Source organism: Escherichia sp. 20412-1 (assembly GCF_003027595.1).
Classification (GTDB): Bacteria; Pseudomonadota; Gammaproteobacteria; order Enterobacterales; family Enterobacteriaceae; genus Escherichia; species Escherichia marmotae.
In genome coordinates this window covers 57672-104885 of sequence record NZ_PYQM01000013.1, presented here as the reverse complement: position 1 = coordinate 104885, position 47214 = coordinate 57672, and the positions used below count along the sequence as shown (strand labels likewise).

Here is a 47214-nt window from a genome sequence, read left to right as displayed (position 1 = left end):
GTTACTTCCGCTTATTCAGCCAGCTCACGATCAGGCTGGCGAGAATGCCAGCAATGACCGGAGCCGCTAAATCGTGCCAGAAGGCCATGCCTAACTGCGCGAGCGTCATATAGCCGCCTGTGTTGTAATGACAACGTTTCGCGGCTATTCTTGAATGGGCTAGAGTCAAGAATGACCCCCGTCATATTGTCAGGTATATACCTACAACGTGCGGGGGTTTTCTCTTTCCAGCAACCAATGCCACCAGGGATAAAGCCCCCGCAACATTGCGCCTCACCGGAACCCTCCGGCTTGCCGCTGATTCTACGGCAGCGTATCTGTCCTGAAATATCTCAATTTTTCACTCTGTGCTGCGCATTCCGCAGAATATTATCGGCTTGCAGCCGTTGCATTTTTCTCACGAAAAAGACCGCAGAGTTTTATCCCTGCGGCCTGGTTCGGGCGCAAATTGCCATTACGGCAGCCGACGCCCGCATGGCATGTTACTTCCGCTTATTCAGCCAGCTCACGATCAGGCTGGCGAGAATGCCAGCAATGACCGGAGCCGCTAAATCGTGCCAGAAGGCCATGCCTAACTGCGCGAGCGTCATATAGCCGCCTGTGTTGTAATAACAACGTTTCGCGGCTATTCTTGAGTTGTGTAGGTTCAAGAATGGCCCCCGTGATGTTGTCAGGTATATATCTGCAACGTGCGGGGGTTTTCTCTTTCCAGCAACCAATGCCACCAGGGATAAAGCCCCCGCAACATTGCGCCTCACCGGAACCCTCCGGCTTGCCGCTGATTCTACTGACGCTTTCTGCCCTTGGTATCTGCCTGTTTTTCACTTTGCGCGATGCATTCCAGCTTATTTTCATGTTTGCAGAATTTTCACTGTCCGCATTACCCGCGATCTGACACCAGGCTGGTAGTGAAATGCGCAATTTTGTAGAATTGCGCCTCCTCGCGATTCTCCCCGGTGAATCTGTTGCCTCATTCTTAGCACACTGCGTATTCGACTTCTCCGCCTGTTGCGCAAGAGAAACGGGGGATAACCATCTTTGCGGGGCTGACTTCTTTCTGGACAGGACTTTATGCAGGACAACACATTACAACTACGCGATCAGAAATTGCCATTTACGCGATACGACTTCGGCTGGGTTTTATTATGCATAGGAATGGCAATTGGTGCCGGAACGGTGCTGATGCCAGTACAAATTGGGCTGAAGGGAATTTGGGTATTTATCACCGCAGCCATTATTGCTTATCCGGCAACCTGGGTAGTACAGGATATTTATTTAAAAACACTTTCTGAAAGTGACTCCTGTAATGACTACACCGATATTATCAGTCATTACCTGGGGAAGAACTGGGGAATATTCCTCGGCGTCATTTACTTTTTGATGATTATCCACGGAATTTTTATCTATTCCTTATCTGTGGTTTTCGACAGTGCTTCATATCTGAAAACCTTCGGGTTGACTGATACCGATCTTTCACAATCTTTAGTCTATAAAGTGGCTATTTTCGCCATACTGGTCGCTATCGCTTCCGGTGGAGAACGGTTGTTGTTTAAGATTTCCGGGCCAATGGTAGTGGTCAAAGTGGGCATTATTGTGGTGTTCGGTTTTGCAATGATCCCCCACTGGAATTTCGCCAATATAACCGCTTTTCCGGAGGCTTCTGTCTTCTTCCGCGATGTCCTGCTCACGATTCCTTTTTGCTTCTTTTCTGCGGTATTTATTCAGGTGCTTAACCCGATGAATATTGCCTACCGTAAACGGGAAGCAAATAAAATACTGGCAACGCGACTCGCACTGCGTACTCACCGGATTAGCTATATCACGCTCATCGCAGTAATTCTGTTTTTTGCCTTTTCGTTTACCTTTTCGATTAGCCATGAAGAGGCGGTTTCCGCGTTTGAGCAAAATATCTCAGCACTGGCGTTGGCCGCTCAGGTGATCCCCGGGCATATCATCCATATCACCTCTACGGTGTTGAATATCTTTGCTGTACTTACCGCTTTCTTTGGCATTTACCTTGGATTCCACGAGGCCATTAAAGGCATTATTATCAATCTGTTAAGCCGAATTATTGATACCCAGAAAATTAACTCACGCATGCTGACACTGGCAATTTGCGCTTTTATCGTCATTACGTTGACCATTTGGGTTTCATTTCGGGTATCGGTGCTGGTGTTCTTTCAGTTAGGAAGTCCGTTATATGGCATTGTGTCGTGCCTCATTCCGTTTTTCCTGATCTATAAAGTCGCACAACTGGAAAAACTTCGCGGGTTTAAAACCTGGCTGATTCTGCTGTACGGTATTTTGCTGTGCTTGTCGCCACTGTTGAAGTTGATTGAGTAAAAGCAACGGGGCTGCTCACAGCAGCCCCAGACGATGTCGATAGCATTGCAGTACAGCCTGGATATGCTCCTGAGTCACAAAAAGGGTCAAAAAAGACATGTATTCGATATGTAAAACACTAAAAGATTATTTTTGATATGAGACCGGCATGAAAACCGGTCTCATCGGGTGGGTTATACAACTGGCTTCTGCGGATTTTCATCCTGATCAACAGCAAAGCAGGCCACCAGTTGACCGCCATAGTCTTTTAGCTGCGGCTGCAACTGTGTGCAGAGGCCGAAACGTCTACGACAGCGAGCGTTGAAGGCGCAACCCGGCGGTGGATTCAGTGGGCTTGGCAGTTCACCGGTGAGCTTGATGCGTTCGCGACGATCGTCCGGGTTCAGGCGCGGCGTCGCAGAGAGCAGCGCCTGAGTGTACGGATGACGCGGGTTATTGAAGATTTGCTCCTTCGTTCCCTTCTCCACGCAGCGCCCCAGGTACATCACCATCACTTCATCGGCAATGTGCTCCACCACCGACAGGTCGTGCGAGATAAAGACATAAGAAAGCCCCAGCTCTTGCTGTAGGTCCATCATCAGGTTGAGCACCTGCGCACGCACCGAGACGTCCAGCGCGGAAACCGGTTCGTCGGCAATCACCACGTCCGGGTCAAGCATCAACCCACGGGCGATGGCGATGCGCTGACGCTGTCCGCCGGAGAACATATGCGGATAGCGGTCGTAATGCTCGGTTTTCAGGCCGACTTTCGCCATCATCGACAGGGCTTTTTCCCGACGCTGTTCTTTGCTTAAGTTGGTGTTAATCAGCAGCGGCTCTTCGAGAATTTGCCCGACTTTTTTACGTGGATTCAGCGAACCGTAGGGGTTCTGGAAGACGATCTGGATTTTCTGCCGACGCAGTTTCTGCGCCTGCGGATCGTGCTTGAGCAGATCCTGCCCCTGGTAATACAGTTCGCCGCCGGTCGGCGTTTCGATCATCGTCAGCAACCGACCGAGGGTCGATTTACCGCAGCCAGATTCTCCCACCACCGCCAGCGTTTTGCCGCGTTCAAGGGTAAACGAAACGCCGTCCAGCGCCTTCACCAGACGTTCCGGCGCGAACATACCTTTCTTCACCGGATAATGCTTTTTCAGGTCGATAGCCTGCAACAATGGCTGTTGCGAGGTGGCCTCTTGCGTACTCATAGTGTGGGCCTCCCGGCATCATCAAGTGGGTAATGGCATTTGGACTGACGCCCGTCAGCGAGCATATTCAGCGCCGGTTCTTCAGCGCGGCATTTGTCAGTGGCATAGGGGCAGCGCGGATTAAGCAGGCAGCCGTTCGGGCGGTCGTATTTTCCGGGAACCACACCAGGTAACGACGCCAGACGTTCTTTGTCCTGGGCAAATTCCGGCAACGCACGCAACAATGCCTGGGTATATGGATGACGTGGCGCACGGAAGATAGCGTGGGCATCACCCGTTTCCACCACCTGACCGGCATACATCACGATGATTTTATGCGCCGCTTCCGCCACCAGCGCCAGGTCATGCGTAATCAATACCAGCGCCATGTTCTCTTTCTGCTGTAACTCCAGCAGCAGTTCGATGATTTGCGCCTGAATGGTCACGTCCAGCGCGGTGGTCGGTTCATCGGCAATCAGCAGTTTTGGCCGACAGGCAATTGCCATCGCGATCATTACACGCTGGCTCATCCCGCCGGAAAGTTGATGCGGGTAAACGTCCAGACGCGATGCCGGATCGGGGATGCCGACCAGATTCAACAGGTCAATTGCTCGCTGACGGCGGGTGCTTTTGTTACCCCCCTGATGCACCTTAATCGCTTCCATAATCTGGAAACCAACGGTGTAACACGGGTTGAGACTGGTCATCGGGTCCTGGAAGATCATCGCGACTTCGGCACCGACCAGGTTGCGGCGCTCTTTTTCCGAAATACGCTGCAAATCCTGACCGTTAAATTCCAGCTTTTCTGCCATCACGCGACCGGGATAATCAATCAGCCCCATAATCGCCAGCGAACTAACCGATTTGCCAGAACCAGACTCGCCAACAATGCCAACCACTTCGCCCTGTTTCACGCTGTAGCTGATGCGGTCTACGGCGCGGAATGGTGCGCTTTCATCACCGAAATGCACCGATAATTTATCTATATTTAACAACGCCATCTCGAACCTCTTACTGCTTCAGTTTGGGATCGAGCGCGTCACGCAGACCGTCACCCATCAGGTTAAATGCCAGCACCGTCAGCAGGATCGCCAGACCCGGGAAGGTCACGACCCACCAGGCACTTTGCGCGAACTGCAATACATCGGAGAGCATGGTGCCCCATTCCGGCGTTGGCGGTTGCGCGCCCATGCCAAGGAAGCCGAGGGCAGCCATATCGAGAATGGCGTTAGAGAAGCCGAGCGACGCCTGAACAATCAGTGGTGCAAGGCAGTTAGGGAGAATATTGACGAACATCTGGCGCAGCGCCCCAGCCCCCGCCACGCGGGAAGCCGTCACATAGTCGCGGTTCACTTCCACCAGCACGGCAGCGCGCGTCAAACGGACGTAATGCGGCAGGGCGACAAAGGTTAATGCCAGCGCGGCGTTGCCGATAGATGGGCCGAAGATAGCCACCAGCACCAGCGCCAGCAGCAGGCTTGGCAGCGCCAGCATGATATCGACCACGCGCATGATGATGTTATCGACCAGACCGCCAAAGTAACCAGCGATCAAGCCGAGAATAACGCCCATAATCAGCGACAATACCACCACCAGACAACCGACCAGCAGTGACAGCCGGGCACCATACATCAGGCGCGACATCACATCGCGACCGACGTCATCGGTGCCGAGCAAATGCGCCATGCTGCCGCCTTCCTGCCAGGCTGGCGGGGCGAGCAGCGCATCGCGGAACTGCTCCGCCGGGTTATACGGCGCAATCCAGTTGGCAAAAATCGCGATAAACAGCACGATGACCACGTAAACAAGCCCGACGACTGCGCCTTTGTTGCGTTTAAAATAGTGCCAGAACTCCTGTAACGGGGTCATCGGCACCGGTGCAGTAATCACTTTATTTTCAGTAACCTGTGACATGATGTTCCCTTACTTCTTATGACGAATACGCGGGTTCACCACGCCGTACAGCAGATCGACCAGCAGATTGACGAGGATAATCATCGTCGCCACCAGCAATACGCCCCCCTGCACTACCGGATAATCGCGGCGTTGCAGCGCGTCAATCAACCAGCGCCCCAGACCCGGCCAGGAGAAAATGGTTTCGGTCAGAATCGCCCCCGCCAGCAGCGTGCCCACCTGCAGGCCGATCACGGTCACCACCGGCAGCATGGCGTTGCGCAGCGCATGGACGATAATCACCCTAAGGCGGGTCAGGCCTTTGGCGCGAGCGGTGCGGATATAGTCTTCGCCCAGCACTTCCAGCATCGAGGAGCGCGTCATACGAACGATAACCGCCAGCGGAATCGTACCCAGCACCATCGCAGGTAAGATCATATGTGCGACGGCGTCGATAAAGTTACCGTCTTCACCCCAGATGGCGGTGTCGATCAACATAAAACCGGTTAATGGATTAGCGTCATCGAGGAACACCATGTCGCTCACGCGACCGGAGACCGGCGTCAGGTTCCAGTGCACTGAAACCAGCATGATCAGCATCATGCCCCACCAGAAGATCGGCATTGAATAGCCGGTCAGCGCCAGACCAACCGCCGTGTGATCGAAAATGGAACCCCGTTTAACTGCCGCCAGCACACCAACCGGAATGCCGACCGCGGTCGCAAAAATCATCGCGCAGACGCCAAGTTCCAGCGTGGCCTGGAAGCGCGGCACGAACTCTTCCCAAACCGGGATGCGGCTTTTCATCGAAATGCCTAAATCGCCATGCATAACGCCCCAAATGTAGTGGAGGTACTGCTGCCACATCGGTTTATCTAAGCCGAGTTCAGCCAGCAGTTGCGCATGACGTTCTGGGGAGATCCCACGTTCGCCAGCCATGATCATCACCGGATCGCCGGGGATCATGTGGACAAAGGCAAAAGTGAGAAGGGTAATACCGATAAACGTGGGGATGACGAGTCCCAAACGTCGGAGAATAAACTGCAACATAACCCGGATTCTCTGTAGTGACGCACAGCCTGGAACTGCGTGTCTGCATTGCTCACCAATCAATTCCTGTCCTTATCGGACAGGGAATGAAGTATTGCTACCGGATGGCGCTGTGCGCAGAGGCCAGCGCCACCGGGTATACAGATTGTTGACAAAGTGCGCTTTGTTCATGCCGGATGCGCCGTTAACGCCTTATCCGGCCTACAAAATCTTGCAAACTCAATGCATTGCAAAATTCTCGTAGGCCTGATGAGCGGAACGCATCAGGCAGTTTTGCGTTTGTCATCAGTCTCGTATGGCTTTTAATTATTCAATAGAGACGTTTTCGAAGTGATGTTTGCCTAATGGATCAACCACATAGCCTTTAACTTCTTTACGTACCGGTTCAAACACGGTGGAGTGAGCGATGATCAGTGCCGGAGCCTGATCGTGCATGACCACCTGCGCTTGTTTATACAGTTCAACACGTTTGTTGAGGTCGTCGGTAGCACGCGCCGGTTGAATCAGATCTTCAAACGGTTTGTAGCACCATTTTGAGTAGTTAGAGCCTTGTTCAGAAGCAGCGCAGCTAAACAGGGTGGCGAAGAAGTTATCCGGGTCCCCATTGTCGCCAGTCCAGCCCATCATTACTGTCTGGTGCTCGCCATCTTTTGCACGCTTGAGGTACTCACCCCATTCGTAAGTGACGATTTTGGCCTGTACGCCCACTTTCGCCCAGTCAGCCTGAATCATCTCTGCCATGCGACGAGCATTCGGGTTATACGGACGTTGTACTGGCATTGCCCACAGATCGATGGAGAAGCCTTTTTCCAGACCCGCTTCTTTCAGCAAAGCTTTCGCCTTTTCTGGATCGTAGGTGTAGTCCTGAACGTCGTCGTTATAGCCCCACATAGTTGGTGGGATCAGGTTTTTTGCTGCCACGCCAGCGCCCTGATAAACCGCTTTGATGATCGCGTCTTTGTTCACCGCGTAGGTCAATGCCTGACGAACTTTCACGTCATCCAGTGGTTTTTTCTGCACGTTATACGAGAGGTAGCCAACGTTCAGCCCCGGCATCTCCATCAGGTTGATGGATTTATCCTGCTTCATGCGGGCGATATCTGCCGGGTTCGGGTACGGCATCACCTGGCATTCGTTCTTCTGCAACTTAGCGTAACGCACGGAAGCATCAGGGGTAATAGAGAAGACTAGCGTGTCGATCTGCGGTTTGGTGCCCCAGTAGCCATCAAACGCTTTGTAACGAATACGGGAGTCTTTTTGATACTGCTGTAACTGGAACGGGCCGGTGCCGATTGGGTTGAGGTCCAGTTTTTCCGGCGTACCGGCTTTCATCATCGCGTCAGCATATTCTTTTGACAGAATAGAGGCGAAGTCCATTGCCAGGTCAGCCAGGAACGGCGCTTCCGGGCGAGTCAGCACGAACTGAACGGTGTTGTCATCCACCTTTTTCACTTCGCTGATCAGCTCCGGCAAGCCCATGCCTTCGAAGTATTCGTAGCTGCCGCCAGAAACTTTATGGTACGGGTTTTGCGCATTTTTCTGACGATCGAACGAGAACACCACGTCATCGGCGTTCAGTTCACGCGTCGGTTTAAATTCTTTGTTGTCGTGCCACTTCACACCTTTACGCAGATGGAAAGTATAGGTTTTACCGTCGTCGCTGACTTCCCACTTTTCAGCGAGGGCGGGGATCACTTCGGTGGTGCCGATTTTAAATTCAACCAGGCGGTTATAAAGCGGTACAGAAGAGGCGTCATAGGTGGTACCAGAGGTAAACAGTTGCGGGTTAAACCCTTCCGGAGAACCTTCTGAACAATAAACCAGAGTTTTAGCCTGAACACTTGCTGCAACGGTCATAGCCACCAGGCTGAGACCAAGCTTCAGCATCCCTGACTTTTTCAAGGAAATACGCATTATTCTGCTCCAATTGTGATGTTTGTTGTTTTAACCCTTTGCAGTGGGTTGTCGCTGCCTGACCTTTTTTGTTTTTTGCCCGGTCGGGTCAACGTAAAGAGGTGGGGATGCCGTACTTATTTACATCAGTGTAACAGTGCGGATCCTCCATAAAATGCCCCTCATGACCTACAATCTGTCAACAGAATGTGAAAACGTCAATACAGCCAACCGGGATTTACAACAACGGTGAGATTCCACAAACAAAGATTAAAAAAACTTCGCAAGGCTATTTGCAGCAGAGAAATTTGTGCTATGCCAACATAACCAGAACAATCACCTTAATATTTCGCAACAACTGGTGATTAAGTTTTAGGCAGATAATGAAAAAAATCTGATGGAATGGTGGTTATCTGAGCGATTAATACCGCGAACGTTAAAGCGCACAGCGGAAAATGCCAGCGCCAGCCATAAGTAACGCAAGAAAAGATTTAAGCAAATATAAAAAAAGACAATGGAATATGTCACAAATCCGTTAATGGATAGTGAGATATGGGGCGCAAATTTGGCAGTGAAATGCGTGGTGTGTAGATTGGATAAAGCGTTTACGCCGCATCCGACAATGGGCTGACACATTTGCCTGATGCGACGCTGGCGCGGCTTATCTGGCCTGAGTTCGAGCGGGCACAAATGCAAAAAAGCCTGCTCGTTGAGCAGGCTTTTCGAATTTGGTCGGTGATAGAGGATTACTCGCCACTTCGTGGCTTGCCCTGCGGGCCGTTGCTGGCGCAACGTTCTCTCGCTTCGCTTGAGTCGAACCTCTCTGCCCCCGGAGGTTCTCATCCTCTTCAAACCGCAGAAAGCAAAAAACCAGCCCGTAGGCTGGTTTTTCTAAATTGGTCGGTGATAGAGGATTCGAACCTCCGACCCCTTCGTCCCGAACGAAGTGCGCTACCAGGCTGCGCCAATCACCGAATGCGGGGCGCATCTTACTGCGCAGATACGCCCTCGTCAATCCCTTAATAGCAAAATGCCTTTTGATCGGTGAGAAAGTCGGCAGACCATTTAGTTGGCTGCAACGTCCTTCGCCTGCGGGATATGACACCAGTTGTTGTTTTCGTTAATGCCACCGTCCGGTGAAGTATAACCAAGGCAGCCCATGATGGTATCGTACAGCTCTACATGGCGGCGCGGTACTTTCATTTCCGCTTCTTTTTTCAACTGTGCAAATGCCTGCGCGTTGGCCGGATTTTCCAGATATTTATCCGACATCCAGACCATCATCGGTACACGGAACTGTTCCGGCGGTGCATATTCGCGTGGTGTACCATGCAAGTGTTCGCGCTCGTTAATCGACTCACCGTGATCCGCCGCGTAGAAAATAATAGCTTTCTTATCGCGGAATTTGTCAATCACTGTGTCGATAAAATGATCAACGTAGGTTATAGAGTTATCGTATGAGTTAATCATCGGTGCTCGTGGACATTTACGATCAACTGCATAGCACTCTGGTTTCCACTGGGCAAACTGACGGGGATAACGCTGAGTATAGTTGTAGTGCGACCCTTTGGTATGCAGCACAATCAGATGCTTGCCTTCTGGCTTTTTCTCCAGAGAACGCTCGATTTCATTGACCAGCAACATATCGTCCACCGCTTTCCCGCGGTTACGTGGCTCAGCCGCAATTTGCTCACGATAGGCAATGTTGTCAGCCATGGTATTGCTGTAGAACCACATCTCGCTCTGCATGGCGTACAAATCCGAGCTAAAGCCTAACTGCTTGAGAACTGCGAATACGTTCTGCTCTTTGAGCGTACGTTGTGGGTTATCTTCCGTTCCGCCTTCGCGGACAAACATACAGCGTAGTGATAATTTAGTCGCGGTATCACAAGAATAACCACGGTACATCACCAGATTTTTCTCTTTTGCCAGCTTCGGCGTGGTATCACGCTCGTAGCCCAGCATCCCCATATGATCCCAACGCGTGGTTTCACCAATAATAAAAATTACATAGGTGTCGTCGAGATTTTGCGTCGGGGTATAAGTGAATTTTTTCGCCGGATTCATCAACGAACGATTATCTGAAGATTCATCCACCTGTGCCCAGGCGTACAGCCCCAACGCAGAAAGCCAGTTCGAAGGTAAATACGAGTTCGCCAGCACCCCACCATAACTTGGCATATCCACCCCAGCCATGCGGTCTGCACGCTTTTGAGCGACGTCCATCAGACGGATAGGTCCCCATACCAGTAGACCCGCCAGCAGCACGGTGAGCGCACTACGCCAACGTGTTTTCGGTGTACAAAGCTGACGCCAGAAGGTGTCTTGTGAGCGGTTCATCCAGATAAGTATCAACGGGATAATACTCACCAGTACAATCCATGCGATAAGCGACCAGCCAACTACTTCTTTCGACAAATCGATATCGGTAGTCATCACCGAAGCGACAATCCCATAGCCAATCATGACGTTCATAAATGTCATGTAGTAGCTGGCTCCGGCAGAGACCAGCACCAGCAACGAGGCCAACACTTTCCAGACTGTTCTGCCGAAGAGTGAAATTAAGCGTAAAAAGAAGAAGGTAGCCAGGACAGTACCGGCCAGTTCGATAACCGCCGATACACCATTAAGAAAAGTAAAATTGTGCGCATAACCATCGAACCGACGGAAATAGACTGCGCAATTCATAAACAGACCGATATAGACAGCGAGCAAAAAGCTTAGCTTTTGCTGCGTTATCGTTTTGATATATCTCATGCAAACAAACCCTGGAAAAACAGGTGATAACACCCTGCATAATAGCTTTTCAGGCCAGGCAGGGGAAAAGTGCGGAGGTTGTCAGATAAAGAAAATCTGCACACGCAGACAAGTAAACCACAGCAAAAGGAAAAAGTGTGGGGAAAGAGTGTACATGAAGCACAAATTTACAAAAATACAAGTATGAAAGGATACTTTTTGTAAATTGAACGCTTAAAAGGACCATTTAAATGGCACCCTTCAGAGCAAAAAAACTCAGGTTGTCTGCATCAGGTTGGCCATCTATAGCAATAAGCATTGAGCATTTTTACAGAAGGCCCGCCTCTTTAGTGAACATAGAAAGCGCAAGGGATCATTCGTACTCTACAGAAAAGTTGACCAATGCATTTGCAATGCCGGATGTTGCGTTAGCATTCACCACCACATAACTCGCGGCGTAATCAAGCTGTGATGTAGCACCAGTCACGGGCCACTCAATCTCTGCCCCACCAGCCACCTTCGGAATTTGTTGTGTACCCTTACCATCAACAATTTTGAGGGCAACGCCCGCCGCGCCTCCAGGATCAAGGGCAAAAAGGGAAGAGTCACTCGCATCGGGAAGCCCATCCATTGTGACTTTAGCCTTCGCGGTGCCATCGCAATCTTTTAAACTGATCGCGAAATTGCGTTCTTTTAAAACCTGTCCAACCGAGATTGGCTTTGTCAGTGTCATTTTCCCCATATCAACTTCCAGATCAGATGACTCAAACTCACATCCTTTTGCCACAACAGCAAGAGAAAATGTCAGCTTTCCTACTTCACCCAAGCTGGTTTTAGCTTCTACATTGATACAGCTTGTCAGGGCTAAAAGCGGTAATAAAACGAGTAATATATTCCTTCGCATTGCTATTACTCCATATCCAGAAAAATCGTCGCAACACCACTGTATTGTCCAGTCGCAGGAGCATTTCCTGTCGTGCTAATGGGTTCCGCTTTTAACTTAATTGTCGCTGCGCGATGCTGTTGGGAATCATTCTGACCCAGAGTTAAGTTTGTACTGCTATTTGCATCATTAGGTTTCAGGATATTACCGTTTGGATCTTTCACCAATACACCAATATCCGGGTTCCCCATATCGATGGCCCGAGAATCTGCCAGGTTTGATGAGCCTTCAATCCTTAGAGAAACCTGGATTCCATTAGCAATATTCTCACAATCAAACTGGAGATCAATTTCTTTCTCCGTTCCACCGTCCGGCATAGCACCTCGTTTATTTCTAAATGCGGAAGGTGAAAATTCACCAAAGGGGACATCCAGCACAGTTCCCGCATTAATTTTACAACCTTGTGAGAAACGTAATTTCCCTGCAATACTGACGGTAGAAAGTGGGTCCCTATAGGTGTTTTTCTTCTTTGATGCATATAATGTTGCAATTTGTGTATAGGGTATTTCAACTTCACCCTGAACAGGTTTTGCAATATAAAAAGACAAATAACCACCACTACCAAACTGACCTAAATTTTTTCCCACACAATCTTGAGATGAGTTATTTAAATTAGGAACCTGCGCATTATTCCCTGGCACATGAAATAACATATTTGGCCCTTGAATCATTGTCATCACTTCCAGCTCTTCGGTTAACCGGTAGTATTGCTCACTGTTTATTTTTCGCGTTGCCTTAGATAAATTACTCTCGACTTTAATTAGTGTATCTTTTTCCGTCTTATAAGTATCAGGGCACTCACAAATAAAACTAAAAGGCTGCCCAACACCAGCCCATGAGTAAATTAATTTTAATTCAGTGCCCGCTTTATTTTTGCTGGCATCCATAATATCAATATCAAAATTGACCGGGTAATCATGAACACCTGAAGTCGATGTACATGGTCCCCAATCAGCAGCCATCGCATTAAAAGCTGAAAACATCATAATTGCTGAAAATAATAGCTTTAATAGCTTCATCATCTTATCCCTCCCTGGTTACTGGCAGTTTGCTGTAACAGAAATAATCCTGGAAATTTTTTGCTCAATTGGTAGGGTATATTTTGCAACACATTGCTGAGAAGCTGCTTTACCCCACACAACCTTCACTTGCCCCTCTTCAGGCATCCCGCTGATGTATAACTGTCCCTCTTCACCGACAATACTACCAGGTTGCTCACTCTTGTCTGACACCAGTGTTGCCGTTGCACCAAAAGGTACATTCATGCCATTTTTCCGTGTTAGAGCCATCAGAACGCGATATCCCACACGGGTATCGAAACGCGCCCGCACTACAGCACCGCGCGTTGGCACTACCGTCTGGAATGCGTTACTGATATCCACACTGTCACTCAGCGTTTCACTGCGTATAGATACATCATTCTCACGATAGATACTCAGATAAGGCACTATCGCATTTCCTTGCCAGTCGATACTCACGCCGCTGCTATTTAATACTTTAGCCCCCTACCACCAGGTGCTGAAACGATGCCAATTGTTTCACCTAGTGGTTGAGAAAGCGTGACCCCTTCACTGTGTGCCACCAGACCACCACGAAGGCTGTAGTTAACCTGCTGATAATCTTTGCCATAGCTATAACCCAGGCTGATATTCCCGGCGCCGCCCTGGTAGCCCAGGCTGGCATTACCGCTATTACCAACACCATTACTTGAATACCCTTCCTGAATATTGTAATTAAGGTTGTGATCTTCCAGAAGTGTGCCGCTTACGCCTAATTGCTGCGTGGTTCGACCATCCTGATCAGTGGTAACGCGGTAGTTACTCCATGCGCGACCCAACGGAATCGAAATATTAAACGACCACAGCTGATCGTTCTCATCCCATTCAGGACTCTTATTCCAACTGTAAGCAATACTGTAATTTACGCGGCCAATACGACCATTGTACCCTGTCGATAGGGAAAGGCGCTTACCATTATCGTTCCAGTAATCCTGTTGAGTCATGTTGAAATACACCGACCCATAGGTCCCCAATTGCTGTGTCAGGTTACCCTGAATTTCACTACGTTTATGGTAACGGCTGTAATCACTATCGGCACCGCTACGCACATCCGTTGCCTCCTGGAAAGTATAAAATCCACTTGTTGAATATTTATAACCTAACAGACGGAAATCAGTACCACTGGCAAAACTTTTTGAGTAAAGGAAACGATAAGATTGTCCTTGATCGGTCGAGTCATCTTGTAATGTGCTTTTTGCCTGCGTGATATCTACTGATATAGCCCCAATAGAACCAAAGTTTTTCCCCAGCCCCAACGCAAAAGCATTATATTCTTCAGAGATCAATGCTCCGCCATAAGCCGTCATGCCAAACGGTAAACCATACATGGTATTAAACTGCCCAAAATGTGGGCGGTCACTGTTATAATTACCTGCGCGATATTCCCCGGCAGCGAGACTATATTTTAGATGTCCTTCACGCTGGAAAATAGCGACAGAAGAGAATGGTTGAATAAATCGTTGTTCGCTACCATCGGCTTCTTTAATAAGAACCGTTAAATCACCGCTGTTGGCTGTAGGATAGAGATCATTTATTTCGAATGCACCGGGCTGAACAAATGTTCGGTAAATAACATAACCATTTTGTTCAATACTAACTTCCGCGTTACTTTTCGCAATACCACGCACTACAGGGGCAAATCCCCGTTGACTGTCTGGCAGCATTTCATCATCGGATGCCAGTAACGCCCCCCTCATCTGCACACTATCAAAAATATCCGAGGGTGTGGCTGTATCGCCTAATGTAATTTGTGCTTTCAGTGGAACAATCGACCGCGTTAAATAAGTGCCAATATTATCCCAGTTCTTTTCACCGCCACTGTAGCTCCAGTTACTGTAATTACGCAGACGCCACGCGCCAAGGTTCAAACCACTTCGCAGGCTCAGATAGTAGCTCTCGCTCGTTTGACTACTCTCATTATCATCCTGTCGATGATTTCCATTTTCATCAACGTAGCTGCGATAGTCTTTTACATCATACGAATTGTTGCTACCGCTGAAGCTGTAATCAAGTAATAGGGCTGGAACGCCATCATCCCAACGGGATTCTGGTACAGTACCACGCGCAACCTGGTGCATTGCCGCTTGCGGAAAACTCATTACCAGCTTTTGCTCATTAAAATCAAAATGACTGGTTGCATGAGGAATAATTTCATCAAATGCCACACAGGCTTCTGCTGGCATAAGATTCAGTGCAGGAAAACTATCTACACGCACACCCATATCCGCTAACTGCGTCCGGCTCAAGCAAGGTATAAGGGATTCACCCATAATTTTACGTTGAGATTCAGTTGCCGCCTTAAATTCAAGGGTACGTGTTTCCATTTTTTGTTCATTCACAAAAACAGTAACACGGTATGTACCAGGCAATTGTGCACCACGGTCAGACTCGTACATAGAGAGATCAACATGCTGGCTAACTCCAGCAGTGTCTTCCAAAAAACGCGGGTTAAACTTACCAGCCATCGCAGAAAACGTACTGGCAACCGTAAGCGCCAGCACAGAAACAGAGAAGGGCAGAGAGTAATATGTACGCGAGACAGCCTGCCGTGACATTAAAAAGATTCCCCTGAAAATATTAACGAATATCTCGGATCAACAGTTCACCTGATGATCCAAAATCATTAATGGTGTTATATTTTATTTGAGACACCACATTTACTCCGGCGGGTAAGTTAATATTCAATGAACCTTTTGCAGGCACCATACCGGATTTTTCAATTTCGTGGCCATTAACAAAAAGCTGGTTAAATGTAAGATTATAAACGGATGGATTATCTACTTTTATTTGATTACCGTTTCGTGTAAAACGCATCTCACCGGGTGCAGATTTAATGTCTCCCTTTAGTCCTTCCGGGCGATAAAAAAGTTTTATACGTGTACGCACTGCAATTTGCAGCACATTTTTACCTTCACTATCATCACTTTTTGAGGGAATCGCTTTAACATTGACCCAGTAAACTGATTCACGGTCCTGAGGTAATGATGGATTAACATTTACAATACGAAGGATATTGTTTTTTCAGGATCGAGTTTAAATAATGGTGGAGTAATGATAAAAGGTGTTTTTTTGTTGCCAGCAACATCATCAACCCATGACTGGATAAGGAATTCTTCATTTTTGCTTTTATTTTGTACTGTCAGAGAGGCTTCTTTCTTGCTGCCGTCATAAATCACGCGGGTAGAACTTAATGCAACCCCACTCGCCAGAGAAGTCTGGGAGATTAACGTAGAAACAGCCAACGCAATAATTTTGCTTTTCATCATTCTATCCATGAATTATTGACCATGTATGGCGGGGATAATCCACCACCATACATGAAAGCTGACGATTACTCGTAGGACAGGTCGAAATCAACCTGAGCGTTGCCGTAACCAGTACTAACTGTTGCCAGAGTAGAAACGTAGTTTGCAGTGAAGTAGAGAACTGTCTGGCCTTTTTTCAGATCAGCAGTAGTATTTCCGGTATTCATTGGAACCAGAGTATTACTGTTGTCATAAATACCAATACCGACGCCTTTTGCTGCACCAGATTCAGTACTTACAGAAATTAACTCAGGTTTGTCTGCATCGCCCACACCGCTGAAACCAACTTTCACCTTTTTCAGCGTAGTGATATCGCAATCTTCCAGTTTAATTTCAAAAGATTTAGATGGAGATTTATCGCCTATTGCTTTAAACACAGATTTTTGAACCTGTCCCAGAACAACTTCCTGGTTCTGAGAATCAACAGACAGTACGCAAGCTGCGTCTACAATTTCACCAGTAAATTTAACGGTACCATCACCAGAATCAGCAGCGAAGACTGAACCAGAAGTTAATGCCAGTGCGGACAAGGCAAAAATAACCTTTTTCATGAAAAACTCCATTTATAAAAATCACAGTAAATGCAAACATTGATGATTCAAAAAGCATCAATTTTGAAGGCGGGATTATACGAATAAATGTGGAAAAGAAAATTAAATATATAAAAATATTAATAGTAAGGCATTTTATGAATTATGATTATAATCATATAGTTATGCTTTAGCATAAAAAGTCATTTTGTTTTTTTTAGGAATATATTAATGCAAAATATCAATATAATTTCATGGAAATATTCATACAAACAATATTATAGAGGCTATTAATTTATTTCGATACGTTCATATGCAAAAAAAAAGAGGGGATAGTCACCCCTCTTCATTCATCAATAGTGTCATTTATTTATATGTGAGCCTCATACAACACCTTCTGCCCTGGCTGGCGAATGGTCGTTGAAAGCGCCAGCGAAAGAATCAGCAAGGCGAAAATGACGTAGAAGGTTACATAGAAGCCGCCAAACAGTGAGGCGATAATCGAGCCGCAAATACTACCGATACCAAACCCGAGGTAAATCACACCGTAGTTTTTCGCCAGGTTATTAAGCCCGAAGAACTCACTAACCAGTGACGGGAAGACGGTAATGGTGCCACCGAAGTTAAAGGCCACACAGGCAATCGCCGCAAAGAATGTCAGCGCATTGAGTGGAGCAAACAACAGCGCCGCCATACCCACCAGCGAAATCACCTGACCAATGGTGATGACACGAATACGGGCAATTTTGTCAGACAGAATGCCCAGCACCAGACGACCAGAAAGGTTAGCAATAGAAATAACCGTCACTGCGTTAGCTGCTGATACTGCATCAAGATGCGCCAGGCTCTGGGCGATATCTTTCGCCACACCAATGACATACAAACCGCTCATACAGGCAGTCAGGAACATCACCGCCAGCATCCAGTATTGCGGTTTACGCATCGACTCTGCCAGAGTGAAATCATTTTCCACCACGCCATTATGGGTTTTGACTTCCTGCTTCGGCGCGTCTTTCATTAAGGTTGCGCCAAAGACAATCATCACCAGCACAATCGCGCCCCAAATCAGAAAGGTTTTTTCCAGGCCGACCGTCTCCAGCAGATGCGAGTCGATAAATTTGAATCCCAGGCTACCCAAACCATAGGAACCAATGGCGAACGCGGAGATCAAACCTTTACGCTCCGGGAACCACTTCACGCAGTTAGAGAGCGTCAGCAGGTAACCCGCGCCATCTGCCAGACCGACCAGCACACCAGCGCTCAACCACAGCATCATCAGACTGTTGGAATGCGCGGTAAGGAAGAAACCCAGCCCCAGTAAAATGCCGGACGCCATAGTGACGCGTTTTACGCCAAAACGTTCCTGCAACTTACCAGCCACAGAAGATGAGATAGCCAGTCCCAGACTCAACAGGCCAAAGGAGAAAGCGACCTGGCTTATCGGAGCATCCAGCTTGGCGGAAAGCGCGCCGTTAAACAGGCTCCAGGTATAAACCGAACCCAATGCAAACTGGGTAATGATAGTACCAATGAGTGTCAGCCAGCGGGTACGCTGATAGTTTGAAGGTGTCATGGCAGTATTCCTGCATTAATAAAAAGGAAAATTCTCTGCTGACAACCATAACGAAGTGCATTTTATGCCAGGGGGAAAACGGCATGAAATGCCATCAGAACGGAATGAAATGCCTCAGTTCAGGAATGAATGACGTGACAAACATTCACAACAATAATTATTAAGTCAGTTAGCACCCACTATCAATACAATGATTGTTATAACCGATCCCGCACTGTAAAAAACAAGTTAAAACCTGGCACTAACCCCCATAGTATACAAATAATCACTATTATTGGCGCTGTTCTCTGCCTGGGATAACGCAGCATAAGCGGCAATATTTTGGTTAAGCAACATATCGGCGCCTACGGTCACATCAAGCCAGTTGCCGTTCTGATTTGTCGCCGTCATGCGACTCAGGCCTGATTGAGCCTTCCAGATATTTTCACCAAATTGCTGGTTGTAGCTGATTTGCGCCCAGGGGCGGAAATCACCAAGCCGGGAATCAACACGCCAGCCCAACGTACTGACGCTGGCATGCCATAACGGATCGGTCAGTGTTGCAGTGCTGTCGCCAAACTCGTTATACATCGAAGTGGTCGTTCCGTCGTAATGCAATGCGGCGACCGGGCCTGTTGTAACGTGTTCATATAAAGGGAAGTTCCAGCCCATACTCATGCTGCTGGTTACATCCGCGGGAGTTTCTTCCGCCAGATTAACTTCCAGTCCCAGCGCCCTTTGGCTACTTTGAATACGTTGCGACAAAATATCGTTGTAATCAGGTTGGTGATCGCTATCCCAGGTATAACGCTCTGTGGTATGTCCTGGCTGCGTATCAACGATATATTCTTGTTGCCAGGCGTAAGCTGTGTTGAGAAAAAAAGAACTGATTACCACGCTCGCCAGCAGACTTAGGGGCCAGCGACCACCGCATTTTTTTATGATCATTAACACGACTCCAGGGAAGAGCCGAATTCGGCATTATTATTGTCATTGTATGAAGGATATCGGGCATATTAGTCCTGTATTAAATATTGACTTTTTCGCCGGTGCGTCAAGAAAAGCAGGTGAAATTTTTACGAACAGGTGCATAGAGAGGGAAAGTATGGAACGTTGCGGCTGGGTGAGTCAGGACCCGCTTTATATTGCCTACCACGATGAAGAGTGGGGCGTGCCTGAAACTGACAGTAAAAAACTGTTCGAAATGATCTGCCTTGAAGGGCAACAAGCTGGGCTGTCCTGGATTACCGTCCTCAAAAAACGTGAAAATTATCGCGCCTGTTTTCATCAATTCGATCCCGTGAAGGTCGCTGCAATGCAGGAAGAGGATGTTGAAAGGCTGGTGCAGGACGCCGGAATTATCCGCCATCGCGGGAAAATCCAGGCCATTATTGGCAATGCGCGCGCATACCTGCAAATGGAACAGAACGGCGAACCATTTGCCGACTTTGTCTGGTCGTTCGTAAATCATCAGCCGCAGGTGACACAAGCCACAACGTTGAGTGAAATCCCCACATCAACGCCCGCCTCCGACGCGCTTTCTAAAGCATTGAAAAAACGCGGTTTTAAATTCGTTGGATCAACGATTTGTTACTCCTTTATGCAGGCATGTGGGCTGGTGAATGATCATGTGGTTGGCTGCTGTTGCCATCCGGGGAATAAAGCATGATTAGACAAGCACAACGTTCGGAACTGCCCGCAATCCTTGAACTGTGGCTGGAAAATACAACCTGGGGACATCCCTTTATAGAAGAAAGTTACTGGCATGACTGCATTCCGCTGGTGCGTGATGCATATCTTGCCAACGCGCAAAACTGGGTATGGGAAGAAAACGGTGAATTTCTCGGTTTTGCCAGCATTATGGAAGGGCGGTTTCTGGCAGCAATGTTTGTCGCACCGAAGGCTGTCAGACGCGGTATCGGTAAGGCTTTGATGCAACATATGCAACAGCGCCATCCTCATTTATTGCTGGAGGTTTACCAGAAAAACCAGCCAGCAATAAGTTTTTACCATGCGCAGGGTTTTCAAATTGTCGACTGCGCATGGCAGGAGGAAACCCAACTCCCTACCTGGATTATGGACTGGCAGGCGGATCAAACGCCGTAAGTTTAAGTTCAGGCCCCGTGTATTTTTCCAGCCATGCCAGCGCCGTGTTACCCGCACAACCATTACCCAGCCGCGAGCTTGGGAAATCTTTGGTCAGCACATTCACCGCGCCATTTTTACAAATGCCGCCAGCAGTAAAATCCAGATCTGGCCATGCCCCTTCGTGAATGCAAATCACACCAGGCCTGATGCCTTCACTAATCACCGCTCCGGCAAGAATTTGCCCGCGCGAGTTCCACAACCGAACAGTATCGCCATTTTGTATGCCGCGTGCCTTTGCATCGTCAGGATGAATGGTGACAGGCTCACGGTTTGCCACCGCATACAATTCGCGAAGTGAACTGTAATTCAACTGACTGTGCAGGCGATGCGCCGGATGGGCTGAAAGTACCTGCAACTGCTCTGCTTCGGCGTTGCCCCACCACTCATCGGGTTCCAGCCACATCGGATGGCCTGGACAATCCCGATAACCGTAATCCGCAATGCGCTGCGAGAAGATCTCAATCTTACCACTGGTCGTCTTTAATGGGTGTGCCTGCGGGTCGCGGCGAAAATCCGCGAAACGGATAAACCGCTTGCTGTCTGGATTTTCTGGCATCTCAATTAACTGATTGGCTTCCCAGAACTCGTCAAACGGCGGTATTTCAACCTGCTGATTTTCTCCACGCTGCCGCGCAACGTTATAGAACGTTTCCAGCCATTGCAGCTCACTCTTCCCTTCCGTAAACCGGGCATAGCCGCCCTTCTCCCAGCGCTCACTTAACTCAGCAAAAACATCAAAATCATTACGCGCTTCACCACGCGGTGGCACCACTTGCTTCATCGGCACCAGATGTTGATTGCTGTAATCGCCGGTCATAGTGAGATCGTTACGCTCAAACGACGTAGTCGCGGGGAGGACGATATCGGCATGTTTCGCCGCCGCCGTCCAGAAACATTCCGATATCACCACCAGCTCCGGTTTTTGCCAGGCGCGAATCAGACGATGAGTATCCTGATGATGGGTGAAGTTAGCGCCGCCCGCCCACCAGATAAAACGAATATCCGGGAAATGTCGGTTCATGCCGTTGTGTTGATACGCGCTGCCAGGGTTTTCTAATGCTTCGACAATGCGGGCTACGGGGATTTTATCTACCGCATCGGTGCCACCCGGCAAACTGCCCTGCATGGAAGGCAGCACCGCAGCGCGGCGGGTCGGGTTGCCGCCATTAGCAAAATGGTAAGAAAGACCAAAACCGCCACCGGGCGTGCCGATTTGCCCTAACATTGCCGCCAGCGTGACTATCATCCAGTGTTTTTGCTCACCAAACTGCTGGCGCTGCATTCCCCATCCAGCCATCAGCATAGTGGTATTTTGGTGGAAAATAGCTGCCAGCTCGCGGATTTTCTCTGCGCCAACACCGCAAATCTCCGCGGCCCATTCGGCATTTTTTGCAATGCCATCACTCTCGCCCAACAAATAAGAGGCGAAGACGTCATAACCTGTGGTGCAACGCGCCAGAAATGCCTCGTCGTGCCAGCCGTTTTCCACCAGCGTGTGAGCTATCCCCAGCATCAGCGCCACATCAGTCCCCATATGCGGAGAGACCCATTCCATTTTATCGCCAAAGAAATCGACGGTTTCCGATCGCATTGGATCAATGCAGATCAGCTTTTTCCCGCTGTCACGCAGTGCGGCAAAGTAAGAAAGTCCCTGCTCATCGGACGCATTCCACGCAATTTTCAGCGTGTTTAATGGGTTAGCACTCCACAGCACCACCACGTCGCTATTTTCCAGCACCAGCGGCCAGCTAGTCTGCTGCTGATAGACTTCGCTGCCACCCACGACATACGGCATGATCGCCTGTGCCGCGCCGGTTGAATAATCGCCCAGATGGCCGGTATAACCGCCTGCCAGCGCCATATAGCGTTGTAACAAGGTTGACGCTTTATGCAGCACACCGTTTGAACGCCAACCGTAGGAACCGGCAAAAATCGATGCCGGACCATAAGCCTCACGAATGCGTTTATGCTGATGGTGGATGAGATCCAGCGCCTCATCCCAACTCACACGAACAAATTCATCCTGCCCGCGAACGCCTTGTGGTTTTTCTGGCGATGCGAGGAAACCTTTGCGCACCATCGGAAATTGCACTCGCGTGTTGCTATGAACCTGGTCACGAACCGCGCTCTGCAAGGAATTTTCCATTTCTGTGGCTAACGCACCACGCGAGCTGAAGACTGTTTCACCGTCGGTTTCAACCAGCATGGGCCCCCAGTGGGCGGCAGTAAGAACGGAATAACGTGAGGATGAGATGGCCAAACCGAAGGCTCCTGAAAGGTTAGATGTATTGAGCAGTTAAATATTACTTACAAATTTCCGAGTATTCCCAGGAATAATCTTCATGTTCACACGGCATAATCTCCCGCCACGAAACCCGTGACCAAGAATAAAAAGGTTATTAAGGATTAACAATGAAGAAACGTGTTTATCTTATTGCTGCCGTAGTCAGCGGCGCTCTGGCGGTATCTGGTTGTACAACTAACCCTTACACCGGCGAACGCGAAGCAGGTAAATCTGCTATCGGTGCAGGTCTGGGCTCTCTCGTTGGCGCGGGTATTGGCGCTCTCTCTTCTTCGAAGAAAGATCGCGGTAAAGGTGCGCTGATTGGCGCAGCGGCAGGTGCGGCACTGGGTGGCGGCGTTGGCTATTACATGGATGTGCAGGAAGCGAAACTGCGCGACAAAATGCGCGGCACAGGCGTTAGCGTAACCCGTAGCGGAGATAACATTATCCTCAACATGCCGAACAACGTGACCTTCGACAGCAGCAGCGCCACTCTGAAACCAGCAGGTGCTAACACCCTGACCGGTGTTGCAATGGTGCTGAAAGAGTACCCGAAAACGGCGGTTAACGTGATTGGCTACACCGACAGCACTGGCGGTCATGACCTGAACATGCGCCTTTCGCAGCAGCGTGCTGATTCCGTTGCCAGCGCATTGATCACCCAGGGCGTGGACGCCAGCCGTATTCGTACCCAAGGTCTTGGCCCGGCTAACCCAATCGCCAGCAACAGCACCGCAGAAGGCAAAGCCCAAAACCGTCGCGTAGAAATTACGTTAAGCCCGCTGTAATCCCTTTCATGCCAGGTGACGAAGAAATCACCTGGCATTCTTCGGTTTTCCTGCTTCATTTTTCAGGCTAAGGTGATCGCCTTATCAGTGAATGGAGAGAAGAATGAAGCCGTCCGTTATCCTCTACAAAGCCTTACCTGATGATTTACTGCAACGCCTGCAAGAGCATTTCATCGTTCACCAGGTGGCAAATCTCAATCCACAGACCATCGAACAAAACGCGGCGATTTTTGCCGAAGCTGAAGGTCTACTGGGTTCAAATGAGAATGTTGATGCCACGTTGCTGGAAAAGATGCCGAAACTGCGTGCCACTTCAACTATCTCTGTCGGCTATGACAATTTCGATGTCGATGCGCTTAATGCCCGGAAAATCCTGCTGATGCATACGCCAACCGTATTAACGGAAACAGTAGCCGATACGCTGATGGCGCTGGTGCTGTGTACCGCGCGTCGGGTTGTGGAAGTCGCGGAGCGCGTAAAAGCGGGCGAATGGACCGCCAATATCGGCCCGGACTGGTACGGCACTGATGTTCACCATAAAACACTGGGGATTGTCGGGATGGGACGGATCGGAATGGCGCTGGCGCAACGTGCGCACTTTGGCTTCAACATGCCAATTCTTTATAACGCTCGTCGCCATCATAAAGAAGCTGAAGAACGCTTTAACGCCCGCTACTGTGATCTGGATACATTGTTACAAGAATCAGATTTCGTTTGCCTGATCCTGCCGCTAACTGAAGAAACTCATCACCTGTTTGGCGCTGAACAATTCGCCAAAATGAAATCTTCCGCCATCTTCATTAATGCAGGGCGTGGGCCGGTAGTTGACGAAAATGCACTGATTGCCGCATTACAGAAAGGGGAAATTCACGCCGCCGGGCTGGATGTCTTCGAACAAGAGCCATTGCCCGTAGATTCACCGTTGCTATCAATGACCAATGTCGTTGCAGTACCGCATATTGGTTCGGCCACTCATGAGACGCGTTATGGCATGGCTGCCTGTGCCGTGGATAATTTGATTAATGCGTTGCTGGGGAAGGCTGAGAAGAACTGTGTGAATCCGCACGTCGCGGGCTAAGCCGCGACTGCGTAGATAAAAGCCCGATAACTTCTCGGGCTTTTACCGTTTATTGGGTTGCAGTTACTGCTGCGGTCCAGGCCTGATTAAACGCCTGATGCTGTGCCGGTAATGGCGCGATCAGTTTGTTATATTCACTTGCCTGCTGGGAAGTCGGGAACTGAATGCCGTTCGATACAAAGCTCACCTGAGTACCTTGCTGAGCAATGTAGTCTCCAACCATCACCAGTTGTTGCGTGAAGGTTTGTGCCGCTGGAATCAGCGGTTGCAAGGCATCGGCCGGAGTAGTCACCACTTTAGTGAATGCCTGATCAAAGACCGGTTTCAGATCGTCAGCTTGTTTTAGCGCAGAGTGCGCGGCATCTGCCTGCAACTTCGCATTTTGCAATTGTTGCGCCAGTACGCCCAGAGAACCGTTCATTTCACGCAGTGGACCACTTTGCGTGACGTAATCCTGCGGTACACGAATCGCGTTAACGCTGTCTACAACCGGACGCAGACCGGAATCCATCGCCTGATTAACCTGTTGGGAATAGCCATACAGGATCGCGTAATCAGAGACAAAAGGACCAAATTGTTTTTTCTGATCGGCAGTCAGGGTTGGTAGACGTTCACCGCTACGCATCACAGTATTCTGCAGGAAGTCGATAAACGCTTTACGCTGATCGCCTTCTTTATCAAAACACCCACTCAGGCTAACTACCATTAATAACGCCGCAAGAGGCGCAAACCAGCGAGAGCAGGACTTTCCTGTCGCCATTTTCTTACTCCTTTCACCCAAAAAAAGCGCACAACGACACACGCGTGTCTGACGCAGACAAGGATAGTCCAGGACAGGCCTACAGGATACCCTTTATGTATAATCTTCCTGGGAAAATGATGGAGAAAATGAAGTAAGGTTAATTTGTTGTTTCATTGTTAAAAATTGATATTGCCATTGTGTTTTTGTTGCCAGGACTTTCCTTCTCGTTGGGAGGCCAGATTTTCGAAATCTTTACAAATCACGGCCAGTACGAGATATATCTGCATATATCAGATCGTTAGGTGACTATAAGTCACGGTGACTGACGGGCTGAATCGAATCACACTCAAAGCATGTCTAACTTCTCCCCGCTATGCCTGTTTTCCCGACTATTCTTAATAAGCTTCGATGAAATTCACGATCCCGCAGTGTGATTTGAGGAGTTTTCAATGGAATATAAAGATCCAATGCATGAGTTGTTGAGTAGCCTGGAACAGATTGTTTTTAAAGATGAAACACAGAAAATTACCCTGACACACAGACCAACACCTTGTACCGAAATTGAGCAATTACGCAAAGGGACAGGGTTAAAAATTGATGATTTCGCCCGGGTTTTGGGCGTATCTGTTGCCATGGTAAAGGAATGGGAATCCAGACGCGTGAAGCCTTCCAGTGCCGAACTAAAACTTATGCGCCTGATTCAAGCCAACCCGGCATTAAGTAAGCAGTTGATGGAATAGGTTTTTATTCCCTTTTTTGATGATGACGGTCCTGCTGACAGGGCCGCTTTCTGAACGATTAATCATAAATTTGAAAAATAAATGTTGCATCACCACCCAATGCGTGGCTTAATGCACTCAACGGTTTGACGTACAGACCATTAAAGCAGTGTAGTAAGGCAAGTCCCTTCAAGAGTTATCGTTGATACCCCTCGTAGTGCACATTTCCTTTAACGCTTCAAAAATCTGTAAAGCACGCCATAACGCCGAAAGGCACAATTAATTATTAAAGGTAATACACTATGTCCGGTAAAATGACTGGTATCGTAAAATGGTTCAACGCTGACAAAGGCTTCGGCTTCATCACTCCTGACGATGGCTCTAAAGATGTGTTCGTACACTTCTCTGCTATCCAGAACGATGGTTACAAATCTCTGGACGAAGGTCAGAAAGTGTCCTTCACCATCGAAAGCGGCGCTAAAGGCCCGGCAGCTGGTAACGTAACCAGCCTGTAATCTCTGCTTAAAAGCACAGAATCTAAGATCCCTGCCAATTGGCGGGGATTTTTTTATTTGTCCTGGACTGACCCCATAAAGTTGGACAGTTCATGTTAAGCGGCTTTCAGGGTCTGGGTTCGGTATTCTACCGGACTCAGGCCTTTTAATTTCAGGCTGCTCCGCTCGTTGTTATAATAATGGATATAGTCCTCTATCGCCTTCCTCAGTTCATTCAGTCCGGCATGCCTGTCCACTCGCTTCAGGGCATTCATATTGTGATACCACGTACTGCGGGACATACCCGCTGCACGCAGAAGATCACCGAGCGCATGCTTAAGCCTTAGCTCACTGATTATCCGGGCTTTCTGCTGTTTTTCTCGCTTTGAACTAAGGCCTTCAGCTTTTTTAGATAGGCATTCTCTGCGCGAAGGTAACGGGGTTCCGCCCACAGTTCTTCGGGAGATAACTTTTCCAGTTCTGCATCGGTAATTGGAGGTGTTTTTTGAGGTTTTGTCATGTCCTTGCTCCGACCTGGTTTTATGTTCAGAAGTCCTTCTTCACCGGTGTCTTTGTAAACCTTCACCCAGTGCCGGACCACGGATTCATTTGAGATATTAAACCGTGCGGCGGCCTCGCGCATGGTAAGTTCTTCACTCAGAGCCTTCAGAACAACCGTCAGTCGAAACTCAGGAGAGTGGCGGTCATTTTTCCATGTAATACCATCAATACCGTGGAGTTGCCAGGCTCTTACCCAGCGTCGCACAGATATTTCTTCAACACCAAAACGTTCAGCGGTACGACGTGCGCCATCGTGTCCGGCAAGATAATGATTAACGACAGCTAATCTGGTTTCGAGAGAATATTTTGGCTTTGCCATAAAAAACTGCACCTTAATCAGTTGGGTGTCCAACTTTTGGGGTGCAGTCCATCTGGCAGGCTTTTTACTAAAGGAGTTATTACTGCAACAACGAAATATCCGCAACGCGCAGGAACAATTCGCGCAGTTTTTCCAGCATGGTCAGACGGTTGATACGCAGATCTTTATCATCAACCATAACCATCACTTTATCGAAGAAGGCGTCAACCGGTTCACGCAGTTCAGCCAGTTCGACCAGCGCATCCTGGTAACGACCTTCAGCGAAGTATGGCTCCAGCTTGTCGCGCAGTACAACCACCTGCATCGCCAGCTTAATTTCTTCCGGCTCTTTCAGGGTAGATGCGTTCACACGATCGCTCAGGACTTCGTCAGATTTCGCCAGAATGTTGGATACGCGCTTATTCGCTGCCGCCAGTGCAGCCGCTGCTTCCAGAGTACGGAAGTGCGATACGGCCTTCATACGGGCATCGAAATCTGCCGGACGAGTTGGGCGGCGCGCCAGAACGGCCTGGATGGTGTCGACGGTATAACCTTCGTCCTGATACCAGGCACGGAAACGGCCAAGCATAAAGTCGATAACGTCATCGACCACATTTGCGTTGGTCAGCTTATCGCCGTACAGACGCACCGCTTCTTCGGTTAGCGTTTGCAGATCGAGGTTCAGGTTCTTCTCGACGATAATACGCAACACGCCGAGTGCCGCACGACGCAGCGCAAACGGGTCTTTATCGCCTTTCGGATGCTGACCAATACCGAAGATACCAGCCAGAGTATCCATCTTGTCAGCGATCGCCAGCGCACAGGCCACCGGGTTAGACGGCAGAGAATCACCAGCAAAGCGCGGCTGATACTGCTCGTTCAGCGCGACAGCCACATCTTCCGCTTCGCCATCGTGGCGCGCGTAGTGCATACCCATCACGCCCTGAGTGTCAGTGAACTCGAAGACCATATTGGTCATCAGGTCACACTTGGACAGCAGCCCCGCACGGGTCGCGTGGTTGACGTCAGCACCAATCTGTTCAGCAATCCAGCCAGCCAGCGCCTGAATGCGGTCAGTCTTGTCGCGCAGCGTACCTAATTGTTGCTGGAACAGCACGGTTTGCAGACGCGGCAGGTTATCTTCCAGACGTTTTTTACGGTCGGTATTAAAGAAGAACTCCGCATCCGCCAGACGCGGGCGAACGACTTTTTCATTACCGGAGATAATTTGCTGCGGATCTTTTGATTCGATGTTGGCAACGAAGATAAAGTTCGGCAGCAATTTGCCGTCGTTCGCATACACCGGGAAGTATTTCTGGTCACCTTTCATGGTGTAAACCAGTGCTTCAGACGGCACCGCGAGGAATTTCTCTTCAAATTTCGCAGTCAGAACGACAGGCCATTCCACCAGCGAAGCCACTTCTTCCAGCAGGCTTTCGCTTAAGTCAGCGTTACCGCCAATCTTACGCGCGGCTTCTTCGGCATCGGCTTTAATCTTCGCCTTACGTTCTTCGTAATCAGCGATGACTTTACCGCGCTCACGCAGAATTTCCGGATATTGATCGGCATTATCGATAGTAATTTCCGGCTCGCCCATAAAGCGGTGGCCGCGAATCACGCGATCGGACTGAATACCCAGAATGGTTGCCGGAATGACTTTATCGCCCAGCAGCAAAGTCACAGTATGAACTGGACGCACGAAGTGTACGTCGCTTGCGCCCCAGCGCATCAGTTTCGGAATCGGCAATTTCGCAAGCGAAGTAGCTACCATGTTCGGTATCAGCGCTTCGGTGCTTTCGCCCTTCACGTGAGCGCGATACAGCAACCATTCACCTTTGTCAGTAGTCAGACGCTCAGCCTGGTCAACGGAGATCCCGCAACCACGCGCCCAACCTTCTGCAGCTTTGCTCGGTTTGCCTTCGGCGTCAAATGCCTGGGCAATTGCCGGGCCACGTTTTTCGATTTCACGATCAGGTTGTGCTTCCGCAAGGTTAGCCACTTTCAGCGCCAGACGACGCGGAGCAGCAAACCATTCAACAGTACCGTGTGCGAGACCGGCGTTATCCAGCTCCGCAGTAAAGTTCGCAGCAAAGGACTCTGCCAGGCTGCGCAGTGCTTTTGGTGGCAGCTCTTCAGTGCCAATTTCCACCAGAAAAGTTTTCTCAGACATGGCCGCCTCTTACTTGTCTTTGTTGCACATCGGGAAGCCGAGGGCTTCACGGGAAGCATAGTATGCTTCTGCCACTGCTTTGGTCAGGGTGCGAATGCGCAGAATGTAACGCTGACGCTCGGTGACAGAGATGGCTTTACGCGCATCCAGCAGGTTGAAGCTGTGGGCGGCTTTCAGAATACGTTCGTAGGCTGGCAACGGCAGCGGATTTTCCAGCGCCAGCAATTGCTGTGCTTCTTTCTCATACTGCTCGAAGCAGGTGAACAGGAAGTCCACATCCGCGTATTCGAAGTTGTAGGTGGATTGCTCCACTTCGTTCTGATGGAAGACGTCACCGTAGGTGGTTTTACCCAGCGGGCCGTCGCACCAGACCAGGTCATAAACGCTATCTACGCCCTGAATATACATCGCCAGACGTTCCAGACCGTAGGTGATCTCACCGGTAACCGGTTTACACTCCAGACCACCAACCTGCTGGAAGTAAGTGAACTGCGTTACTTCCATGCCGTTCAGCCACACTTCCCAGCCCAGTCCCCAGGCACCCAGCGTCGGGTTTTCCCAGTTGTCTTCCACGAAACGGATATCGTGGATAGTCGGATCCATGCCCAGCTCTTTCAGAGAACCGAGGTACAGCTCCTGGATATTGTCCGGTGATGGCTTAATCACCACCTGGAACTGATAGTAGTGCTGTAAACGGTTGGGGTTTTCGCCGTAACGACCATCGGTCGGGCGACGAGAAGGCTGAACATAAGCAGCCGCCATCGGTTCTGGCCCCAGCGCGCGCAGACAGGTCATTGGGTGAGAGGTTCCCGCGCCGACTTCCATGTCCAATGGTTGAACAATGGTGCAGCCCTGGCGAGCCCAGTAATCCTGTAAGGTCAGGATCAAGCCCTGGAAGGTCCTGGTATCAAACTTTTGCATATTATTTCGTGCTGGATACGTGTGGATTTAAAGGAAGGGATCAGTATACCCGCTGGATGGAAGATATACAGTACGAAACGGGAAAAAGGCTGCGCTTAACGCATGGAAAGATGCAAAAAATGGCCATCCGCGTCAAAAGAACAGACAAACTGTTCTTTCCTGAAGGTATAACCACGCATTTCATAGCTCCCCTGGAACTGTTCAAACGCGATGACGTCGTTTTTTTGCTCGCCAGTGTTATAACGTTTTGCCACCTGCTCCTTGCACAAGATTTCCATATTCAACGAACGCAGCGGTTCAACCTTTACCCGTTGCGCTTTCTGTTCGGGTGGTGGTGCCGAACATCCCACTAACACAATGAGCGTCATTGCCGGAAAGAAATAGTTCATCATCGTTAAATTACCGTCTGGTTTGCAGGTGAGTCTTATTATTAATATCGGTATAGTGGCTGGATCTTATAAATTTTCTCAAGCATCTCTAAGATGTAGTGATCAAACTCAGATTATTCCAGTGCATCAGCCGAATGATTTATCGGTCAGACTTTTTTTAACCAGATACAGAGACACAGATGCAGCCCAAAATTTATTGGATTGATAACCTGCGAGGGATAGCTTGTTTAATGGTGGTGATGATTCATACCACTACCTGGTATGTGACCAATGCCCATAATGTTAGCCCTGTAACCTGGGATATCGCGAATGTTCTAAATTCGGCCTCTCGTGTCAGCGTGCCGCTATTTTTCATGATTTCCGGCTATCTCTTTTTTGGCGAACGTAGCGCCCAACCGCGTCATTTCTTGCGTATCGGCTTGTGTCTGCTGTTTTATAGCGTCGTCGCACTGCTCTACATTGCGCTGTTTACCTCCATCAATGTGGAGTTATCGCTGAAAAAACTGCTGCAAAAACCGGTGTTTTATCACTTATGGTTTTTCTTCGCGATTGCGGTGATTTATCTGGTTTCGCCACTGGTTCAGGTAAAAAACATCAGCGGTAAAATGTTGCTGGTGCTAATGGTGGTGATTGGCATCATCGCCAACCCAAACACAGTGCCCCAGAAGATCGACGGTTTTGAATGGTTACCAATTAACTTATATATCAATGGCGATACTTTTTACTACATCCTGTATGGCATGCTGGGCCGCGCCATTGGGATGATGAACACACAACATAAATCTCTATCGTGGATGAGTGCCGCACTGTTTATAGCGGGAGTATTTATTATCTCTCGTGGGACATTATATGAATTACAGTGGCGCGGAAACTTTGCCGATACCTGGTATCTTTACTGTGGACCGATGGTTTTTATCTGCGCAATCGCGTTACTGACTCTGGTAAAAAATACTCTGGATACGCACACTATTCGCGGGCTTGGGCTGATATCCCGTCATTCTTTAGGTATATACGGATTCCACGCGTTGATTATCCATGCGCTGCGTACCGGTGGTATTGAGCTTAAAAACTGGCCAATACTGGATATTATTTGGATCTTTTGCGCGACGCTGGCAGCAAGTTTGTTACTTTCTGTGCTGGTGCAACGAATCGACAAAAACAGATTAGTGAGTTAAGTAAAAACCCGGTCAGTGTGACCGGGCTTACGTGGGTTATTCGCTATATTCTTCCTGCACAGTCATCGTTTCTTTTGATGCGTTGATTCCGGCATCACGGATATTCTTCTGCACCGCTACCGTACCAAACAAGCTTAAAAAGAAGGCCAATCCATAAAAACCTTTTTCACTAAGTAATAACGTTGCATTCCACAGACCTACCATCAGTAAAGCGACAGAGATGATAAAGACCACCAGGCAGGTCATATAATAAATAGACGTAGTAGGAATGCCTTCATATTTATCCCGAACGGTCTTTTGATAGGAAGCTGCCGAAAACAGCCCTAACACCAACACGGCAAAATAATACCCTTTTTCATTTAACTGCATCTCTGCATTCCATAGCCCTAACAGATAGGTAACGATACCGCCTGCGAGAGCTATCCATGACACAATACCGAATGCTGGAGAATAGGTTGATATTTTGTTTTCCATCACAGATTTCCTTTCATTCCTGAATCATTAAGAGCTTTATGTCGATCATACCGTGCGGAACAAGCGCATTTGACCAAACAAGCAGACGAAAAAGGCGAGCGGATAGATCACCATCTCATACGCGTTAATGGGCGCATTTAAAACACCGATAAACAAAAGACCGATAGTGATTAACGCAACTAACTGGCAGACACGAATAAAGAATTCATCCAGTTGCCCAAGTTTTTCTGCGCGCAGATAGGCATAGTTGCCAAAAGTCCCCGTCATTAACACGCCAAGAAAATAGCCTTTGCCGCTTAACAATGGGCATGAGATCCATAGTCCAATCAGATAAACCAGCGCCCCGATAACAAATAATAGTTTTGCCACAGTCTTTGAGGTTTTCATAACGATCTCCATATCTACCTGCGATACATTACGAGTAACCAACAAAAGACAAAACTGAAAAACACCATTAACAAATGATTTTCAGAATAAATTCATATAAAAAATTAATAAATTATAAATATACATAGTTGTGAATTATCCCCCGTCACATAAGACAGGGGAAAATATTATGTCATCATCGGCAGAAGTTGCTGATAGAGACGACGGAAAGTTTCTCGTCGTGGCTGATAAGCAGCATAATGTTGTGCATCCGGCTGATGCGACTGTTCCAACGGCAGTTGTGGTAACAGTTCAGCGAGTGATTTATCTGGATTCATCGCAATCTGAGCCAGCCTCGCTGCGCCCAATGCAGGCCCCACATCGCCGCCTGTGCGGTAATCTAGTTGCTGACCACTGATATCCGCCAGCATCTGGCGCCAGTACTCGCTACGTGCGCCACCACCAATCAATGTAATACTTTGCGGTTGAATGCCGCAGGCATGTACGACATCCATACCATCGGCTAACGCATACCCCACGCCTTCCAGTACGGCACGCGCCAGTTCCGCGGGGCCGTGCTGATGGGTCAGACCGAAGAAAACGCCCTTTGCCTGTGGGTTATTGTGCGGCGTACGCTCGCCGGAAAGATAAGGTAAAAACCAGACAGGATCGACACTCTCATTAGCCTGCTGCGCTGCAGTAATTAAAGCGGGAACATCACCCATGCCGGTTAATTTCACCGCCCAGTCCAGACACGATGCCGCACTCAACATTACAGACATTAAATGCCAACGCTCCGGTAAAGCATGACAAAAGCTGTGTACGGCACTTTCCGGCTTGCTTAAGAACCCTTCGCTTACTGCAAAATAAACCCCCGAAGTTCCCAACGACAGCATTGCCTGATTGGCATCCACCATACCCACACCAATCGCACCTGCCGCATTATCACCGCCGCCCGCGACAACTGGCACCGCCGCCATTCCCCACGCTTTTGCAACCTCGGGTAGCAAAGTGCCAGTAATATCGCTGCCTTCGTATAATGCTGGCATCTGATCACGAGATAGCTGGCAAGCCTCCAGCATGACATCACTCCAATCTCGCTTTGCGACATCCAACCACATGGTGCCAGCCGCATCAGACATATCACTAACAAACTCCCCCGTCATACGCAGACGCAAATAATCTTTCGGTAATAATACTTTGTCGATTTGATGGAATATCTCCGGCTCATGCCGCTGAACCCACAGCAATTTAGGCGCAGTAAATCCGGGCATCATAAGGTTGCCGGTAATCGTCCGCGATTGCGGAACTCGCGATTCCAGCAAAACGCACTCCTCTGCACAGCGCCCGTCGTTCCACAAAATGGCAGGACGTAGCACCCGCTGTTGAGCATCAAGTAAAGTTGCACCGTGCATTTGCCCGGCAATACCCAATGCTTTAACGTCTCGCAGAGAATGCTGCTCACCCAAGGTTCTCATCGCGCGATCAGTCACCTGCCACCACTGTTCCGGATCTTGCTCCGACCAGAGTGGATGCGGACGCGAAACGGTCAGTTTTTCCGTTTGCGAAGCGACCACCTCACCTTGCTCGTTGAGCAAAATAACTTTTACGCCCGATGTGCCAAGATCTATCCCGATATACATAGCGATCGTTCCTTAAAAAAATGCCCGGTATCGCTACCGATAACCGGGCTTGAGACTGCGCAATTAGCCGTTATCTGTCGAACAGATAATGATTTACCAGGTTTTCCAACTGCTCCTGGCGTCCACTCTGATGCACCGGAGCCAGATTATGTTCCTGAGCATATTTTGCTAAATCCACCAGTGACATTTGGCCTTGCAGGATTTGCTGACCCAGTTCGCTATTCCAACCGGAATAACGTTGCGCTACGCGTTTATCCAATTCGCCGTCTTCAATCATGCGTGCTGCAATTTTCAATGCCAACGCCATCGTATCCATCGCCCCAATATGACCGTAGAACAGATCATACTTATCAGTACTCTGACGACGTACTTTGGCATCAAAGTTCAGACCGCCGGTCGTGAAACCGCCTGCTTTAAGGATTTCATACATTACCAGCGCGTTCTCTTCCACACTGTTCGGGAACTGGTCAGTATCCCAGCCAAGCTGCGCGTCGCCGCGGTTAGCATCGACTGAGCCGAACAGACCAAGCGCAATGGCGGTGGCAATTTCATGGTGGAAAGAGTGACCCGCCAGCGTCGCGTGGTTAGCTTCAATATTCAGTTTAATTTCTTTTTCGAGACCAAACTGTTCCAGGAAGCCATAGACCGTCGCGGCATCGTAGTCATATTGATGTTTAGTCGGCTCTTGCGGTTTCGGTTCGATAAGTAATGTGCCCTGGAAGCCTATTTTATGTTTATGTTCAACAACCATCTGCATAAAGCGACCAAGCTGTTCACGTTCCTGACGCAGGTCAGTATTCAGTAAAGTTTCATAACCTTCACGACCGCCCCACAATACATAGTTTTCACCGCCCAACTTATGCGTCGCTTCCATCGCGGTAACAACCTGAGTTGCCGCCCAGCTAAAGACTTCGGGATCTGGATTCGTCGCCGCGCCCGCGCCATAGCGAGGATGAGTAAAGCAGTTAGCGGTTCCCCACAACAATTTCACACCGCTCTCTTCTTGTTTGCCAGCCAGCACATCAACCATTTGCGCAAAGTTATTGATGTACTCTTTTAACGACGCGCCTTCCGGAGAAACATCCACGTCATGGAAGCAATAAAATGGCACATGTAATTTGTGGAAGAACTCGAATGCGACATCAGCTTTACGCTTCGCCAGTGCCAATGCCTCGCCAGGTTGCTGCCACGGACGGTTAAACGCGCCTACACCAAACATATCCGCTCCGTTCCAGCAGAAGGTATGCCAGTAGCAGGCGGCAAAACGCAAGTGGTCTTCCATACGCTTGCCCAGCACCAGTTCGTCGGGGTTGTAATGACGGAATGCTAACGGGTTAGAGGATTTTGGACCTTCGTAACGAACGCGATCGAGCTGGTCAAAATAGGCTTGCATAATGAACTCCATAATCAGGTAATGCCGCGTGTGATGGTTGATGTCGTAATATTGGGCACTCCCTTTCAGTTGCTCAATTATGTTATTTCACACTGCTATTGAGATAATTCACAAGTGTGCGCTAGCTCGCAAAATAATATGGAATTATGAAACTGGGTAATTCCTCGAAGAGAAAAATGCAACAAGTACAATTAAGCAATAAAAGTAAGATCTCTGTCATAAATCAAGAAATAAACCAAAAATCGTAATCGAAAGATAAAAATCTGTAATTGTTTTCCCCTGTTTAGTTGCTAAAAATTGATTACGTTTATCGCGGTGATTGTTACTTATTAAAGCTGTCCTCTAACAAAAGAAGGCCTCTACACCATGAAAATAAAGAATATTTTACTCACCCTTTGCACCTCACTCCTGCTTACAAACGTCGCGGCGCACGCCAAAGAAGTCAAAATAGGAATGGCAATTGATGATCTCCGTCTTGAGCGCTGGCAAAAAGATCGTGATATCTTTGTGAAAAAAGCGGAATCTCTCGGTGCGAAAGTATTCGTGCAATCTGCAAATGGCAATGAAGAAACCCAAATGTCGCAGATTGAAAACATGATTAACCGGGGCGTCGATGTTCTCGTCATTATTCCATATAACGGTCAGGTATTAAGTAACGTTGTAAAAGAAGCCAAACAAGAAGGTATTAAAGTATTAGCTTACGATCGCATGATTAACGACGCGGATATCGATTTTTATATTTCTTTCGATAACGAAAAAGTCGGTGAACTGCAAGCAAAAGCCCTGGTCGATATCGTCCCGCAAGGAAATTATTTCCTGATGGGCGGCTCCCCGGTCGATAACAACGCCAAACTGTTCCGCGCCGGGCAAATGAAAGTATTAAAACCTTATGTTGATTCAGGAAAAATTAAAGTCGTTGGCGACCAATGGGTTGATGGCTGGTTACCAGAAAATGCGCTAAAAATTATGGAAAACGCGCTGACAGCTAACAATAACAAAATTGATGCAGTTGTCGCTTCAAACGATGCTACCGCCGGTGGGGCAATTCAGGCATTAAGCGCGCAAGGTTTATCAGGGAAAGTGGCTATTTCCGGCCAGGATGCGGATCTCGCGGGAGTTAAACGTATTGCCGCGGGAACGCAAACCATGACGGTGTATAAACCTATTACTTTGTTGGCAAATACCGCGGCAGAAATTGCCGTTGAGTTGGGCAATGGTCAGGAACCGAAAGCAGATACTACGTTAAATAATGGCTTGAAAGATGTTCCATCCCGCCTGCTGACACCTATCGATGTGAATAAAAACAACATCAAGGATACGGTAATTAAAGACGGATTCCACAAAGAGAGCGAGCTTTAAGCGTTACCTCCCCGGCGCTGGCCGGGGGTGTGATTTCTCTCCATGCCGCGTGAATTGATTGGCTTAGGTGGAGTCGTTATGTCTTATCTACTTGAAATGAAGAACATTACCAAAACCTTTGGCACGGTGAAGGCAATTGATAACGTCAGTTTGCGGTTGAGCGTTGGCGAAATCGTCTCACTCTGTGGTGAGAACGGTTCGGGTAAATCAACATTAATGAAAGTGCTGTGCGGAATTTATCCTTTTGGTAGTTATGAAGGTGAAATTATTTTTGCAGGTGAAGTAATCCAGGCGAGCCATATTCGCGATACCGAACAAAAAGGTATCGCCATCATTCACCAGGAATTAGCGCTGGTGAAAGAATTGACCGTGCTGGAAAATATCTTTCTGGGCAATGAAATAACCCATAATGGTATTATGGATTATGACCTGATGACGCTACGCTGCCAGAAGCTATTAGCACAAGTCAGTTTATCCATTTCACCAGATACCCGCGTTGGCGACTTAGGGCTTGGGCAACAACAACTGGTTGAAATTGCCAAGGCGCTAAATAAACAGGTACGTTTGTTAATTCTCGATGAACCGACAGCCTCATTAACCGAGCTGGAAACTACGGTTTTACTGGATATTATTCGCGATCTGCAACAACACGGCATAGCCTGCATCTATATCTCGCACAAACTCAACGAAGTCAAAGCAATTTCCGACACGATTTGCGTTATTCGCGATGGTCAGCATATAGGAACCCGCGATGCAACCGGAATGAGCGAAGACGATATTATCACTATGATGGTAGGGCGAGAATTAACAGCACTTTACCCTAACGAACCACATACCACTGGTGATGAAATATTACGCATTGAGCACTTGACGGCATGGCATCCGGTTAATCGTCATATTAAACGGGTTAACGATGTTTCTTTTTCTCTGAAACGCGGTGAAATACTGGGTATTGCAGGGTTAGTCGGCGCCGGGCGCACCGAGACCATCCAATGTCTGTTTGGCGTCTGGCCCGGACAGTGGGAAGGGAAAATATTTATCGATGGTGAACAGGTAGATATTCGTAATTGCCAACAAGCCATCGCTCAGGGTATTTCGATGGTGCCGGAAGACAGAAAGCGCGATGGCATCGTTCCGGTAATGGCAGTTGGCAAAAATATTACCCTCGCCGCACTCAACAAATTTACCAGTGGTATTAGCCAACTTGATGATGCTGCAGAACAAAAATGCATTCTGGAATCAATCCAGCAACTCAAAGTGAAAACGTCGTCACCGGAACTTGCTATTGGACGTTTGAGCGGCGGCAATCAACAAAAAGCGATCCTCGCACGCTGTCTGTTACTCAACCCGCGTATTCTCATTCTTGATGAACCCACCAGGGGTATCGATATTGGCGCGAAATACGAGATCTACAAATTAATTAACCAACTCGTCCAGCAAGGCATCGCCGTTATTGTCATCTCTTCTGAATTACCTGAAGTGCTTGGTCTTAGCGATCGTGTACTGGTGATGCATGAAGGAAAACTAAAAGCCAACCTGATAAATCATAACCTGACTCAGGAACAGGTGATGGAAGCCGCATTGAGGAGCGAACATCATGTCGAAAAGCAATCCGTCTGAAGTGAAATTAGCCGTACCGACATCCGGTGGCTTCTCTGTGCTGAAATCACTGAATTTACAAGTCTTCGTGATGATTGCTGCAATCATCGCCATCATGCTGTTCTTTACCTGGACTACTGACGGTGCCTATTTAAGCGCCCGTAACGTATCCAACTTGCTCCGTCAGACCGCGATTACTGGCATCCTCGCAGTAGGGATGGTGTTCGTCATTATTTCCGCTGAAATCGACCTCTCGGTCGGTTCCATGATGGGGTTGCTAGGTGGCGTCGCCGCTATCTGTGACGTCTGGTTAGGCTGGCCGCTGCCACTCACCATCATTGTTACGTTAGTACTGGGGCTGCTTCTCGGTGCCTGGAATGGTTGGTGGGTAGCTTATCGCAAAGTACCTTCTTTTATTGTCACCCTGGCGGGCATGTTGGCATTTCGCGGCATCCTTATTGGCATCACCAATGGTACGACCGTTTCACCCACCAGCGCCGCGATGTCACAAATTGGGCAAAGCTATCTACCAGCCAGCACCGGTTTCATCATCGGCGCGCTTGGCTTAATGGCTTTTGTCGGCTGGCAGTGGCGCGGAAGAATGCGCCGTCAGGCTTTGGGTTTGCAGTCCCCGGCATCTACAGCAGTAGTCGGTCGCCAGGCATTAACCGCCATTATCGTTTTAGGTGCAATCTGGCTGCTGAATGATTACCGTGGCGTTCCTACACCTGTTCTGCTGCTGACGTTGCTGTTGCTCGGAGGAATGTTTATGGCAACACGAACAGCTTTTGGGAGACGCATTTACGCTATCGGTGGCAATCTGGAAGCCGCGCGACTCTCTGGAATTAACGTTGAACGCACCAAACTTGCCGTATTTGCTATCAACGGTTTGATGGTGGCCATCGCCGGGTTAATTCTTAGTTCGCGGCTTGGCGCTGGTTCACCTTCTGCGGGTAATATCGCTGAGCTGGACGCGATTGCAGCCTGCGTGATTGGCGGTACTAGTCTGGCAGGTGGTGTGGGGAGTGTTGCCGGAGCAGTAATGGGGGCATTCATCATGGCTTCACTGGATAACGGTATGAGTATGATGGATGTACCAACCTTCTGGCAGTATATCGTCAAAGGTGCGATTCTGTTGCTGGCAGTATGGATGGACTCCGCAACCAAACGCCGTTCCTGATTTTGATAAAAATTTTCTCAAAGCCGGTAACTTATTGCCGGTTTTGAGTTTTTTGCATGATTCAGCAGGAAAAGAACCATGTTTACTAAACGTCACCGCATCACATTACTGTTCAATGCTAATAAAGCCTATGATCGTCAGGTAGTAGAAGGCGTAGGGGAATATTTACAGGCGTCACAATCGGAATGGGATATTTTCATTGAAGAAGATTTCCGCGCCCGCATTGACAAAATCAAGGACTGGTTAGGAGATGGCGTCATAGCCGACTTCGATGATACACAAATCGAGCAGGCGCTGGCTGATGTCGACGTCCCTATTGTCGGAGTTGGTGGTTCGTATCACCTGGCAGAAAGTTACCCGCCCGTACATTACATTGCCACCGATAACTATGCGCTGGTTGAAAGCGCATTTTTGCATTTAAAAGAGAAAGGCGTTAACCGCTTTGCTTTTTACGGTTTGCCGGAATCTAGCGGCAAACGTTGGGCAGCCGAACGCGAATATGCGTTTCGCCAGCTTGTTGCTGAGGAAAAGTACCGCGGAGTCGTTTATCAGGGGCTGGAAACCGCACCAGAGAACTGGCAGCACGCGCAAAACCGACTGGCCGACTGGCTACAAACGCTACCACCGCAAACAGGGATTATTGCCGTCACTGACGCCAGAGCGCGGCATATTCTGCAAGTATGCGAGCATTTGCATATTCCCGTACCGGAAAAATTATGCGTGATTGGCATCGATAACGAAGAACTGACCCGTTATCTTTCGCGTGTCGCCCTCTCTTCTGTCGCCCAGGGCGCGCGGCAAATGGGCTATCAGGCGGCAAAACTTCTGCATCGGTTATTAGATAAAGAAAAGATGCCGTTGCAGCGGATTCTGGTTCCGCCTGTACGCGTTATTGAACGGCGTTCTACGGATTACCGTTCGCTGACCGACCCCGCTGTTATTCAGGCCATGCATTACATCCGCAATCACGCCTGCAAAGGCATAAAAGTGGATCAGGTACTCGATGCAGTTGGCATATCGCGCTCCAATCTTGAGAAGCGTTTTAAAGAAGAGGTGGGGGAAACCATTCACGCCATGATTCATGCCGAGAAGCTAGAGAAAGCGCGCAGCCTGCTGATTTCTACTACCTTGTCGATCAACGAGATATCGCAAATGTGCGGTTATCCATCGCTGCAATATTTCTACTCTGTATTTAAAAAAGCGTATGACACGACGCCTAAAGAGTATCGCGATGTAAATAGCGAGGTAATGCTGTAGCGAGAGTGAAAAAGCGGTCAGGCATCATGAGAAGCGTTAACGTCGCATCAGGCAATGTTGCACAGCCACCTGACGCAGAGCAAAAGCCTTATCCGACCAACAAGTCGGATAAGGCTGAAAGGAATGCAATTACATATGTGCGGCGATTAACCGCTGGTTATCCTGGTACATCGCGAACAGGTAGTTGTTATAACTCTGCCCTTTCGTTGAATAACCTTTCAGCTTATGAATCATCGCTGTAGCGGTAACTTCCTGATCCGCTTTACGCAATTGCGCACGCGATTTACGGAACGAAGCGTAAGCCGGGTGCGTATTCAGGTTAGTGACATAGGCGCTCACCGATTCTTTGACAGAACTAAATTGTGAGTATCCCTTCACTTTACCCGGTGCATTGGTGCAACGCCCTTTCATGCATTTCATGCCGAACAGGTTGTTGTTGCTACGCGCCAGTTTTGACGTACCCCAACCGCTTTCTGCCGCAGCCATCGTCGCCACCATGCTGGTAGGAATAATATCTACACGTTCAAGCAGCGTATTCCACGGGATTTTTCGCGTATTACCAGACCACTTCACCTTGTAGCGTTTGGCGATATCTTGCAAACGCGCACGCTCTGCAGGTGACCATTGTCCCTGGTATTGTTTTGAAATCAGCCAGTTACGTTCCGCCGTAATGGCAGCATTTTGGCTGGTAATATAGGGCATCACGGTCCGGAGAAACGCTTTTTTTCTTGGTGTTCCGGAAGGGTATTTTCGCAAATCAGGAAGTGAACTGCTCTTTGCACTATTGCGAGAATACTCTTGTTTACTGCTTACCTGTTTATTACTAGCTTTAGTTAAATGGGACTTCTGACTCGCTGTTGTTGTATGCGTCTTCGCTAACACCTCACTCGAAAACACCAGAGTGAGTAACATAAGAATCATCGCCCCATATCGTCGTATGGGAGTCAAAATCATCAGGTCTCCTGATCGGATTTAATCATTCAAACACCTTATACTCGTCATAGTTCAAGTTGCATGTACTGCGCAAACGCTGTTCAAAACACCATCGGTGTTTTGTCCTGCAACTCGAATTATTTAGAGCAATATTTTTCCCAAATTTGAGAGTTGAATCTCAAATCATATCAAAAATAGCGGCCAAGAGCACCCCAAGGAATAGTCCAAATCTGAAACTATGTCATGCGGTAATGGTTCAGATTGGTGCTAAATCGCAGAAAATGTGGGGGTTATCGCAAAAAATAAGCTTAAATCTCAGGTGAAATACTCCCCCTTTCGTCTCATCCTGGCGCAATCCTCATCAGGGAGGAGTTTTACCAGTATTATCACTGGCAAACTGGTGAAATTCGCAGCAACAAGGACTCATCCGTTATGAAACTTGCCGTCTGTTTTCTGACACTCATTCCCGGCTTTGCCGTTGCCGCTGGCTGGACTTCTCAGGGATTTCCCACCTTTACTGAAGAGAGCACAGGAACATTTGTCAGCCACGCACCGCTGACCAAAGGTACGCGTTCGTTGACGCTGAATTTTAATCAACAATGCTGGCAGCCTGCGAATGCAATAAAACTCAATCAGATGCTTTCTCTGCAACCTTGTAACAACACACCGCCACAATGGCGATTGTTCAGAGATGGTGAATATAAGCTGCAAATAGACACCCGCTCCGGCACGCCAACATTGATGATTTCGATCCAAAACACTGCCGAACCAATAGCAAACCAGATCCATGAATGCCCAAAATGGGATGGACAGCCATTGACGCTTAATGTCAGCGCTACCTTCCCGGAAGGTACGGTAATCCGTGATTATTACAGCCAACAAATCGCGACGGTGAAGAACGGTCAAATAACGTTACAACCTGCCGCCACCAGTAATGGCTTGCTGCTGCTGGAACGGGCAGAAACCGACACGTCCGCCCCCTTCAACTGGCATAACGCCACGGTTTACTTTGTGCTGACAGACCGTTTCGAAAACGGTGATCCCAGCAACGACCAGAGCTATGGTCGTCATAAAGATGGCATGGAGGAAATTGGTACTTTTCACGGCGGAGATTTACGTGGCCTGACCAACAGACTGGATTATCTCCAGCAACTGGGCGTCAATGCCCTGTGGATCAGCGCCCCCTTTGAGCAAATTCATGGCTGGGTTGGCGGCGGTACAAAAGGCGATTTCCCACATTATGCCTACCACGGTTACTACACCCAGGACTGGACGAATCTTGATGCCAATATGGGCAACGAAGCCGATCTGCAAGCATTGGTTGATGGCGCGCACCAGCGAGGTATCCGTATTCTCTTTGATGTGGTGATGAACCATACCGGCTATGCCACGCTGGCGGATATGCAGGAGTATCAGTTTGGCGCATTGTATCTTTCCGGCGACGAGTTACAAAAAACGCTGGGCAACCGCTGGAGCGACTGGAAACCCGCAGCCGGGCAAACCTGGCATAGCTTCAACGATTACATTAATTTCAGCGACAAAGCCGGCTGGGATAAATGGTGGGGAAAAAACTGGATCAGAACGGATATCGGTGATTACGACAATCCAGGATTCGACGATCTCACCATGTCGTTGGCCTTTTTGCCGGATATCAAAACAGAATCTACCACTGCTTCTGGTCTGCCGGTGTTCTATAAAAACAAACCGGATACTCACGCAAAATCTGTCGACGGCTTTACCCCTCGCGATTATTTAACCCACTGGTTAAGCCAATGGGTTCACGACTACGGTATTGATGGTTTTCGGGTCGATACCGCCAAACATGTTGAGTTGCCAGCCTGGCAGCAACTGAAAACCCAGGCCAGCGCCGCCCTGAAAGAGTGGAAGAGCGCTACCCCTGGAAAAGCGTTAGATGACAATCCTTTCTGGATGACTGGCGAAGCCTGGGGTCACGGCGTGATGAAAAGTGACTACTATCACCACGGCTTCGACGCGATGATCAATTTCGATTATCAGGAGCAGGCAGCGAAAGTGGTCGGTTGCCTGGCGCAGATGGATACTACCTGGCAGCAAATGGCAGAGAAACTACAGGATTTCAACGTGCTGAGCTACCTCTCCTCACACGATACCCGCTTGTTCCGCGAAGGGGGCGATAAAGCCGCAGAGTTATTGTTACTGGCGCCAGGTGCGGTACAAATCTTTTATGGCGATGAGTCCTCGCGTCCATTCGGTGCCACTGGTTCTGATCCGCTGCAAGGCACACGTTCGGATATGAACTGGCAGGATGTTAGCGGTAAATCTGCCGCCAGCGTTGCGCACTGGCAACGCATCGGCCAGTTCCGCGCACGGCATCCAGCCATTGGTGCGGGTAAACACACCGCATTGTCACTGAAACAAGGTTATGGATTCGTCCGTGAATACGGCGACGATAAAGTGATGGTCGTCTGGGCGGGGCAACCGTAACTTTTCCGGCTTCCCGCTTGCAGTATACCGGGAAGCCACCTTTTAGTATAAAATGCCAGCATAAATAAAAAACTCAGCATAACACGCCAACCTCTTGCAGAAGCCCGATTTGCACCCTGGCAAATGTAGCGTTATTGTTACTTTCCTTGCTTCAGAGTTCGAATGATATCCCGCTATGACATTCTCCCTTTTTGGTGACAAATTTACCCGCCACTCCGGCATTACACTGCTGATGGAAGATCTAAACGACGGTTTACGCACACCCGGCGCAATTATGCTCGGCGGCGGAAACCCGGCGCAGATCCCGGAAATGCAGGACTACTTCCAGACACTGCTGTCCGACATGCTGGAAAGCGGTAAAGCAACGGATGCGCTATGCAATTACGACGGCCCACAAGGAAAGACGGAGCTACTGTCGCTACTTGCCGGGATGCTACGTGAGAAACTAAGTTGGGATATCGAACCACAGAATATTGCACTAACAAATGGCAGCCAGAGCGCGTTTTTCTACTTATTTAATCTGTTTGCCGGACGCCGTGCCGATGGACGGATCAAAAAAGTGCTGTTCCCGCTGGCTCCGGAATACATTGGCTACGCGGACGCCGGACTGGAAGAAGATCTGTTCGTTTCTGCGCGCCCAAATATTGAACTGCTGCCAGAAGGTCAGTTTAAATATCACGTCGATTTTGAGCATCTGCACATTGGCGAAGAAACGGGGATGATTTGCGTCTCCCGACCGACGAACCCAACAGGCAATGTAATAACCGATGAAGAGTTGCTGAAACTAGATGCGCTGGCAAATCAGCACGGCATTCCGCTGGTGATTGATAACGCTTATGGCGTCCCGTTCCCTGGCATCATCTTCAGCGAAGCGCGCCCGCTGTGGAATCCGAATATCGTGCTGTGCATGAGCCTTTCCAAGCTGGGTCTGCCAGGTTCGCGCTGCGGCATTATCATCGCCAATGAAAAAATCATTACCGCCATCACCAATATGAACGGCATTATCAGCCTCGCACCTGGCGGTATTGGCCCGGCAATGATGTGTGAAATGATTAAGCGTAACGACCTGCTGCGCCTGTCAGAAACGGTGATTAAACCGTTTTACTACCAGCGTGTTCAGGAAACTATCGCCATCATTCGCCGCTATTTACCGGAAGATCGCTGCCTGATTCATAAACCTGAAGGGGCAATCTTCCTCTGGCTATGGTTTAAGGATTTGCCGATTACCACCGAGCAGCTTTATCAGCGCCTGAAAGCGCGCGGTGTACTGATGGTGCCGGGGCATAATTTCTTCCCCGGGCTGGATAAACCGTGGCCACACACGCATCAATGTATGCGCATGAATTACGTGCCGGAACCGGAAAAAATTGAGGCGGGTGTGAAGATTCTGGCGGAAGAGATTGAACGCGCCTGGGGTGAAAGCCATTAATGAGACTGATGGCAAACGCAAAATAGCCTGATTCGCTACGCTTATCAGGCCCACACGAATTATACAACATATTGAATTTGTGTGATTTTGTAGGCCGAGTAAGGTGTTCAGGCTGTATCCGGCATAAACAAAGCGCGCTTTGCCAACCCTCTGATTAATACGTTATTCCGGCGTTGAGAAGCGCCGGAATAACGTCTCAAACAGGTTGCTGCTGTAGTCGTTGACGCTGGATTTTCTCGACATCCATACATTGCAACGCCTGTGTCGGGCAGGCTTCAACACAAGCCGGTCCCGTCGCCCGATGCCAGCAGAGATCGCACTTAATCGCCCTCGCCTTTGCGCGCGATGAAACGACTTCCATCGCACCAAACGGACATGCCAGCATACAGCTTTTACAGCCAATACAACGTGATTGTTCCACGAAGATATGTCCATGTTCGCGGCGAATCGCGTCCACAGGGCAGACATTCGCGCACGGCGCATCTTCACACTGATGACAGGCTACTGCCGTGGTACAGGTATGGTCTTTGATGACACGAATACGCGAAATAAACTCGCCTGGTGACAACGCAGCGCAATCCTGATTCTCCTGATGCGACACTGCGCAGGCCACTTCACAGGTACGGCAACCGATACATTTCGTCGCATCCGCAATAATAAACCGGTTCATGATCACTCCTTTGCACTAAAACCGCAGCGTGCCAGAAAGCGCGCCATTATTGCTTTGATCCAACAAAGGGATTGTTACAGTTTTGTCACTTATCCCGGATATTATGTGATCACGCCCTGCTCCCGGACGGTAAATCCCAGCTCATTGGAGATAGCCTGGGCAGTTTCACGCAGTGGTTTCAGGAGATTCTTCTCCCCCACCTGTTTCAGACG

General features: G+C 48.9%; 41 protein-coding genes, 1 tRNA gene, 1 other RNA gene and 3 pseudogenes (1 of these 46 cut by a window edge). 15 read left to right on the top strand and 31 right to left on the bottom strand.

Annotated features, from left to right (window positions below; genetic code table 11):
- Position 1: 1 nt before the first annotated feature.
- Positions 2-109, bottom strand: coding sequence for a type I toxin-antitoxin system toxin Ldr family protein (locus tag C7B16_RS11720; protein ID WP_000170974.1), 108 nt, complete (start codon positions 107-109; stop codon positions 2-4).
- Positions 110-482: 373 nt separating this feature from the next.
- Positions 483-590, bottom strand: a complete 108-nt coding sequence (locus C7B16_RS11715; RefSeq protein ID WP_000170974.1) for a type I toxin-antitoxin system toxin Ldr family protein — start codon at positions 588-590, stop codon at positions 483-485.
- Between the two features lie 74 nt (positions 591-664).
- Between C7B16_RS11715 and C7B16_RS24805 the strand changes: the two genes are divergently transcribed.
- Positions 665-895 carry a hypothetical protein gene (locus tag C7B16_RS24805; RefSeq protein WP_181244195.1) on the top strand — a complete coding sequence of 77 codons (231 nt, stop codon included), beginning with the start codon at positions 665-667 and terminating at the stop codon, positions 893-895.
- A gap of 176 nt (positions 896-1071) precedes the next feature.
- A complete protein-coding gene (locus C7B16_RS11710; protein ID WP_001153786.1) occupies positions 1072-2343 on the top strand; it encodes an amino acid permease in 1272 nt (423 codons plus the stop codon).
- Positions 2344-2516: 173 nt separating this feature from the next.
- Here C7B16_RS11710 and dppF read toward each other — a convergent pair whose 3' ends face one another.
- The 15 genes and pseudogenes from dppF to C7B16_RS11625 all read right to left on the bottom strand — a co-directional run bounded on the left by dppF (position 2517) and on the right by C7B16_RS11625 (position 19417).
- Complete coding sequence (dppF, locus tag C7B16_RS11705; protein WP_000107039.1) at positions 2517-3530, bottom strand: dipeptide ABC transporter ATP-binding subunit DppF; 1014 nt, start codon at positions 3528-3530, stop codon at positions 2517-2519.
- The gene (dppD, locus tag C7B16_RS11700) at positions 3527-4510 is read right to left on the bottom strand and encodes a dipeptide ABC transporter ATP-binding protein (protein ID WP_001196443.1); all 984 of its coding nucleotides are present in this window, start codon (positions 4508-4510) and stop codon (positions 3527-3529) included. The genes dppF and dppD overlap by 4 nt, the downstream gene beginning before the upstream one ends.
- Positions 4511-4520: 10 nt before the next feature.
- Positions 4521-5423 (bottom strand): dipeptide ABC transporter permease DppC, encoded by a 903-nt coding sequence (gene dppC / locus C7B16_RS11695; protein WP_000084684.1) that lies wholly within the window; start codon positions 5421-5423, stop codon positions 4521-4523.
- 9 nt (positions 5424-5432) lie between these two features.
- Positions 5433-6452 carry a dipeptide ABC transporter permease DppB gene (gene dppB, locus C7B16_RS11690; protein ID WP_000938852.1) on the bottom strand — a complete coding sequence of 340 codons (1020 nt, stop codon included), beginning with the start codon at positions 6450-6452 and terminating at the stop codon, positions 5433-5435.
- Between the two features lie 306 nt (positions 6453-6758).
- On the bottom strand, positions 6759-8366 hold the full coding sequence (gene dppA, locus C7B16_RS11685; RefSeq protein WP_107179728.1) for a dipeptide ABC transporter substrate-binding protein DppA: 1608 nt from the start codon (positions 8364-8366) through the stop codon (positions 6759-6761).
- 708 nt (positions 8367-9074) lie between these two features.
- A non-coding RNA gene (locus C7B16_RS11675) (RtT sRNA) lies at positions 9075-9209 on the bottom strand.
- A 33-nt stretch (positions 9210-9242) separates the two neighbouring features.
- Positions 9243-9319: transfer RNA gene (locus C7B16_RS11670), tRNA-Pro, on the bottom strand.
- A gap of 91 nt (positions 9320-9410) precedes the next feature.
- Positions 9411-11102, bottom strand: a complete 1692-nt coding sequence (gene eptB, locus C7B16_RS11665) for a kdo(2)-lipid A phosphoethanolamine 7''-transferase (protein WP_001269273.1) — start codon at positions 11100-11102, stop codon at positions 9411-9413.
- Positions 11103-11454: 352 nt separating this feature from the next.
- Positions 11455-11985 (bottom strand): long polar fimbrial protein LpfE, encoded by a 531-nt coding sequence (lpfE, locus tag C7B16_RS11655; RefSeq protein WP_001253844.1) that lies wholly within the window; start codon positions 11983-11985, stop codon positions 11455-11457.
- 5 nt (positions 11986-11990) lie between these two features.
- Positions 11991-13046, bottom strand: a complete 1056-nt coding sequence (locus C7B16_RS11650; RefSeq protein ID WP_107179727.1) for a fimbrial protein — start codon at positions 13044-13046, stop codon at positions 11991-11993.
- Between the two features lie 15 nt (positions 13047-13061).
- Positions 13062-15637 (bottom strand): annotated as a pseudogene (gene lpfC, locus C7B16_RS11645) (outer membrane usher protein LpfC).
- 22 nt (positions 15638-15659) lie between these two features.
- Positions 15660-16345 (bottom strand): annotated as a pseudogene (lpfB, locus tag C7B16_RS11640) (long polar fimbrial biogenesis chaperone LpfB).
- A gap of 68 nt (positions 16346-16413) precedes the next feature.
- Positions 16414-16938 (bottom strand): long polar fimbrial major subunit LpfA, encoded by a 525-nt coding sequence (lpfA, locus tag C7B16_RS11635; protein ID WP_123057570.1) that lies wholly within the window; start codon positions 16936-16938, stop codon positions 16414-16416.
- A gap of 349 nt (positions 16939-17287) precedes the next feature.
- Entirely contained in the window at positions 17288-18490 is a 1203-nt protein-coding gene (locus C7B16_RS11630; protein ID WP_000189007.1) for an MFS transporter, read from the bottom strand.
- Positions 18491-18718: 228 nt separating this feature from the next.
- Positions 18719-19417 (bottom strand): autotransporter outer membrane beta-barrel domain-containing protein, encoded by a 699-nt coding sequence (locus tag C7B16_RS11625; RefSeq protein ID WP_001517315.1) that lies wholly within the window; start codon positions 19415-19417, stop codon positions 18719-18721.
- A 157-nt stretch (positions 19418-19574) separates the two neighbouring features.
- Here C7B16_RS11625 and tag point away from each other — a divergent pair, with 157 nt between their 5' ends.
- Positions 19575-20138, top strand: coding sequence for a DNA-3-methyladenine glycosylase I (gene tag, locus C7B16_RS11620; protein WP_000438929.1), 564 nt, complete (start codon positions 19575-19577; stop codon positions 20136-20138).
- Positions 20135-20575: an N-acetyltransferase gene (locus C7B16_RS11615; protein ID WP_107179726.1), complete on the top strand. Its 441-nt coding sequence runs from the start codon at positions 20135-20137 to the stop codon at positions 20573-20575. Before tag ends, C7B16_RS11615 begins: the two co-directional genes overlap by 4 nt.
- Here C7B16_RS11615 and bisC read toward each other — a convergent pair.
- Positions 20544-22877 (bottom strand): biotin sulfoxide reductase, encoded by a 2334-nt coding sequence (gene bisC / locus C7B16_RS11610; RefSeq protein ID WP_107179725.1) that lies wholly within the window; start codon positions 22875-22877, stop codon positions 20544-20546. The genes C7B16_RS11615 and bisC overlap by 32 nt on opposite strands.
- 152 nt (positions 22878-23029) lie before the next feature.
- Between bisC and C7B16_RS11605 the strand changes: the two genes are divergently transcribed.
- The gene (locus C7B16_RS11605; protein ID WP_000747625.1) at positions 23030-23689 is read left to right on the top strand and encodes an OmpA family lipoprotein; all 660 of its coding nucleotides are present in this window, start codon (positions 23030-23032) and stop codon (positions 23687-23689) included.
- Positions 23690-23792: 103 nt separating this feature from the next.
- Positions 23793-24767: a glyoxylate/hydroxypyruvate reductase GhrB gene (gene ghrB, locus C7B16_RS11600; RefSeq protein ID WP_016249339.1), complete on the top strand. Its 975-nt coding sequence runs from the start codon at positions 23793-23795 to the stop codon at positions 24765-24767.
- A gap of 49 nt (positions 24768-24816) precedes the next feature.
- Here ghrB and C7B16_RS11595 read toward each other — a convergent pair whose 3' ends face one another.
- Positions 24817-25527, bottom strand: coding sequence for a DUF3053 domain-containing protein (locus C7B16_RS11595; RefSeq protein ID WP_000190515.1), 711 nt, complete (start codon positions 25525-25527; stop codon positions 24817-24819).
- A 431-nt stretch (positions 25528-25958) separates the two neighbouring features.
- Between C7B16_RS11595 and C7B16_RS11590 the strand changes: the two genes are divergently transcribed.
- Together C7B16_RS11590 and cspA are read left to right on the top strand one after the other, a co-directional pair.
- Positions 25959-26249: an HTH-type transcriptional regulator gene (locus C7B16_RS11590; RefSeq protein WP_001517320.1), complete on the top strand. Its 291-nt coding sequence runs from the start codon at positions 25959-25961 to the stop codon at positions 26247-26249.
- 281 nt (positions 26250-26530) lie between these two features.
- Positions 26531-26743: an RNA chaperone/antiterminator CspA gene (cspA, locus tag C7B16_RS11585; protein WP_000014594.1), complete on the top strand. Its 213-nt coding sequence runs from the start codon at positions 26531-26533 to the stop codon at positions 26741-26743.
- A gap of 95 nt (positions 26744-26838) precedes the next feature.
- On the opposite strand, the pseudogene C7B16_RS11580 reads toward cspA, so the two are convergent.
- The 5 genes and pseudogenes from C7B16_RS11580 to C7B16_RS11560 all read right to left on the bottom strand — a co-directional run.
- Positions 26839-26952, bottom strand: a pseudogene (locus tag C7B16_RS11580) (IS3 family transposase); the annotation flags it as partial.
- 125 nt (positions 26953-27077) lie between these two features.
- On the bottom strand, positions 27078-27602 hold the full coding sequence (locus C7B16_RS11575) for a helix-turn-helix domain-containing protein (RefSeq protein WP_107179724.1): 525 nt from the start codon (positions 27600-27602) through the stop codon (positions 27078-27080).
- A gap of 79 nt (positions 27603-27681) precedes the next feature.
- The gene (gene glyS, locus C7B16_RS11570) at positions 27682-29751 is read right to left on the bottom strand and encodes a glycine--tRNA ligase subunit beta (protein WP_001291753.1); all 2070 of its coding nucleotides are present in this window, start codon (positions 29749-29751) and stop codon (positions 27682-27684) included.
- A gap of 9 nt (positions 29752-29760) precedes the next feature.
- Positions 29761-30672 (bottom strand): glycine--tRNA ligase subunit alpha, encoded by a 912-nt coding sequence (gene glyQ, locus C7B16_RS11565; protein WP_001168542.1) that lies wholly within the window; start codon positions 30670-30672, stop codon positions 29761-29763.
- Positions 30673-30767: 95 nt separating this feature from the next.
- Positions 30768-31064, bottom strand: a complete 297-nt coding sequence (locus C7B16_RS11560; RefSeq protein ID WP_001517323.1) for a YsaB family lipoprotein — start codon at positions 31062-31064, stop codon at positions 30768-30770.
- 176 nt (positions 31065-31240) lie between these two features.
- Between C7B16_RS11560 and C7B16_RS11555 the strand changes: the two genes are divergently transcribed.
- Positions 31241-32236 (top strand): acyltransferase, encoded by a 996-nt coding sequence (locus tag C7B16_RS11555; protein WP_001182628.1) that lies wholly within the window; start codon positions 31241-31243, stop codon positions 32234-32236.
- A gap of 36 nt (positions 32237-32272) precedes the next feature.
- On the opposite strand, the gene yiaA is transcribed toward C7B16_RS11555, so the two are convergent.
- The 4 genes from yiaA to xylA all read right to left on the bottom strand — a co-directional run bounded on the left by yiaA (position 32273) and on the right by xylA (position 36112).
- Entirely contained in the window at positions 32273-32710 is a 438-nt protein-coding gene (gene yiaA / locus C7B16_RS11550) for an inner membrane protein YiaA (protein WP_001517324.1), read from the bottom strand.
- 45 nt (positions 32711-32755) lie between these two features.
- Entirely contained in the window at positions 32756-33097 is a 342-nt protein-coding gene (gene yiaB, locus C7B16_RS11545) for an inner membrane protein YiaB (protein WP_001517325.1), read from the bottom strand.
- 167 nt (positions 33098-33264) lie between these two features.
- A complete protein-coding gene (gene xylB, locus C7B16_RS11540; RefSeq protein ID WP_001517326.1) occupies positions 33265-34719 on the bottom strand; it encodes a xylulokinase in 1455 nt (484 codons plus the stop codon).
- 70 nt (positions 34720-34789) lie between these two features.
- Complete coding sequence (xylA, locus tag C7B16_RS11535) at positions 34790-36112, bottom strand: xylose isomerase (RefSeq protein WP_107179723.1); 1323 nt, start codon at positions 36110-36112, stop codon at positions 34790-34792.
- 366 nt (positions 36113-36478) lie between these two features.
- Between xylA and xylF the strand changes: the two genes are divergently transcribed.
- The 4 genes from xylF to xylR all read left to right on the top strand — a co-directional run bounded on the left by xylF (position 36479) and on the right by xylR (position 41507).
- Positions 36479-37471 (top strand): D-xylose ABC transporter substrate-binding protein, encoded by a 993-nt coding sequence (gene xylF / locus C7B16_RS11530; protein ID WP_000694882.1) that lies wholly within the window; start codon positions 36479-36481, stop codon positions 37469-37471.
- Between the two features lie 78 nt (positions 37472-37549).
- Entirely contained in the window at positions 37550-39091 is a 1542-nt protein-coding gene (gene xylG / locus C7B16_RS11525; RefSeq protein WP_107179722.1) for a D-xylose ABC transporter ATP-binding protein, read from the top strand.
- Positions 39069-40250, top strand: a complete 1182-nt coding sequence (gene xylH, locus C7B16_RS11520; RefSeq protein ID WP_000045999.1) for a xylose ABC transporter permease XylH — start codon at positions 39069-39071, stop codon at positions 40248-40250. Before xylG ends, xylH begins: the two co-directional genes overlap by 23 nt.
- Before the next feature lie 78 nt (positions 40251-40328).
- A complete protein-coding gene (gene xylR / locus C7B16_RS11515) occupies positions 40329-41507 on the top strand; it encodes a D-xylose utilization transcriptional activator XylR (protein ID WP_001517328.1) in 1179 nt (392 codons plus the stop codon).
- A 129-nt stretch (positions 41508-41636) separates the two neighbouring features.
- On the opposite strand, the gene C7B16_RS11510 is transcribed toward xylR, so the two are convergent.
- On the bottom strand, positions 41637-42461 hold the full coding sequence (locus C7B16_RS11510; protein ID WP_001517329.1) for a protein bax: 825 nt from the start codon (positions 42459-42461) through the stop codon (positions 41637-41639).
- A 411-nt stretch (positions 42462-42872) separates the two neighbouring features.
- Between C7B16_RS11510 and malS the strand changes: the two genes are divergently transcribed.
- Complete coding sequence (gene malS, locus C7B16_RS11500; protein WP_107179729.1) at positions 42873-44903, top strand: alpha-amylase; 2031 nt, start codon at positions 42873-42875, stop codon at positions 44901-44903.
- Between the two features lie 175 nt (positions 44904-45078).
- Positions 45079-46332, top strand: coding sequence for a valine--pyruvate transaminase (gene avtA / locus C7B16_RS11495; RefSeq protein ID WP_107179721.1), 1254 nt, complete (start codon positions 45079-45081; stop codon positions 46330-46332).
- Between the two features lie 196 nt (positions 46333-46528).
- Here avtA and C7B16_RS11490 read toward each other — a convergent pair whose 3' ends face one another.
- Together C7B16_RS11490 and yiaJ are read right to left on the bottom strand one after the other, a co-directional pair.
- On the bottom strand, positions 46529-47002 hold the full coding sequence (locus C7B16_RS11490) for a 4Fe-4S dicluster domain-containing protein (RefSeq protein WP_001517331.1): 474 nt from the start codon (positions 47000-47002) through the stop codon (positions 46529-46531).
- Positions 47003-47103: 101 nt separating this feature from the next.
- On the bottom strand, positions 47104-47214 hold the final stretch of the coding sequence (gene yiaJ, locus C7B16_RS11485) for an IclR family transcriptional regulator YiaJ (protein ID WP_000516596.1). It continues 720 nt past the right edge of the window; the window shows 111 of its 831 coding nt (coding positions 721-831); the start codon falls outside the window, past its right edge; the stop codon is at positions 47104-47106.

Bases quoted from the DNA above. Each gene is read 5' to 3' on its own strand.
- C7B16_RS11720 (WP_000170974.1), bottom strand. From the start codon at position 109: ATGACGCTCGCGCAGTTAGGCATGGCCTTCTGGCACGATTTAGCGGCT.
- C7B16_RS11715 (WP_000170974.1), bottom strand. From the start codon at position 590: ATGACGCTCGCGCAGTTAGGCATGGCCTTCTGGCACGATTTAGCGGCT.
- C7B16_RS24805 (WP_181244195.1), top strand. From the start codon at position 665: ATGTTGTCAGGTATATATCTGCAACGTGCGGGGGTTTTCTCTTTCCAG.
- C7B16_RS11710 (WP_001153786.1), top strand. From the start codon at position 1,072: ATGCAGGACAACACATTACAACTACGCGATCAGAAATTGCCATTTACG.
- dppF (WP_000107039.1), bottom strand. From the start codon at position 3,530: ATGAGTACGCAAGAGGCCACCTCGCAACAGCCATTGTTGCAGGCTATC.
- dppD (WP_001196443.1), bottom strand. From the start codon at position 4,510: ATGGCGTTGTTAAATATAGATAAATTATCGGTGCATTTCGGTGATGAA.
- dppC (WP_000084684.1), bottom strand. From the start codon at position 5,423: ATGTCACAGGTTACTGAAAATAAAGTGATTACTGCACCGGTGCCGATG.
- dppB (WP_000938852.1), bottom strand. From the start codon at position 6,452: ATGTTGCAGTTTATTCTCCGACGTTTGGGACTCGTCATCCCCACGTTT.
- dppA (WP_107179728.1), bottom strand. From the start codon at position 8,366: ATGCGTATTTCCTTGAAAAAGTCAGGGATGCTGAAGCTTGGTCTCAGC.
- eptB (WP_001269273.1), bottom strand. From the start codon at position 11,102: ATGAGATATATCAAAACGATAACGCAGCAAAAGCTAAGCTTTTTGCTC.
- lpfE (WP_001253844.1), bottom strand. From the start codon at position 11,985: ATGCGAAGGAATATATTACTCGTTTTATTACCGCTTTTAGCCCTGACA.
- C7B16_RS11650 (WP_107179727.1), bottom strand. From the start codon at position 13,046: ATGATGAAGCTATTAAAGCTATTATTTTCAGCAATTATGATGTTTTCA.
- lpfA (WP_123057570.1), bottom strand. From the start codon at position 16,938: ATGAAAAAGGTTATTTTTGCCTTGTCCGCACTGGCATTAACTTCTGGT.
- C7B16_RS11630 (WP_000189007.1), bottom strand. From the start codon at position 18,490: ATGACACCTTCAAACTATCAGCGTACCCGCTGGCTGACACTCATTGGT.
- C7B16_RS11625 (WP_001517315.1), bottom strand. From the start codon at position 19,417: ATGATCATAAAAAAATGCGGTGGTCGCTGGCCCCTAAGTCTGCTGGCG.
- tag (WP_000438929.1), top strand. From the start codon at position 19,575: ATGGAACGTTGCGGCTGGGTGAGTCAGGACCCGCTTTATATTGCCTAC.
- C7B16_RS11615 (WP_107179726.1), top strand. From the start codon at position 20,135: ATGATTAGACAAGCACAACGTTCGGAACTGCCCGCAATCCTTGAACTG.
- C7B16_RS11605 (WP_000747625.1), top strand. From the start codon at position 23,030: ATGAAGAAACGTGTTTATCTTATTGCTGCCGTAGTCAGCGGCGCTCTG.
- ghrB (WP_016249339.1), top strand. From the start codon at position 23,793: ATGAAGCCGTCCGTTATCCTCTACAAAGCCTTACCTGATGATTTACTG.
- C7B16_RS11595 (WP_000190515.1), bottom strand. From the start codon at position 25,527: ATGGCGACAGGAAAGTCCTGCTCTCGCTGGTTTGCGCCTCTTGCGGCG.
- C7B16_RS11590 (WP_001517320.1), top strand. From the start codon at position 25,959: ATGGAATATAAAGATCCAATGCATGAGTTGTTGAGTAGCCTGGAACAG.
- cspA (WP_000014594.1), top strand. From the start codon at position 26,531: ATGTCCGGTAAAATGACTGGTATCGTAAAATGGTTCAACGCTGACAAA.
- C7B16_RS11575 (WP_107179724.1), bottom strand. From the start codon at position 27,602: ATGGCAAAGCCAAAATATTCTCTCGAAACCAGATTAGCTGTCGTTAAT.
- glyS (WP_001291753.1), bottom strand. From the start codon at position 29,751: ATGTCTGAGAAAACTTTTCTGGTGGAAATTGGCACTGAAGAGCTGCCA.
- glyQ (WP_001168542.1), bottom strand. From the start codon at position 30,672: ATGCAAAAGTTTGATACCAGGACCTTCCAGGGCTTGATCCTGACCTTA.
- C7B16_RS11560 (WP_001517323.1), bottom strand. From the start codon at position 31,064: ATGATGAACTATTTCTTTCCGGCAATGACGCTCATTGTGTTAGTGGGA.
- C7B16_RS11555 (WP_001182628.1), top strand. From the start codon at position 31,241: ATGCAGCCCAAAATTTATTGGATTGATAACCTGCGAGGGATAGCTTGT.
- yiaA (WP_001517324.1), bottom strand. From the start codon at position 32,710: ATGGAAAACAAAATATCAACCTATTCTCCAGCATTCGGTATTGTGTCA.
- yiaB (WP_001517325.1), bottom strand. From the start codon at position 33,097: ATGAAAACCTCAAAGACTGTGGCAAAACTATTATTTGTTATCGGGGCG.
- xylB (WP_001517326.1), bottom strand. From the start codon at position 34,719: ATGTATATCGGGATAGATCTTGGCACATCGGGCGTAAAAGTTATTTTG.
- xylA (WP_107179723.1), bottom strand. From the start codon at position 36,112: ATGCAAGCCTATTTTGACCAGCTCGATCGCGTTCGTTACGAAGGTCCA.
- xylF (WP_000694882.1), top strand. From the start codon at position 36,479: ATGAAAATAAAGAATATTTTACTCACCCTTTGCACCTCACTCCTGCTT.
- xylG (WP_107179722.1), top strand. From the start codon at position 37,550: ATGTCTTATCTACTTGAAATGAAGAACATTACCAAAACCTTTGGCACG.
- xylH (WP_000045999.1), top strand. From the start codon at position 39,069: ATGTCGAAAAGCAATCCGTCTGAAGTGAAATTAGCCGTACCGACATCC.
- xylR (WP_001517328.1), top strand. From the start codon at position 40,329: ATGTTTACTAAACGTCACCGCATCACATTACTGTTCAATGCTAATAAA.
- C7B16_RS11510 (WP_001517329.1), bottom strand. From the start codon at position 42,461: ATGATTTTGACTCCCATACGACGATATGGGGCGATGATTCTTATGTTA.
- malS (WP_107179729.1), top strand. From the start codon at position 42,873: ATGAAACTTGCCGTCTGTTTTCTGACACTCATTCCCGGCTTTGCCGTT.
- avtA (WP_107179721.1), top strand. From the start codon at position 45,079: ATGACATTCTCCCTTTTTGGTGACAAATTTACCCGCCACTCCGGCATT.
- C7B16_RS11490 (WP_001517331.1), bottom strand. From the start codon at position 47,002: ATGAACCGGTTTATTATTGCGGATGCGACGAAATGTATCGGTTGCCGT.